At 68.8% G+C, this 57,671-nt stretch carries 48 protein-coding genes, 2 tRNA genes and 1 pseudogene (1 of these 51 running past the window's edge); 6 read left to right on the top strand and 45 right to left on the bottom strand.

Annotated elements, in window-relative coordinates; genetic code table 11:
• Window positions 1-1,044: the 3' end of a glycosyltransferase gene (locus FMQ63_RS05290; protein ID WP_225909356.1), read on the top strand. 1,188 nt of this gene lie to the left of the window's left edge; only the last 1,044 of its 2,232 coding nucleotides appear in the window; its start codon lies beyond the left edge, outside the window; it ends in the stop codon at window positions 1,042-1,044.
• A gap of 45 nt (window positions 1,045-1,089) precedes the next feature.
• Here the strand turns inward: FMQ63_RS05290 and FMQ63_RS05285 are convergent, their stop codons facing one another.
• The gene (locus FMQ63_RS05285; RefSeq protein WP_216608603.1) at window positions 1,090-2,283 is read right to left on the bottom strand and encodes a DUF2304 family protein; all 1,194 of its coding nucleotides are present in this window, start codon (window positions 2,281-2,283) and stop codon (window positions 1,090-1,092) included.
• A gap of 176 nt (window positions 2,284-2,459) precedes the next feature.
• Here FMQ63_RS05285 and FMQ63_RS05280 point away from each other — a divergent pair, with 176 nt between their 5' ends.
• On the top strand, window positions 2,460-4,622 hold the full coding sequence (locus FMQ63_RS05280; RefSeq protein WP_225909357.1) for a hypothetical protein: 2,163 nt from the start codon (window positions 2,460-2,462) through the stop codon (window positions 4,620-4,622).
• On the opposite strand, the gene FMQ63_RS05275 is transcribed toward FMQ63_RS05280, so the two are convergent.
• The 10 genes from FMQ63_RS05275 to FMQ63_RS05230 all read right to left on the bottom strand — a co-directional run bounded on the left by FMQ63_RS05275 (window position 4,606) and on the right by FMQ63_RS05230 (window position 18,361).
• Window positions 4,606-6,948 (bottom strand): glycosyltransferase, encoded by a 2,343-nt coding sequence (locus FMQ63_RS05275; protein WP_011554614.1) that lies wholly within the window; start codon window positions 6,946-6,948, stop codon window positions 4,606-4,608. The genes FMQ63_RS05280 and FMQ63_RS05275 overlap by 17 nt on opposite strands.
• Complete coding sequence (locus FMQ63_RS05270) at window positions 6,945-8,999, bottom strand: class I SAM-dependent methyltransferase (RefSeq protein ID WP_020477888.1); 2,055 nt, start codon at window positions 8,997-8,999, stop codon at window positions 6,945-6,947. Before FMQ63_RS05270 ends, FMQ63_RS05275 begins: the two co-directional genes overlap by 4 nt.
• A gap of 61 nt (window positions 9,000-9,060) precedes the next feature.
• Window positions 9,061-12,888 (bottom strand): O-antigen biosynthesis protein RfbC, encoded by a 3,828-nt coding sequence (gene rfbC / locus FMQ63_RS05265; RefSeq protein ID WP_011554616.1) that lies wholly within the window; start codon window positions 12,886-12,888, stop codon window positions 9,061-9,063.
• 41 nt (window positions 12,889-12,929) lie between these two features.
• On the bottom strand, window positions 12,930-14,243 hold the full coding sequence (locus tag FMQ63_RS05260; RefSeq protein WP_011554617.1) for an ABC transporter ATP-binding protein: 1,314 nt from the start codon (window positions 14,241-14,243) through the stop codon (window positions 12,930-12,932).
• Between the two features lie 8 nt (window positions 14,244-14,251).
• Window positions 14,252-15,034: an ABC transporter permease gene (locus FMQ63_RS05255; protein WP_011554618.1), complete on the bottom strand. Its 783-nt coding sequence runs from the start codon at window positions 15,032-15,034 to the stop codon at window positions 14,252-14,254.
• A 202-nt stretch (window positions 15,035-15,236) separates the two neighbouring features.
• Window positions 15,237-15,311, bottom strand: a tRNA-Gly gene (locus tag FMQ63_RS05250).
• A 51-nt stretch (window positions 15,312-15,362) separates the two neighbouring features.
• A tRNA-Gly gene (locus FMQ63_RS05245) sits at window positions 15,363-15,437 on the bottom strand.
• 81 nt (window positions 15,438-15,518) lie between these two features.
• On the bottom strand, window positions 15,519-16,208 hold the full coding sequence (gene pgsA / locus FMQ63_RS05240) for a CDP-diacylglycerol--glycerol-3-phosphate 3-phosphatidyltransferase (RefSeq protein WP_020477889.1): 690 nt from the start codon (window positions 16,206-16,208) through the stop codon (window positions 15,519-15,521).
• 13 nt (window positions 16,209-16,221) lie between these two features.
• The gene (locus FMQ63_RS05235; protein WP_011554620.1) at window positions 16,222-17,718 is read right to left on the bottom strand and encodes a tetratricopeptide repeat protein; all 1,497 of its coding nucleotides are present in this window, start codon (window positions 17,716-17,718) and stop codon (window positions 16,222-16,224) included.
• A complete protein-coding gene (locus FMQ63_RS05230) occupies window positions 17,675-18,361 on the bottom strand; it encodes a lytic transglycosylase domain-containing protein (RefSeq protein ID WP_011554621.1) in 687 nt (228 codons plus the stop codon). The genes FMQ63_RS05235 and FMQ63_RS05230 overlap by 44 nt, the downstream gene beginning before the upstream one ends.
• An 87-nt stretch (window positions 18,362-18,448) precedes the next feature.
• Here FMQ63_RS05230 and nadB point away from each other — a divergent pair, with 87 nt between their 5' ends.
• The 3 genes from nadB to FMQ63_RS05215 all read left to right on the top strand — a co-directional run bounded on the left by nadB (window position 18,449) and on the right by FMQ63_RS05215 (window position 21,380).
• A complete protein-coding gene (gene nadB / locus FMQ63_RS05225) occupies window positions 18,449-20,038 on the top strand; it encodes an L-aspartate oxidase (protein ID WP_011554622.1) in 1,590 nt (529 codons plus the stop codon).
• A 93-nt stretch (window positions 20,039-20,131) separates the two neighbouring features.
• On the top strand, window positions 20,132-20,785 hold the full coding sequence (locus tag FMQ63_RS05220; RefSeq protein ID WP_011554623.1) for a rhomboid family intramembrane serine protease: 654 nt from the start codon (window positions 20,132-20,134) through the stop codon (window positions 20,783-20,785).
• Window position 20,786: 1 nt separating this feature from the next.
• Window positions 20,787-21,380 carry a TIGR00730 family Rossman fold protein gene (locus FMQ63_RS05215; protein WP_011554624.1) on the top strand — a complete coding sequence of 198 codons (594 nt, stop codon included), beginning with the start codon at window positions 20,787-20,789 and terminating at the stop codon, window positions 21,378-21,380.
• A 6-nt stretch (window positions 21,381-21,386) separates the two neighbouring features.
• Here FMQ63_RS05215 and FMQ63_RS05210 read toward each other — a convergent pair whose 3' ends face one another.
• The 9 genes from FMQ63_RS05210 to FMQ63_RS05170 form a co-directional block, all read right to left on the bottom strand.
• Window positions 21,387-22,019 carry a hypothetical protein gene (locus FMQ63_RS05210; RefSeq protein WP_011554625.1) on the bottom strand — a complete coding sequence of 211 codons (633 nt, stop codon included), beginning with the start codon at window positions 22,017-22,019 and terminating at the stop codon, window positions 21,387-21,389.
• Entirely contained in the window at window positions 22,016-22,582 is a 567-nt protein-coding gene (pyrE, locus tag FMQ63_RS05205) for an orotate phosphoribosyltransferase (protein ID WP_011554626.1), read from the bottom strand. The genes FMQ63_RS05210 and pyrE overlap by 4 nt, the downstream gene beginning before the upstream one ends.
• 3 nt (window positions 22,583-22,585) lie before the next feature.
• Window positions 22,586-24,022, bottom strand: coding sequence for a ParB N-terminal domain-containing protein (locus FMQ63_RS05200; RefSeq protein WP_225909358.1), 1,437 nt, complete (start codon window positions 24,020-24,022; stop codon window positions 22,586-22,588).
• Window positions 24,023-24,086: 64 nt separating this feature from the next.
• Window positions 24,087-24,809 (bottom strand): bactofilin BacP, encoded by a 723-nt coding sequence (bacP, locus tag FMQ63_RS05195; protein ID WP_011554628.1) that lies wholly within the window; start codon window positions 24,807-24,809, stop codon window positions 24,087-24,089.
• Window positions 24,810-24,812: 3 nt separating this feature from the next.
• Window positions 24,813-25,193, bottom strand: coding sequence for a bactofilin BacO (bacO, locus tag FMQ63_RS05190; RefSeq protein WP_011554629.1), 381 nt, complete (start codon window positions 25,191-25,193; stop codon window positions 24,813-24,815).
• Window positions 25,190-25,531 carry a bactofilin BacN gene (gene bacN / locus FMQ63_RS05185; RefSeq protein WP_002636699.1) on the bottom strand — a complete coding sequence of 114 codons (342 nt, stop codon included), beginning with the start codon at window positions 25,529-25,531 and terminating at the stop codon, window positions 25,190-25,192. Before bacN ends, bacO begins: the two co-directional genes overlap by 4 nt.
• A 55-nt stretch (window positions 25,532-25,586) precedes the next feature.
• A complete protein-coding gene (locus FMQ63_RS05180) occupies window positions 25,587-26,426 on the bottom strand; it encodes an alpha/beta hydrolase (RefSeq protein WP_011554630.1) in 840 nt (279 codons plus the stop codon).
• 12 nt (window positions 26,427-26,438) lie between these two features.
• Window positions 26,439-28,313, bottom strand: coding sequence for a tetratricopeptide repeat protein (locus FMQ63_RS05175; protein WP_011554631.1), 1,875 nt, complete (start codon window positions 28,311-28,313; stop codon window positions 26,439-26,441).
• Between the two features lie 43 nt (window positions 28,314-28,356).
• Window positions 28,357-30,867 (bottom strand): ATP-binding protein, encoded by a 2,511-nt coding sequence (locus FMQ63_RS05170; protein WP_011554632.1) that lies wholly within the window; start codon window positions 30,865-30,867, stop codon window positions 28,357-28,359.
• 486 nt (window positions 30,868-31,353) lie between these two features.
• Between FMQ63_RS05170 and FMQ63_RS05165 the strand changes: the two genes are divergently transcribed.
• Window positions 31,354-32,955, top strand: coding sequence for a hypothetical protein (locus FMQ63_RS05165; protein ID WP_011554633.1), 1,602 nt, complete (start codon window positions 31,354-31,356; stop codon window positions 32,953-32,955).
• A gap of 10 nt (window positions 32,956-32,965) precedes the next feature.
• On the opposite strand, the gene FMQ63_RS05160 is transcribed toward FMQ63_RS05165, so the two are convergent.
• From FMQ63_RS05160 to FMQ63_RS05040, 25 genes and pseudogenes are all read right to left on the bottom strand, one after another.
• A complete protein-coding gene (locus FMQ63_RS05160; protein WP_011554634.1) occupies window positions 32,966-33,706 on the bottom strand; it encodes a TlyA family RNA methyltransferase in 741 nt (246 codons plus the stop codon).
• Window positions 33,703-35,454 carry a 1-deoxy-D-xylulose-5-phosphate synthase gene (locus FMQ63_RS05155; RefSeq protein WP_011554635.1) on the bottom strand — a complete coding sequence of 584 codons (1,752 nt, stop codon included), beginning with the start codon at window positions 35,452-35,454 and terminating at the stop codon, window positions 33,703-33,705. The genes FMQ63_RS05160 and FMQ63_RS05155 overlap by 4 nt, the downstream gene beginning before the upstream one ends.
• Window positions 35,454-36,347, bottom strand: a complete 894-nt coding sequence (locus FMQ63_RS05150) for a polyprenyl synthetase family protein (protein WP_011554636.1) — start codon at window positions 36,345-36,347, stop codon at window positions 35,454-35,456. The genes FMQ63_RS05155 and FMQ63_RS05150 overlap by 1 nt, the downstream gene beginning before the upstream one ends.
• A 17-nt stretch (window positions 36,348-36,364) precedes the next feature.
• The gene (locus FMQ63_RS05145; RefSeq protein ID WP_026113988.1) at window positions 36,365-36,745 is read right to left on the bottom strand and encodes a PleD family two-component system response regulator; all 381 of its coding nucleotides are present in this window, start codon (window positions 36,743-36,745) and stop codon (window positions 36,365-36,367) included.
• A gap of 24 nt (window positions 36,746-36,769) precedes the next feature.
• The gene (gene xseB / locus FMQ63_RS05140) at window positions 36,770-37,126 is read right to left on the bottom strand and encodes an exodeoxyribonuclease VII small subunit (protein ID WP_011554638.1); all 357 of its coding nucleotides are present in this window, start codon (window positions 37,124-37,126) and stop codon (window positions 36,770-36,772) included.
• Window positions 37,127-37,168: 42 nt separating this feature from the next.
• Window positions 37,169-38,884: an exodeoxyribonuclease VII large subunit gene (gene xseA / locus FMQ63_RS05135; protein ID WP_020477891.1), complete on the bottom strand. Its 1,716-nt coding sequence runs from the start codon at window positions 38,882-38,884 to the stop codon at window positions 37,169-37,171.
• Window positions 38,881-40,626 carry an FHA domain-containing protein gene (locus tag FMQ63_RS05130; protein ID WP_011554640.1) on the bottom strand — a complete coding sequence of 582 codons (1,746 nt, stop codon included), beginning with the start codon at window positions 40,624-40,626 and terminating at the stop codon, window positions 38,881-38,883. The genes xseA and FMQ63_RS05130 overlap by 4 nt, the downstream gene beginning before the upstream one ends.
• Window positions 40,627-40,653: 27 nt before the next feature.
• Window positions 40,654-42,108: an FHA domain-containing protein gene (locus FMQ63_RS05125; RefSeq protein ID WP_011554641.1), complete on the bottom strand. Its 1,455-nt coding sequence runs from the start codon at window positions 42,106-42,108 to the stop codon at window positions 40,654-40,656.
• Window positions 42,109-42,114: 6 nt separating this feature from the next.
• Complete coding sequence (locus FMQ63_RS05120; protein ID WP_011554642.1) at window positions 42,115-43,005, bottom strand: type II secretion system F family protein; 891 nt, start codon at window positions 43,003-43,005, stop codon at window positions 42,115-42,117.
• 10 nt (window positions 43,006-43,015) lie between these two features.
• Entirely contained in the window at window positions 43,016-43,861 is an 846-nt protein-coding gene (locus FMQ63_RS05115) for a type II secretion system F family protein (protein WP_011554643.1), read from the bottom strand.
• Between the two features lie 41 nt (window positions 43,862-43,902).
• Window positions 43,903-44,718 carry a Flp pilus assembly protein CpaB gene (gene cpaB / locus FMQ63_RS05110; RefSeq protein ID WP_011554644.1) on the bottom strand — a complete coding sequence of 272 codons (816 nt, stop codon included), beginning with the start codon at window positions 44,716-44,718 and terminating at the stop codon, window positions 43,903-43,905.
• 203 nt (window positions 44,719-44,921) lie between these two features.
• Window positions 44,922-45,653, bottom strand: coding sequence for a hypothetical protein (locus FMQ63_RS05105; protein ID WP_011554645.1), 732 nt, complete (start codon window positions 45,651-45,653; stop codon window positions 44,922-44,924).
• A 116-nt stretch (window positions 45,654-45,769) separates the two neighbouring features.
• A complete protein-coding gene (locus FMQ63_RS05100) occupies window positions 45,770-46,516 on the bottom strand; it encodes a hypothetical protein (RefSeq protein ID WP_011554646.1) in 747 nt (248 codons plus the stop codon).
• On the bottom strand, window positions 46,513-46,740 hold the full coding sequence (locus FMQ63_RS05095; RefSeq protein ID WP_011554647.1) for a hypothetical protein: 228 nt from the start codon (window positions 46,738-46,740) through the stop codon (window positions 46,513-46,515). Before FMQ63_RS05095 ends, FMQ63_RS05100 begins: the two co-directional genes overlap by 4 nt.
• Window positions 46,737-47,546, bottom strand: coding sequence for a hypothetical protein (locus FMQ63_RS05090; RefSeq protein WP_011554648.1), 810 nt, complete (start codon window positions 47,544-47,546; stop codon window positions 46,737-46,739). Before FMQ63_RS05090 ends, FMQ63_RS05095 begins: the two co-directional genes overlap by 4 nt.
• A complete protein-coding gene (locus FMQ63_RS05085) occupies window positions 47,543-48,271 on the bottom strand; it encodes a hypothetical protein (RefSeq protein ID WP_228556364.1) in 729 nt (242 codons plus the stop codon). The genes FMQ63_RS05090 and FMQ63_RS05085 overlap by 4 nt, the downstream gene beginning before the upstream one ends.
• A gap of 46 nt (window positions 48,272-48,317) precedes the next feature.
• Window positions 48,318-49,511 carry a TadE/TadG family type IV pilus assembly protein gene (locus FMQ63_RS05080; RefSeq protein WP_011554650.1) on the bottom strand — a complete coding sequence of 398 codons (1,194 nt, stop codon included), beginning with the start codon at window positions 49,509-49,511 and terminating at the stop codon, window positions 48,318-48,320.
• An 8-nt stretch (window positions 49,512-49,519) separates the two neighbouring features.
• Window positions 49,520-51,604: a Tad domain-containing protein gene (locus tag FMQ63_RS05075; protein ID WP_011554651.1), complete on the bottom strand. Its 2,085-nt coding sequence runs from the start codon at window positions 51,602-51,604 to the stop codon at window positions 49,520-49,522.
• A gap of 21 nt (window positions 51,605-51,625) precedes the next feature.
• Window positions 51,626-52,615, bottom strand: a complete 990-nt coding sequence (locus tag FMQ63_RS05070) for a TadE/TadG family type IV pilus assembly protein (protein ID WP_011554652.1) — start codon at window positions 52,613-52,615, stop codon at window positions 51,626-51,628.
• A 97-nt stretch (window positions 52,616-52,712) separates the two neighbouring features.
• Entirely contained in the window at window positions 52,713-54,104 is a 1,392-nt protein-coding gene (locus tag FMQ63_RS05065; RefSeq protein WP_011554653.1) for an anti-sigma factor, read from the bottom strand.
• Window positions 54,101-54,733 (bottom strand): RNA polymerase sigma factor, encoded by a 633-nt coding sequence (locus FMQ63_RS05060; RefSeq protein ID WP_026113989.1) that lies wholly within the window; start codon window positions 54,731-54,733, stop codon window positions 54,101-54,103. Before FMQ63_RS05060 ends, FMQ63_RS05065 begins: the two co-directional genes overlap by 4 nt.
• An 82-nt stretch (window positions 54,734-54,815) precedes the next feature.
• Window positions 54,816-55,223: a DUF2085 domain-containing protein gene (locus tag FMQ63_RS05055; RefSeq protein WP_011554655.1), complete on the bottom strand. Its 408-nt coding sequence runs from the start codon at window positions 55,221-55,223 to the stop codon at window positions 54,816-54,818.
• On the bottom strand, window positions 55,192-56,277 hold the full coding sequence (locus tag FMQ63_RS05050; RefSeq protein ID WP_020477893.1) for an ABC transporter ATP-binding protein: 1,086 nt from the start codon (window positions 56,275-56,277) through the stop codon (window positions 55,192-55,194). Before FMQ63_RS05050 ends, FMQ63_RS05055 begins: the two co-directional genes overlap by 32 nt.
• Window positions 56,241-57,260: an ABC transporter ATP-binding protein gene (locus FMQ63_RS05045; protein ID WP_020477894.1), complete on the bottom strand. Its 1,020-nt coding sequence runs from the start codon at window positions 57,258-57,260 to the stop codon at window positions 56,241-56,243. The genes FMQ63_RS05050 and FMQ63_RS05045 overlap by 37 nt, the downstream gene beginning before the upstream one ends.
• Window positions 57,257-57,671, bottom strand: a pseudogene (locus tag FMQ63_RS05040) (hypothetical protein); the annotation flags it as partial. The pseudogene FMQ63_RS05040 and the gene FMQ63_RS05045, both read right to left, overlap by 4 nt.

Raw genomic sequence — 57,671 nt, 5'->3', positions numbered from 1 at the left:
CCCGCCAGCATCGTCCGCCAGTTCGAAGCGGCAGTGGCGGATGCGCGGCGCCATCGTCACGTGGGCCCCATCAGCGCCGCGACCAGGAAGAAGGACTCGGCCACACCGTACGTGTCCATCCTCGTGCCCTACTACAACATGGGGCGCTACCTCCCCGAGACGCTGCGGTCCATTCGCGCCCAGACCTTCACGGACTACGAAATCATCCTCGTGGATGACGGCTCGACGGATTCGGAGAGCCGGGCCGTGCTGGAGACGCTCCACGAGCCAGACCTCCACATCCTCCGCAAGCCCAACGGAGGGCTCAGCTCGGCCAGGAACGCCGGTCTGCGCGCGGCACGGGGCCGGTATGTCCTCCCGCTGGACCCGGACGACCTCATCCAGCCCACCTTCCTGGAGAAAGCCGTCGCGGTGATGGACAGCACCCCAGGGCTGGCCTACGTCACGTCACTCGTCTCCTATTTCGTCGAGTCGCCGGACCAGCCCGTGGGCGGATGGATTCCCTGGGGCACCGAGCGTGACGCGCTCCTCGCGGAGAACGTGGCCTCGACCTGCACCGCGCTGATGGAGCGACAGCGCATCGAAGAAATCGGCGGCTACGACGAGTGGCTTACGGCCTATGAAGACTGGGACGTCTTCTGCTCCCTGGCCGAGCGAGGGCTCGCGGGCTCCGTCATCCCGGAACCACTCTTCCTGTACCGGCTGCGTCCGGACTCGATGACCCGCAGCATGCGAGTGAATGACCGTCATGCGCAGATGGCCTACCTGTGCCAGAAGCACCCTGCGTTGCCGCTCCACCCGGAGCGCGCACTCCGCATGCAGCTCGGCCGGGCCCACAGGCAGGAACTCCATCTTCGCGCGACAGGCTCGGCCTCCCCACCACTCCTGAATCGCTTCGCCGACAAGATGAACGCCACGCTCAAGCGGTTCGACTTCGCCCATGCCACCTTGAGGCGCGCCGCGCTTTGGGTCGCGGGAGCAGACGACGACTCCCGCCCACTGCGTCATCAGGTCATGGAGCGGTTCTTCAGGCGCCGCAATTGAAGCGTCGGCCGCTCCATGCGGCGGAGCCGGCCCCATATACGTGCGCTACCCGCCCAACCGCCCCTCCTCTGCCGGTGGAAGTGAAGCGGGCTCTCGAGGGGTGAGCGACACCACGGGGGGCGCGACACCTTCCGCCGCCGGCACGAGTGCGCTCGGCTCCTTGCGAATCAACGACCGCAGCCGCAACCCGAACAGGGCGGAAGCCACCTTCGTCATGAACTGGAACCCCTTGAGCCCCGTCAGGCTCGAGGTCCCCGTCGTGCGTGGGCGCATCGCGACCGAGACCTCTCCGATTCGAAGCCCGGCGAGCGCGACGAGCGCGACGGACTCTGGCTCCGGGTACTCATCCGGCATGAGGCGCAACAACGTGGCCACCGCCCGAGGCGAGTACACCCTGAAGCCCGATGTCGGGTCCGTCACCTGGGCCCGCTGGCCAAACATCCCCAGCAGCATGCTCACGACGCGACCTCCCATCCAGCGAAGCGGCGTCGTGCTGACCAACGTGTCCGTGCCTCCCATCGCGACATCGCAGAAACGGGAGCCAATGAGCAGGTCGGTCTGCCCGCTCCGCGCCGAGCGAACCAGGTCCGGGATGGACTCAACGGGATGTTGTCCGTCGGAGTCACACTGCACGACGTAGCTGACCTCCAACCGCTGGGCCAGGAGGAACCCCGTCCGCAGCGCCCCGGACACGCCGATGTTGGTGTGATGTGTGACGTGGTTCCGTGGAGCCAGCCGCCGTAGCACCCCGGCCGTTCCGTCCACCGACCCATCATTGACGATACAGAAATCCAGCTCCCAGTCTGGCGTGGCGCGAGTCAGCGCCGTGAGGCGCGGCAGGAGCGCAGGAAGGCTTTCCGACTCGTTGTAGCAAGGGAGAACCACCAGCACGCGGGGGCGACCACCTTCGGACGTCGCTGGCGCGTCGGGAAACGTTTGAGCGGCAAGGGCTGACACGACCTGCCCCAGTTGCCGCTGCGCGCGTGTGCTCTCCGCGTAGTGAGCCAGCATCTGAACGAACAGGAACATGGTGAGCCCAGCCAGGACCATGTTGCTGACCAAACTGATGCCCATCAGTCGAGCCACGGGCAGCAACCAATCCGGACGGATGGCCGCCACGAGCACGAAGCCACTGGCAAGGAACCACGTCACGGAATGCCGTGCCGCGAGCCGCGCGCCGAACTGGGAAATGACCACGAAGAAAAAGCCCACCACCACGGTAATGAATGGCAGCGACATTCCGGAGTCCCCACAGCAATGCCCTGACGCACGAACACGCAGAGAAGCACTCACACTTCTCAGGTTTGCATTGCCCCCCCCTCCGTACGGTACTCACGCCATCAATGCAATCCCCTGAAGCACCGGTGCCAGTCCTTGACGTACGCCCCGACCCGCGGCGCTGGCCTCGCGCCGCGATGAGCATGTTGCTCGCGCTCAGTACCGCGGGGGTATTGACGATGGGGGCATGGGTCCCCCTCTTCCAATCCCTGAGCTCCCGCGTCGTGCTGGTCCTGGGGTGCCTGGCTTTGGGAGTGGTGCTCTACCGCTTCCTACTTCCGTGGCTGCACAGTTGGCTGACGCGCTACTCGCCCGCTCAGCAGCGGACCTGGCTGGGGGTCGTCGCCCTGGTCACCATGCTCGTGATGGTAGCCACCCCGCTCCACGTCATGATGCCCGCGGAACGACTGCCCGTGACGGTCCGTGCCACGGGCGAGCGGAACCCCAGTTCCCAGGGCAGCGAGGTGTGGGTTCTCGGATTGCTCGACGCCTACGGTAGCCCACTGCCTTCCGATGGCTGGCGTTCCGAAGGAAAGTGGGAACGCCGTGATGGAGGCGCCTGGCTTTCGCACCTCGACCAGCCGGCGCGCCTGCATTGGGAAGCAGGCGGTCACAAGCCCAGGGTCCTCCAATTGTTGGCGCACGGGCACTCCGGCATCGTGGAGTACACCGTGAACGGTCGAACCGAGCGGCTCGACCTCTATTCGCCGCCCGGGACGGACGCACGCCGAGACCTGGTCCTCCACCCTCCTCCCATCGCATTGACCTCCATTGCCGGGATTCGAATCACCGTCATGTTGGCGGCCCACGCACTGGTCCTCGGCACCCTCCTGCTCCTGATGGGGCTCTGGCTCACGGGCCGTCCGCCACCACCCCTCAAGCCCATGCCACGGCGCTGGGTGGGACTGCTGACGGCCATCCCCACCGTGGTGGTGGCTGGCATCTGGCTGCTGACTGTCTACCCGGGAATGCTGAGTCCAGACTCGACATCCCAATGGCGTGACGCCCTTTCCGGGTCCATGGATGATGCGCATCCACTGTTCCACACCGCTTCCATCCGATTCCTCCAGAAGCTCTGGGAATCACCCGCGGCGGTGGCGCTCGCACAGATTGCCGGCCTGGGGGTGCTCGTCGGCTGGGGCTGCGCGGCGCTCGCGAGGGCAGGTGTCTCCCGAGGCATCATCGCGCTCACCGCGACGGTGTTCGCGCTGGCGCCCGTGAACGGGACGATGGCCGTCACCCTCTGGAAGGACGTCCCGTTCAGCCTCTGCATCCTGGCCCTGTGTATCTGGGTCTTCCGCTCCGCGACCGACACCACCACGCGCTGGGACGTGCCGTTCTGGGTGAGCATGGTAGTGCTGGGAGCCATGGCCATGTTGTTCCGTCACAACGGCCTGCCCGCGGTGGTCGGAACCTTCCTGGCACTGGGTCTCCTCCGGAGGGAGCGCTACAAAGCGGTGGCGCTCGCGCTCGTGGCCACGTTTGTCGTCGCCTCGGGGACCCGCTGGGTGCTGAGCCAGACGTACACCATCAAACCCTTTCCCAAGGGGATGACGCTGATCGGATTCCTGGGCGCCCATGTGGCGGCAGGAACGCACCTGGAGCCCGGCGAACGAGCCCTCCTCGAGGAGCTCCACCCGCTCGACGACAAGTGGAACTACCGCTGCTTCAGCAACGTGTTCACCATCTGGGACGGACGCTTCGACATGAACGCGCTGACCCGGCACAACAAGGCGTTGCTTCCGCTCCTCGTCCGCCTGACACAACGAGACGCAGCGCCAGTGCTCTCACACGTGCTGTGCAGCAGTTCGGTGCTGTGGAAGCTCTCGCAAGGCTCGGACCACATCAATGGTCCTCCCATCTGGAGGGGGCCCCACGGGGAACTGGACACCCTCGAGCCCGGAGCGCGACACCTTCGGTCCGACTCACTCCTTCCAGTCCTGCGTGAGCCCCTTCTCCGGTGGACCGTCCGGACGCTTGAGCCAGACCTGGCCTGGCTGCTCTGGCGCCCGGCGCTGCCGCTCTACCTGCTGCTGCTCGCCTGCGCGGTGGCATGCATCCGCCACCGGACCTGGCGGCTTGCCGCCGTGGCGCTCCCCGTCGTCTTGCACACGGCGGCGCTCGCCGCGCTCATCCCGTCACCCGACGTGCGCTATCAGTACCCCGTGTTCCTCGTGGCCCTGATGTTCGTTCCCGCGTGGCTCGCGGGGATGCGACTGAATGCGGCGCCGGCGACCGAAGCGCCGCGGCGCGCGCCTTCCGTCTCGCAGGACGCGCCGACGCTCAGGTCAGCCGGCTGACCGTGCTCCGAATCGCGCGGTGAATGACGGGCATCCGCTTGAAGAGCGTGTTCGCGCGGTCCACGAGCACGTAACGAAGCGGAGGCGCATCCCCGGGATTCACGCTCCCCACCGCTCCGCTGGCGGGAGCGGGTTTGCCCGCGACGGCCTGCTTGAGCAAGGGGTGCACGAGGGGCAGGCGCTTCAAGGCCGCGTTCATCAAATCCACCACGTCGTAGCGCAGCGGGCGCGCGGCCTCGGCCAGCGCCTGGGCGGACTCCAGGGACGCGGACGCCGCGGAGGACGGCCGACGCTCATGCGTGTCTAGCGCGCCATATGGGTCGACCATGGCCTCGCGGGAGTGCGCGAGCAGTGCGAAGAGCCGCGTCGACGGGTGCAGTGGCGCGGGCACGCCTTCGAAGAGCCGCACCAGCCAGCGGAAGTGCTGGCGCTGCTGGGACGCGGACGGGGTGATGGCATGCCCCCGCCGCGAGAAGAAGTGGACCTGGTTCGTCACCAGGAAGCGGTGTCCCCCCTGCGCGAGCCGCAGGAAGAAATCCCAGTCCGCATAGCCGGACAGGGTTTCGTTGTAGGCGTGCTGCTCCAGGACGGTTCGGCGCAGCAGCGCCGTGGGCGCGGAGACCTGGTTCGCGGCCAGCGCGTACGTCGGACAATCCCCCAGGTACGTCATGAACCCTTTGAACTGGCGGTTGGCCAGCTCTTCGCTGGAGTGGAAGCGGCCTCCGGTGGGGACCACCCCTGAGAACTCCTGTCGCGCTTCCAGCGCGGCGACGGCGTGCTGGATGAAGTCCGGGGACAGGCTGTCGTCCGACTCCAGGAACACGACGTATTCCCCGCGTGCGGCGCGGACACCCAGGTTACGAGCCCCCGCGAACCCGCGGCGGATCGGGGAGCGGACGACACGAAGCCCCTCCCCTTCAGCCGCGGACCGCTCCAGGCGCTGCAGGACCTGCATGTCGAAGGCGCTCGTGGACCCATCGTCCACGATGACGACTTCCACTTCCGGGTACGTGCTGGCGGCGACACCTTGCAGCGCGATGGGCAGGAAGATGCCCTGGTCCTGATTGATGATGACCACGCTGACCAGCGGCGACCGAGGGCTTCGCGTGGGCAGCGCCTCCCGCGCGTGGCGCTCCCAATAGGGACGGTCCACCGTCCAGCGGACGGGGGCCAGCTCCGGGCCTTCCAACGCCTTGCGCATGGCCACCACCAGCGCGTCCAGGCTGCCGTCATACTTGTGGCAGTGGACCCCGTCGACGAAGGGGCTGTCGTCACCGAAGGCCAGGCAGGCCGAGTTGAGCACCAGCCGGGTGCCCGCGACGGAAGCCTCGTAGGCCGTGAGATTCAGCGACTCATAGCTGGAGGTGATGACCACCACCCCCGCGCGCATGTGCGCTTCGCGGTCAGGACCTGGCTTGATGAAGACGAAGCGGTCCGTCAGGTCCGACGGGATGAGCGCCTTGACCTCTGCGAGGAATTCCGGGTCGAAGGCATGGCACGCCAGGATGGCCTTGCCCTGGTACTCCGGCCACGTACGCATCAACAGCACGGCACCCCGGACGAAGACATCCGGCTGCTTGAAGTGCTGGATCTTGGTGACGAACACCAGGTTGCGCTGGGTCGCGGGAACGTCGAACGGCCGGGACGACTCCGCCGGAGACTCCATGACCACCGGGGGAAACTCCACCCGCACCTTGCGCATCCACGCGTCATCGAAGCCGTAGAAACGCCGGTTGAACTCGGCGATGCATGGCAGGTGCCCCACCACGAGGTCCGCATCGAGCAAGGACTTCCGCTCGATTTCGTACCGCCCCAGGTTCTCGACCTCGAGCGTGTTGGGCTCGTGGTGCATGAGGGTGCCGTAGCTCGAGTGCAGCCGCACCGAGAGGGTGGTCTGCGCGAAGGCCAGCCCCAGGTGCTTCTCCTGCAGCGCGGCGAAGGCCCAGCCGCGGAAATCCGCGAACTCGATGACGTCGAAGCGCAAGCCCTCCGCTTCGCGCGCCTTCAGGTAACGCATCACCTCCAACGACTCACCGTGCCAACGAGAATCCCGAAAGGCTTCCGTGGGCGGATAGAAGCCATGCGCATCCGCGGTGGTCTGTTGTGGCTCGCGGAAGTCGCACAGATGCGCCTTCACCCGTCCCCCGAAGAAGAGCTCCACCTGGGCCGTCTGCACGGAAACGGTGGGCGGGAACAGGACATGGAACTCCACGTTCGCGCCGTGGCGCTGCGAGTCCATGATGAGGTTGTGCGCGACGCGGCCAATGCCCCCGGGGGTGAAGGGGTAGAGCTCATCGGTAACGAGGCAGACGCGGGTCATGCTCATGGCTGTGCGAACTCAAGGTAGTGGTTGATCGCTTGGGCACAGAGCGTCTGGGTGTAGTCCTCCAGCATCTGCGCGTACTCCTCCGGCGAACGCTCCCGGAGGCCGACGACCCGCTCCAACGCCGAGCGAATCTGTCCGAGCGAGCCGGTGCCCGCGACCTGAACCAACCGCTGAAAGGGGTGTTCATCCAGAGCCCCCAGGGTCAACGGCCCTGTCAGGCACGCCACACCGTGAGTCAGCCCCTCCAGGGCGGTCATCGGCTGGCACTCGGCGAGCGTCACGTTGAGGACGACGTCCGTCTCCCGGATGAGGTTGAACAGCTCCGAACGGTTCAACGGCCCGACGTTGATGACGGAAGCCTTGAGGGGCAGCTCCGGGCGGGCCGAGAAAGGACTGGTGACGAAGACGCGCTCCATCCCCGGCAGTGACGCGGCGACGAAGACGTTGGAATAGAAGTTCTTCCACCAGTTGTTGGGCGTGGGAACGAAAGCGGCCCGCGTCGGCGGAGCGCGGTGTCGCTGGTCCGCCGGTGCCACCCGAGGAGGAAGGTTGAGCAGGACCTTCTGGAAGAGCAGCGGCGACATCAAGTGCATCTCTGGCTTGACGCAAGCCACGGCATCAAGAAGCCCCTGCTCCCGGAGCACCAGCAAGCGGCTGAAGGTCTCCAATTCGAAGTCGAAGTGGAACTGGGCCGTGGAGCCGTGCCACACGCAGCATAGCTTGAGCGTGCTGCCGAACACGCGGCGAAGCATGTGCATGACTTCCAGGGCATTGGGCGAAAACCCCTGGAAGATGACGGACCGTGCGCCCAGCCGCTCACACGTTTCGGCGATGCGCTGGTGGTCCGCCGCGGTCAACGCGCGATTCGCGGTGATGCCAATCTTGTGTCCCGGCGCGTAGCCAGACGCAGCACGGATGCCGTACCACTCCTGGTGGAAGAGATGCACCACCCGGGAGAGCCGCGGGTCGACGTGAGCCCACGTCGTATCCAGCGGCGCATCGACAACGACGGCCTCCGCCGCGTTGTCATGCCCATACCGCGGCGCCAGCGCGTCGGCCGGCGCCCGAGCAGTCACCACCGGCTCGGCGCGAAGGCGGACCAGCTCATCCGAAAGCGACAACAAGCGCTGCCGCCGCTCCGACCGCTTCAGTTCGACCGTCAGGCGCTCCGTCAGCTCGGAGACCTGCATCCCCGTCAGGCCGTTCCCCTCCCGGAGCACCTCGCCCGCGTGCTCCGTCCACGCCCGCAGTCGGGGCAGGGACTCGACGTTCAGCGACTCCAGCGTCACCTCCCGGCGCTCGTCCCGGGGCTCCTCGACGGACTGGAGCTGGAAGAAGCGACGGCCTTGGGACGCGTTGCGCTTGAAGACGTAGACGTCATGCGTGGCCAGGAGGCCACCGCCATGATGCATGTCCCAGCCAGCGGGCGTCAGTTCCGCGTACGGGTGCAGCCAGCAGCCCTGGTGCCAGGCGTTCTCCCAAACACCGAAGGGAACAAGCTGGTTTTCGACCAGGCACAGCAATCCGCCAGGACGCACCAGCTTGCCCAGCGATTCCAGCAGGCCAGGCAGGCGCTCCGGCGGGTTGTGGATGAGGACGGACACGGTGAACACCACGTCGAACGTCCTGTCCCCCACCGCCGTCAGGGCATCCGGCCCACAGAAGAGCCGCTCTTCCACGGGCTCCAGCCCCACGGGCGGCGCGTGCCGCAGGGGCTCCATCATCGCCTCGGAGAAGTCGTAGCCGTGGTAGCGAACGCCTTCGAGGGACGCCAGATAGGAGGCATGCCGCCCGAAGCCGCAGCCAAACTCCAGGACGTCCAGCGGCCTCCCCAGCGCGCGTTGCTCGGTCTGCATCAGCTTCGTGAGCAGCGCCTCTTGTTGGCCATACCCGGGGTTGCCCGCGTCCTGGCGCGTGCGGATCATCTCTCGATAGGTGTAGCCGCTCGTGGCCTTCCAATACTGGCTGCTTGCCGCTTCTTCCGGCTGCGACTGCCGCGGGGCGCTCGGCTCCGGCGACGACGCGATGTGAAGATGGGTGTCATCCCGCATGGTGGAGATTCCTTCTGCCGCGGCCCCCTGGGCCAATGTTCGACCGCCAGCGCCCCTGTGTTCAGCTGGCGTGTTCCAAGGATGAAGCCCGGTCATCCAGCGTCGCCGCTGGGTGCGCACCTGTGTTCAGCAAGCCCTTCATGACCCGGTCTACCTCGGCCTCCCACGACGTCCGGCTGACCCGCTCCGCGGCATTCGTACCGAGCCGGGCCCGGAGCGCGCCGTTGGAGACGGCGTCGCGAAGCCGGGCCAGTACGCCACTCGGGGTCGGCTCGGCAAGCAGGCAGTTCTCACCGTGCGTCAGCAACCACCGATTGGTGGGATTGTCGTTCGTGACGACCGTGACACCGCAAGCCATCATCTCCAACGGCAGGTACGACGGATGCCGGGTGAACATGAAACACAACCCGACATCACACTCGCGGTAGAGCGCCCCCGTCCGTTCCGCCGGCAACATTCCCAGATTGGTGACAAGCCCCCTGACGCCGTAGGCCTCGGGGTCCCACTCCGCGCCCGCCGCGAGCACCTCGACGGCGGGGCCCAGCTCCCGCTTGAGCTGCGCCAACGCGGCCAACCCCAGCTCGAAGCCGTTGCGCTCATTGCCCGGGCGTCCGTAGAAGAACACACGCACAGGACCCTGGCGCGGTGGCCGGCGCGGATGAAACAAGGTCCCATCCACGGCGGGCTCGAACCAGGCGCCCTCCATCCCATGCAGGCCCACGACGTGTTCGTAGAGCCCGGGCGTGTTGAAGATGCCGTAGAAGCCCAGGCCATACGTCTGCTCGGCCAGCGCGGAGGGGGTGCCCGCCGCATGGAACAGCGGTTCGTAATCCTGGACGAAGTAGCCGCGAAGGCCCGCCCGCGGGTGGTGCAGCACGCGATAGGCGGAGGTCCACGCGGTGGCCAGCGCCAGATCGCATGCGGGCAGGAGCGCCACGTCCTCTGGCCGACGCAGCACGCGCACCGCCCCGACCGCGCCCGGGCAGATGGCCGCCACGCGGGCCTCGATGTCACCGGGCCTCACGTTCGGCTGGTCGTAGATGACGAAGTCGCTGCGCACGCCGTGGCGGCGCTGCATCAGGTCCGCGAAGCGGAAGATGGTGTGGATGCCCGCGTAGACATGGCCGAAGGCGGGAACGAACCAGGTTGCCGTCTCCACCCGCCCCTTCGCGCGCAGCGCCGCCAGCGCCGCCGGCGCCGACTCGCGCGAGGTCTGGGCCTGTTCGGGCGTGAAGTCCCACGCCTCCAGGTGCTCGATGAGGTGCCGCTGTGCCCGCGCACGCTGCTCGCCCCGGACATCCCGCGCGCTCGGAACGTCGCGCCCCAGCGTCCGGACCGCCAGTTGCTCGCCATCCTCCGGATGTCGGCGGAGGCCGCAGTCCGTGGCCGTCAGCGTGAGGTGCGGGTTGTAGTAGGGGTCGCCCTTCGGCCCCAGCCACGGCCGGTAGGCAGCATAGGACAGCCAGTAGTCCGCTTCGGGAATGGCGTCCGCACGCCGGCTGGCCGACTCATGATGAATGAGCCGCGTCTGCGCCGTGCACACCACGCGGAGGCCCTGGGCATTCAGCCGCAGGCCCAGCTCCACGTCACTGCCACACACCTGGAAACGCTCGTCGAAGCCCCCCAGCGACTCGAAGACCTCGCGGCGGAGGATGACGCACGCGCTGGTGACGGACAGCCAGTTCCGCGTCCATTCGGTGTGCCCGAACGGAGTGGAGATGGGCCCCTCCGGCAGCCGCCAGAAAGGATGTCCCGCGAAGCCCGTCATCCCCACCACGACGCCCGCATGCTGCACGGTGCCCTCGGGGAAGAGCAGCTTGCACCCCACCGCGCCCACCTCGGGCCGCTGGGCCTGGGAGACCAGCTCATCCAGCCAGGAGGGGTCCACCACCTCCATGTCGTTGTTGAGGAAGAGCAGCAGCTCCCCGGAGGCCTGCTTCGCGGCCCAGTTGTTGATGGCCGGGTAGTTGAAGGGGTGGTCCCACGTCAGCTTCACCAGCCGCGGGTCCACCCACTGCTCCAGCAGCGCGAATGTCTCTGGCCGGGTGCTGTTGTTGGAGACGAGCAACACCTCGAAATGGGGGTAGCGGGTCTGCGCCAGGAGGCTGTCCACCAGCGTGCGCAGCAGGTCCGGGCGGTCCTTGAACGGGACGATGATGGAGACCTTCGGCGTGCCCCGCACCGGATAGCGGACCCGGTACTGAATGGGCGCCGGGCTCGTCACCTCCGCGGACTCCCCCTGGCGCGCCAGGTGCTCCGACAGCGCCCGCACGCCCGCCTTCGTCGCCGTGTCCAGCCCAGCGCCCCGGCTGGCCGAAGCCGCCGACCCCTCACGTGCGTGGTACAGCGGCTCCGTGATGTGACCAATGGACGAGGTGGCCTCGCTCAGCCGTAGCATCAGGTCATGGCCCTGAGCGCCATCGAAGCCCTCTCGCAGACCGCCCACCTGCGCCAGCGTCTCGCGACGGACCACCAGGAAGTGACGGACGTAGTCCACGGAGCGCAACAGGTCGGGCGACCAGTCCGGCTTGAAGAACGGCGCGGAGCGGTGGCCCTGCGCGTCCAAGCCGTCCTCGTCCGTGTAGAGGAGCGCGAGCTCGGGCTGCGCCAGGAACGCCAGCGCCACCTCGGCCAGTGCATGCGGTGAGAGCGTGTCCTCGGCGCCCAGGAACCCCACGAAGTCCCCACGGCACGCCGCGAACCCTTCGTTGGTGGCCCGGGCCGTGTCCCCTTCGGATGACGCGGTGAGGACGCGGATGCGAGACTCCCGCTCCGCCGCTTCCCGGAGGATGCGCGCCAGGTGCGGCGCGGTGCTGGCGTCATCCACCAGGAGCCATTCCCAGTCGGCGTACACCTGAGAGCTCACCGAGGCGAGGCACTCACGAAGGAAGGCTTCCGAGGCATCGTGGACCGGCGTGACCAGCGAGATGAGCGGGCGCCGCGACAGCCGCGCGACGGCTTCCTGTGCCGCGGTGACACGCGCCGGCTCCCGCGCCGCGCACCAGGCGGGGTAGTCCGCCAGCGACGGCGGCTGTGGCGGTGCCGTCCGCGTGCCCAGGAGGTTGGCGAGCGCGAGCACCGACTCGGCATTGAAACGGGACTGCCGCCGCAGCACCTCGCCCCACAGTGGCTGGGTGACGCGGAGGGCGCCGGGCAGGGTCCGGCCCGCCAGCGGCTCGCGCAGCGCTTCGACGTCCGCGACATGGCGGCGGGCCTCGGCTTCTCCTGGCGCCTGGGCACCCGCCGCCGCGCGGATGGCCTCCACCATGGCCAGGTTCCACCGGGCCTGCCCCTGAAGCACGGCCTCCAGCACGGGCCCCAACGTGTAGAGGTAGCCCCGCTTGGCGAAGCCCACCAGCGCTCCCGCCACGCGGCCGCGATGCGACCCCACCACCCACCGGGTGGGCACCGCCAGCGGCTCCAGTTGAGCGACGGCCCAGGAGGACACGTCATCGCGCAGGCCCAGGGCCCGATGCACCGTCAGGTACTCCAGCACCCGCACGAGCGCGCGGTTGAAGTTCCCCTGAGGCCGAAGCATCTCGACGTGGAACGGCTCCAACCCGTTGACGAAGGCACGCTTGGCGGACGTCACCAGCGTGCCCCCACGCGCCCGATGAGACGCCGGGATGGAGAACGCAGCCGGGTCCGCCAGCCTCGCGGCTTCCTGGAGAGAGGACATGCCCTGGCCGCCGTCGGGGAGCGCGCGGTGGAGGTGCTCCGTCGCCAGGCGCAGCGCGCCTTCCAGGGCGCTGCGCTCATCACACTGTTCGGGCGCGCACGGCTGACGCTCCTCCAGCACCTTCCGGAGGACAGCCACCATCTGCGCGAAATCTCCCGGCCCCGGCGCCGCCACGTGCCCCTGCGTCACATCAGCCCACTTCTGCCACATGACTCACCCTTCGCCCTGGGTACCGGCGCGCTCCTGAACCTTCATCCCACCTCCACACGCGGAGACGTGCCCGGCTCGAATGGGACGCCCGCCTGGGAGTTGGCACCCGGCTCCACCAACCACCGGTGAGGAGGACGAAACACCCCCTCCTCCTCGGTCGCCGACACCACCCGGAACGCACAGCGCCCGGACGACTCACCCTTCGAGGCCCGAGCCGACACCACCAGGGAGTAGTCGCCCCCCAGCGCCCCCAGGCGCTCGACCACGAAACGAAGCACGCCCGGGTTCGGCATCCGAGAGAGCACCACCGCCTCACTGCGGGTGCTCGTCTCATACAGGGTGCGTCCGTCCGCGGCCTGCAGTCGCACGTGGAAGTCCACGTCCTCACACGGCCCTTCCACGGAGAAATCCGCACGGACCTCCAGGCCCTCCTCCGGCGACAGGACTTCCAGGGACTCTCCCCGAGCATCCAACAACTGCACCCGGTGGATGCGGACGGGCCCTTCGGCGGGCAGCGATTCGGAGGGGACTTGCGGCAGCGCACCGCCCCCTTCCGTGAGCGCCGGAGGCGTGAAGGCGGCGGACTGCGCCTCCGCCAGGGAAATGGCCTCACGGTACTCGGCGGTGACCTCCGAGGGCTTGCCCACGCGGCGGACGTAGCCACCATCAATCCACGCAGCCAGGTCGCACCAGCGCTCCACGGTGCCCAGCTCGTGCGTCACCAGGACGATGGTCTTCCCCTGACGCTTGAAGTCCATCATCTTGGCGAGGCTCTTCTTGCTGAAGTGCTCGTCCCCGACGGCGAGGATTTCGTCGATGATGAGGATGTCCGGGTCCACGTGCGTGGCCACCGCGAACGCCAGGCGCATGTACATGCCACTGGAGTAGGTGCGCACCGGCTCGTCGATGAACTCGCCCAGCTCACTGAAGGCGATGATTTCATCCATCCGGGCCCGGACCTCGGCGCGCGTCATGCCCAGGATGATGCCGTTGATGAGGATGTTCTCCCGTCCGGAGAAGTCCGGATGGAAGCCAGCGCCCAGGTCCAGCAAGGCGGAGATGCGACCGTTGATCTGCAAGTCGCCGGAGGTGGGCGTGTAGATGCCGGTGATGAGCTTGAGCAGCGTGCTCTTCCCCGAGCCGTTCCGCCCGATGATGCCCACCGTCTTACCCTTGGGGATGGTGAGATTGATGCCGCGCAGCGCGGTGATGAGGCTGGCATCACGCGACTGGCGCTTGCCGCGCAGCCAGCGAAGCAGCTCGGATTTGAAGGTCGTGTACTCGCCCCGGATGGTCCGCTTCCGGAAGCTCTTCACGACGTCCTTCAGGATGATGGCGTCCATGGATTCAGGCATGCCGACGCTCAGATGGACTCCGCGAACTCTTCGCGGCGGGATTCGAAGATGGACGAGGCGGCCCACAGCAGCACCACGGAGACGGCCGCCAGCGCCATCAAGGGCTCTGCGTCCGGAAGCCGGTGCTCGTAGAAGATGGCCTGGTACGACGTCATCAGGCTGACCATGGGATTGAGGGCCAGCATCAACGAGCGGGCGCTCTCATCCTGGATGGTGGAGAGCGGATACAGCACCGGCGTGGCGAAGAACCACAGCGTCAGCAGGTTGCTGACGATGTGCTGCAGGTCCCGGAATGTCACGTTGATGGCCGCCAGGATGTAGGTCAGCGCCAGCGTGAAGGTGAGCTGGATGAGCACCACCACCGGGAACAACACCACGTGCCAGGTTGGCCACTGTCCGTACGCCATGCCCAGCACCAGCATCAGCGGAAGCGACAAGACGAAGTTACAGAGGTTCGTCACCACCACCGACGTGGGCAGCACCTGGGCCGGGAAGCGGACCTTGGTCAGCAAGTCCCGTCGGTCGCTGATCGCGCTGGCCCCGCCGCCGACCGACGTGGAGAACCAGATCCACGGCAGCAGGCCCACGAACATGAAGAACGGGAAGTTGGGGATGTTCTGCCGCATCACCACGGTGAACAGCAGCACGTACACCAGCATGTGGAGCGTCGGATTCAGGAACGTCCACAGGAAGCCGAGGAACGAGCCGCGATAACGCGCCTTCAGTTCCCGCTGGACGAGGCTGATGAGCAAGCCCCGGTACTGATACAGTTCACGGACGAGCCGAATCATGAGGGGGCCTTCTATAGCAGGGCCGCTTGCTGTTGCGAGGACGCCCGGCGCCCCCGGCCCCACTCTGCTGACGCCCTCGGACGGCTGCTCATTTGAAGAGCAAGCCATCAACCGAGCGAATGTCCGGCCCTGGCTCCAGCGCCTGAGCAACCAGGACACCGGAAAAACAAAAGGCCCCCTGGCTTCCCAGAGGGCCTCAATTTGGAGCGGGAAAAGGGATTTGAACCCTCGACCCTCGCCTTGGCAAGGCGATGCTCTACCGCTGAGCTATTCCCGCGTCAGACCCTGCAAACTAAAAGGCCCTCTGGGTTTCCAGAGGGCCCGATTTTGGAGCGGGAAAAGGGATTTGAACCCTCGACCCTCGCCTTGGCAAGGCGATGCTCTACCGCTGAGCTATTCCCGCATCAGGTGCTACGCTTCCGTCACCGTCGTGTGACCGCCGGGCCGGAAGTGAGGTGGGGTATACAGAGCCCTTCCGGACCCGTCAAACACTTTTCGCGGGGTCGGGCTCCCCCCCACGCTTCGCCAACATGGCCAGGAACGCCCGGAAGTAGACCACCGCGCTCCACACCGAGAAGGCACCAGACAGGTAGACGAGCACCTGGCCCACCAGGTTGTAGTCCACCGGCACGGAGAAGGTGCCGAACTCCAGTGGATGCACGTAGTGGACGCAGAGCGAGATGATGCCCACCAGTTGGAGGGACGTCTTCCACTTCCCCTCCTGGCCCGCGGCGATGACCATGCCCTCGCTGGCGGCGATGGTGCGCAGCCCGCTGACGATGAGCTCCCGCGCCAGCAGGACGATGACGACCCACGCGGCGATGCGCCCCAGCCGCACCATCATCACCAGGGCCGCCATGGCGATGAGCTTGTCGGCCAGCGGGTCCATGAACTTGCCGACCACGGTGATGAGGTTCCACTTCCGCGCGAGGTAGCCATCAACCACGTCAGTGATGGCGGCCACCGCGAAGACGAGCCCCGCCAGCAGCGAGTTGAGGGGGTCCGCGTCGTAGGTCAGCCACACGAAGAGCGGAATGATGAGGATGCGCCCCAACGTGAGCATGTTGGGCAGGTTCCAGAACTCCTGCACCAACACGCTGGGCTTGCGCGCCGCGCGCTTCCGGGCGCGCTCCTCTCGCTTCCGCTGTTTCCGCGCCGCTCGGTCCGTGGCCATGGCAGGGGCCCTTCTAGCGGACACCGAGGGCGATGAGGGCAAAACCTTCACCGCCCAGCTCCACCGCCGCCCGAAGCGGCTCCCCAGAGGGGGACTTGAGCACGGGCACCATGCGCGGCGTGAGGTTCCCCTGCCAGCCCACCAGGTGCGTCAGCGGCACCGTCACCGGCTGCTCCTGGTGCACCGCCACCGCGCGCAGCGGCCCCGGGAGGCTCAAGAGCACCTGGCCCTGCCCTCGCAGGTGCACCAGGTCCAGGTCCGGCGCGATGTCCGACGGAACCCGCCCGTTCTCGAACATGACCGGCTCCTCGAAGGCGAACACGCACTCGTCGCGGAAGTACGCGGAGTCCTCGCCCAGGTCCACCGCCAGGAAAGTACGGGTCGCGGCCGGCTCCAGGTAGAGCACGCCCTGCCCCCGGGCACGCACCATCCGCGCCGCCCCTTCCCCGAACGACTTGTCCGTGGCCCGGCCCCGGAACCGCTTCATCTCCGGCTGGAAGGAGAGCTGCCCCGCCAGCGCCACCAGGCCATCCAGACGCGTCAGGAGCTCCCCCTCCACCGCCACGGTGTAGCAGCCCGGCCCCGCGCAGAAGGGCCGCGACGCCTCCGCGCCGGGAAGGACGACCGAGCCGGCGAGTTCGGCCAGCGACGACCGCCCGCCGTCCCGAACGGGTGAGGACTCCGGCGCCGGAGACGTGGGCGCCAGCGACGTCGCGGGCACCTTGCGCAGATGCAACCGCGTCAGGGGCACGGGCGCCAGCGGCACGCTCGTGGCCACCGTGTCGGCGGTCTCTTCGAAGGCCGACTCGGGAGGCGCCTCCCGCGCCACGCCAATGTCAGCCGCGGCGTCCGTCGCCTCGGACGCCGAGGCGCCGGACAGGGCACTGGGGCCCTCGTCTTCGGCGAAGCGAATCTCCTCTTCTTCCTCCGGTTCGGCGGCGGGCGGCGGCGGCTCGGCGACAAGGGGCTCCACCGGCGCGCTTCGGAGCGGCGGCACGGCGGCGGAGGCCGGCTTCGCGTAGCTCTCCCCCGCGATGGCGCGAGACATCTTCTCCGCCATGACGTCACTGCCGGCGAGCAGGAAGTGCTCGCGAGCGCGGCCGTACTCGCCCATCTGCGCCAGGGTGAGGCCCAGGTAGTTCTGGGCCTTCTGGTGCTCGGGGGCCAGGTCAGTGGCCGTCTCGAACTCGCGCGCCGCGCGCTGGAGCGCGGACGTCTTCAGGTACACCAGTCCCAGGTTGACCCGCAGTGTCGGGTCCACCGGGTTGTCGCGCACCAGCATCTCGTACAGCTCGGCCGCCCTGTCGTACAGGCCAAGCTTGAAGTAGCAGAGGCCCAGCAGGTTCTGCGCCTTCTCCATGCGGGGATGGAGCTGGTGGGCACGCTCCAGGAACGGCTGAGCCTCGTGGACCCTGCCTGCGGCCAACAGCTCGCCACCGCGGGAGAGCTGCTGGAGGAACTCATCATCAGCGGGGCTCGTCTCCCCCCGCCCCTTCGCGCGCGTCGTCATTCTGGGATGTGGGCTCGCTGGGGCCGCTCGAGACGGCCGCCTCGCGCTCCTTGTAGTGGTAGTAGAGCTTGAGCACCTTGCGCACGTACCCCTGCGTCTCTTCGTAGGGGGGCACCTTGCCACCGTAGCGCTTCACCGCTTCGGGGCCGGCGTTGTACGCGGCAACCATCTTCACCATGTCGCCGTCGAACATGTTGGCGAGCACGCGCAGGTAGCGCACGCCGCCCTCGATGTTGTCGCGCTCGTTGAAGATGTCCTTCACGTACATGTCCGTCGCCGTGGCCGGCATGAGCTGCATCAGCCCGCTGGCGCCCTTGTGGCTGAGCGCGTTGGGGTTGAAGTTGCTCTCGGTGTGCATGACGGCGCGCACGAGCGCCGGCGGGATGCGGTAGCGCAGCGCCGCGGCGGTGATGTGCGGATCCAACTCCGGCGGGGTCCGCTTGCGGCCCACCACCGGCGTGTTCTTCGCGGGGGCCTTGGTGAACGTGCCCTTCAGCGTCTTGGCCCGCTTGCTGCCCGAGGGCTGCACGTTCGTATAGATGATGGTGCCGTCCTTCTCGACGTACCGGTAGATGGCATCCGCCCCCGCCGACAAGGGCAGGGCCAGCACGGCGACGGAGAGGAACGCGGAATAGGCACGCATATCGGCCCACGAACCTTAGACATCCGCGGGAAAGTCCTCAAGAAAACGCCTTGTTTCCAGCACTTACAGTCGTTAAGGCTGCTCACCATGCCCCATCGGTTCGATTTCCTCGTCCTGGGAGGCGGCGTGGCGGGTCTTTCGTTCGCCCTCCAGGCGGCCCGCCATGGCACGGTGGCCATCCTCACCAAGCGCGACCGTTTCGAAAGCAACACGGCCTATGCCCAGGGCGGCATCGCCAGCGTGCTCGCGCCCCCTGACACCTTCGAGTCCCACATCGAGGACACGCTGGTGGCGGGTGCGGGGCTGTGCCACCGCGACGCGGTGGAAGTCACGGTGAAGGAAGGCCCCAGCCGCGTGCAGGAGCTGGCGGACCTGGGCGCGGAGTTCAACCGCCGCATCACCGGCGAATTCGACCTCACCCGCGAGGGTGGCCACTCCGCGCGCCGCATCATCCATTCGGGCGACATCACCGGCCGCGAGGTGCAGCGCGCGCTGCTCGCCGCGTGTGACGAAGCCCCCAACATCACCTTCTTCCCGCAGACGGCCGCCATCGACCTCATCCAGGACCGGCGCGTCCCCTCCCCTGGGGTCAGCCGCTGTCTGGGGGTCTACGCCCTGCTGGAAGACGGCGTCATCGAGCGCTTCCTGGCCAAGGTGACGGTGCTGGCCACCGGCGGCGCTGGCAAGGTGTACCTCTACACATCCAACCCGGACGTGGCGACGGGTGACGGCGTGGCCATGGCGTACCGGGCGGGCGCGAAGGTGGCGAACATGGAGTTCTACCAGTTCCACCCCACGTGCCTTTACCACCCGGAGGCCAAGAGCTTCCTCATCAGTGAGGCGCTGCGCGGCGAGGGCGGCAAGCTGAAGCTCAAGAGCGGCGCGTCCTTCATGGAGCGCTACCACCCCATGGGCGCGCTCGCGCCGCGTGACGTGGTGGCGCGTGCCATCGACGCGGAGATGAAGCGCACGGGCGACGACTGCGTCTACCTGGACATGACGCACCTGGGACGCGCCTTCCTCGCCGAGCGCTTCCCCAACATCTACGCCACCTGCAAGGCGTTCAACATCGACATGGCGGTGCAGCCCATCCCCGTCGTCCCGGCGGCCCACTACATGTGCGGCGGCGTGGTGACGGACCTGGAGGGACGCACCAACGTGCCCAGCCTGTACGCCATCGGAGAAGTCACCTGTACGGGCCTGCACGGCGCCAACCGGCTCGCGTCCAACTCGCTGCTGGAAGGGCTCGTCTTCGGCCACCGCGCCGTGCAGGTGGCCGCCGAAGAAGTGCGCGCCCAGCCCTCTCCCTCCGAGGACCCGCCGCCCTGGGATTCGGGCAGCGCGGTGGAGTCGGATGAGAGCGTCGTCGTCACCCACAACTGGGACGAGATTCGCAGGCTCATGTGGAACTACGTCGGCATTGTCCGCACGGACAAGCGGCTGATGCGCGCGCGGCGCCGGCTGGAACTGCTGCGCGAGGAGATTCGCGACTACTACTGGCGCTTCAAGGTGACTCGCGACGTCATCGAGCTGCGGAACATCGCCGACGTCGCCTACCTCATCGTCGACTGCGCCAGCCGCCGCAAGGAGAGCCGCGGCCTCCACTACACGCTGGACTACCCGCACCCGGACGACCACCGCTGGTTGCGGGACACCGTCGTGTCCAGGGAGCCGTGAGCCCGAATGTCTTCCCGTCCACGACGCATTCTCGATGCACCCTCCTCCGCCTCGGGCGGTGAAGGCACCGGCGCGCAGCCCCCTGGCTCACCCATGCCAGGCCCACCGCAGCCGCGCCCCTGGGTGTGCTACGCAATCATCGCCTGCGCGGTGTCGCTCTTCCTGGCGGAGCAGGTCCTGCCCATCTCCCAGGTGGTCCGGAGCGAGCACGGGCGGATGCAGATTCCGCCCCTGGGCCTGTACGGCCCCTTCGTGCAGGCGGGCCAGTACTGGCGGCTGCTAGGCGCGGTGCTGGAGCACGGCAGTCCCCTCCACCTCCTCTTCAACATGTCCGTGGTGGTGACGCTCGGCTTCACGCTGGAGCGAGGCATCGGCAGCCTGCGCTTCTTCGGACTGTCGCTGGTGACGGCACTGGGCGCGTCCACCTTCTCACTCATCTTCGACTTCGACGTGCCCACGGTGGGCGCGTCCGGAATGATTCTCGGCTGGGCGGGGGCCATGCTGCCCGTCGCCACACGCGAGGGCCGCCGGGACTTGTTCATCTGGCTGGCGCAGGTGGCGGTCCTCAGCCTGCTCCCCTTCGTGAGCTGGGCGGGGCATCTGGGCGGCTTCCTCTTCGGCCTGCCTTGCGGATTGGCCCTGCGCATGGGGCGGCAGGTCTATGCGCGCGCCCTGCCCATCCTTCTTTTTCTCTCGCTGGTGGTGGCGCTCTACGCAGCCCACCCCGAGCGGCGTGGAGGCTTTTGACATGGAAGTGCGAAGTGTCTGTGTGTTCTGCGGCTCCCGGCCCGGCGCGCGTCCGGAGTACATGGACGCCGCCACACGCATGGGCGCCGAGTTGGCGCGGCGAGGACTGACGCTCGTCTACGGCGGCGCAAGCGTGGGGCTCATGGGCGCGGTGGCGGACGGCGCGCTGGCCGCTGGTGGCAACGTCGTGGGCGTGCTGCCTGGCTTCCTTGGCGCCAAGGAACTGGCCCACCGGGGCCTCACGGAGCTGCACTCCGTCGGCTCCATGCACGAGCGCAAGGCGCTGATGGCGGAGCGCTCGGATGCGTTCATCGCCCTGCCCGGAGGCTTTGGAACGCTGGACGAGCTCTTCGAAATCGTGACCTGGGCCCAGCTCGGCCTGCACCGCAAGCCCATGGGACTGCTGGACACGCGCGGCTTCTTCCAGCCATTGCTGGCCATGGCGCGGCATCACGCGGAGGAAGGCTTCGTCCCCCTGGAGCAGGCCGTGCCCTTCGCCGTGAGCGCGTCGCCCACGGCCCTGGTGGACCGGCTGCTGGCGGGCCCGACGATGCCCCCCGCCGAGAAGTGGCTGAAGCGCTCTAGCCAGACGTGAGCTGCGCTACTGCGCGCTCACCTGCATGTCCGCCTTGCCCAACGACGAGGCCATGCGGAACGTCACCGTCTCCGTGCCGGGCGGAATGACGGGGCTCCCATCAGACATCTGCGTGGGGAACTGAATCTCCCACCCCACCCAGAAAATCGACGTGTACGGGTAGTACGCCCGCGTCTGCATGTTCACCCGGCCCAGCCGGCGGATGCGCGAGGGCGTCACCTCGCCAGCGGGCGTCACCAGCGCCAGGCGCCAGATGGAGTGCTTGTAGTCGAAGTCGGCGTAGACGAAGTCGTTGAAGTGCACGCCCAGGAAGAACTCGTGGGCCTGCGCGGCCTTCGCCTGCTCCTCGGCGAGCATCTGCTCCACCTTCACCGTGGGCAGTTGCTGGAAGGCGGCTTGGCGATGCACGCGCGCCTCGCGGAAGGACAGCGTCTGCAGCGTCACGCCCGCGAACACGCGCGTGTCGAAGCCGTCGTAGATTTCCTTCTGTCCCGTGTAGCGCGCGAGAATCTTCCGGTAGGAATGCTCCGCGTGCTCGTCCGGCAGCGACGGCGGCGGATCACTGATGGCGGTGGGCGGCGTGGTGACACAGCCCGCGAGCAGCCCCAGCAGCGCCGCGGTGAGAAACGGACGCCTCACGGAATGAAGTCCTTGCGGGTGAAGAGCGTGTGGAGCCGGTGACCCGAGGCCTCCACGGCTTCACGCCCACCCTCCAACCGGTCCACCAGCGCGAAGGCGCCCAGCACCTTCAGGCCCTCCAACTGGGCCCGCTCGATGGCCTTCAGCGTGGAGGCTCCCGTCGTGACGACGTCCTCCACGATGGCCACCGCCGCGCCCTGCCCCAGCCCGCTCAGGCCTTCAATCCACTGCCCCGTGCCGTGCCCCTTGGGCTCCTTGCGCACGATGAAGGCCGCCAGCGGCGTGCCGGACAGGTAGCCAGTGAGGCTCACCGCGGACGCCAGCGGGTCGGCACCCAGCGTCAGTCCGCCCACGCCCACGGCCTCCGGGGCCTCGCGCCGGATGGCATCCAGGAACAGCCGGCCAATGAGAAAGTGGCCCTCGGCCAGCAGCGCCGTGCGCTTGCAGTCGATGTAGAAGTCCGACTCCTTGCCGGACGAGAGCACCACGCGGCGCTGCTCGAAGGAGCGCTCGGTGAGCAGCTCCAACAGCCGGGCACGGTCGCGCACGAGAGGTTCCGCCATGGCTTACAGCCCCTCCAGATAGGTGACCAGCTCGGACGAGTAGCGGAGCTGCATCAGGAGCTCCGCCTTGCGCGACTCATCCAGCGCGGCGAACACGTCCGCCAGCAGCGAGAGGTCTTGATTGATGGCCCCAAGCCGCTGCGCCACTTCCTGCGCCAGCTCGTCGGCGTCAATCTCCTCTTCGACGCCCTCCGGCGCCAGTGTGTCCTCAGTGGCGAGCGCCTTCTCCAGCATGTCGCGCACGGCCGCGCTCAAGCGCCCCTGCGCCTCGAGCTCGTCGCGCTTCGCCTCCAGGACTTCCGGGCCCACCGGCGTGGCGTGAATCGCCTCCGCCAGCGACATCACCAGCGCGTCCTCGTCCGAGAGCCGCAAGTGGATCCGCGCCTGCACGGCGTCCCGCTTGAGGAAGCGCAGCGCAGCGACCCGCCGGAAGCCACAGACGAGTTGGTAGCGGTCTTCCCCCGCCGGGCGGACGTCCACCGGGAACAACTGCCCCAGCCGCGCGATGTCCGTGGCCAGCCCCGACACGTCGCCTTCCGGGCGAAGCTTGAACGCGCTTTCGTCCTGCAGCTTCTCCAGCGGCAGGAGCACCGTCGTCACCCGGCCCGAAAGCCGCTGCTCGGGTTCGGGGAGGACGTCCTCCCGCGACGCCTCGTCAGAGTCGCCGGATTTGTCCCCGTCGGCCTCCCCCGTCCAGAACGCGCCTTGCGGGCGCTCGTCCAGCCCGGGCGTGACACGGGCCTCGCCGTCGGAGGGGGACTGCTCGGCGCGCGCCTCCTCGTTGGCGACGGACCTGCCTCCCGATTCGCTTCCGTCCTGCCCGTGGGAATCACTCACGGCCTGGTGCTCGCCCTGCGCATGAGACGCATCCTTGGCAGGTGGCTCTGCCTGCCCCTGGGACGTGGTGCCCTCGGCCTGCAGTCCACCTTCCTGCGAACCTGCCTGGTCCTTCGAACCTTCGCTTCCGGAGGCGTCCGCGGAGCCCGGCGCTTCCCCGCCCGCGTTGTGCGGCCGTTCGCCCTCACCCTGAGTGTCGCCACTGGCGACAGGAGGCTCACCGCCCTGCCCCTGTGCAGAGCCGGCGTTCTGGGGCTCGCCTTGTTCCGAAGGCGTGTCCTCGGCGCGCTGCGCAACGCCCTGCTCGGAAGGCTTGCCCTCGGCTCGCTGCTCCGAACCTTCGGCGGCAGGCGTGCCCTCAGCTCGCTGTTCTGAACCTTCGGCGGGGGGCGTGCCCTCGGCTCGGTGCTCACCACCGGACTCCGGTGACGCGTCCTCGCGCCTGTGCTCGCCCTGCGGCCCCGAGGGGCCCCCCGAAGCGTGCAGCTCGGCGCTCACGGCACCGCCCTGGCCGCCGTCCTGCCCGGACGGCGCCTGCGAGCCACCTTCGGGCCCAGCACCCGCCGTCCCATCCTGTCCATCAACCCTGTGCTCGGCGTCCATGGTGGCACCCCTGAAAAGCCCACGCGCCCGCACCGCCAACGACTGGCGGCGCGGGCGGTGCGCGCTAGCGGGTCTTCTTCTTCACCACGACCTTCTTCTTCGCGCCAGCACCCACCAGGACTGGCGTTGGCGGCTCAGCAGAGCCCGCCTGCCCAGCCTGCGGCTCCGCCCGCTCCACGCGGGTCGGCGGAGGCGGCGGCAGCGGCTTGCTTCCCAGGCCACCCAACCCCGGACGGGTGATGGGCGCCGAGGGGCGCGTCACCGCGGGAGGCGCCGAGGGGCGCGCGGGCGGAGGAGGAGGCGTGGGCCGCGACGGCGGCGGAGGAGGCATGGGCCGTGCGGCCGGAATCGTCGGACGCGCGGGTGTCGCCGTGGGACGGGTCACCGCCGTGGGGCGGACCACCGCGGGGCGCTCGGCCGGCAGACGTCCCGGCTCCACGTCCCCCATGTCCACGCGGCCACGGAAGCTGGCCCCGTCGACGATGATGACGCGCGGGGCGCGGATGTCGCCCACCATGCGGCCTTCGCGGGTGAGCTCCACGCTCTCGGTGGCGTTGATGTTGCCCACCACCACGCCGCTGACGATGGCGTTCTTCACCGCCACGTTGGCCTTCACCACGCCCGAAGGCTCCACGATGAGGGTGCGGCTGAGCGTCAGCTCACCCTCGACGCGCCCTCGGACCGTGAGGTCCTCGTCGCCCGTCAACCGGCCGCTGATGAGGATGGAAGGCCCCACCACGGTGTTGTCGACGTTGCTGCTCGCTGAGAGCTCCTTCGCGGTGGCCACGAATCAGCGCTCCTTCATGTCCATGTCGACGTTGCCCTTGAAGGAGGCACCGTCGGCGATGAGGATTCGAGGCGCCTTGATGTCTCCCACCACGCGGCAGTCCGTCTTCAGCTCCACCTTGTCGCTGGCGACGATGTTGCCCGTGACGCGACCGGCGATCTCCACGTTCTGCGTCTCGATGTCGGCCTCGACGACGCCGCTGCCCTCCACGTAGAGGCTTTCCTTGAGGGAAATCTTCCCCTTCACGGTGCCCTGGATGACCAGGTCCTCGTCGCCGGAGATTTCCCCGTCGATGACGATGCTCGAGCCAATGACCGTATTCGCCATGAGTGTTGTCCGCCTCTCGAAAGGTGTGTGCCGTGCCGTGCGCGGCGTGAAGCTCAAATGTCGTCAGGAAGCCGTACGTCCATCTCGATGGAGCCGTTGAACACAGCCCCGTCCTCGATGACGACGCGAGGTGCCTTGATGTCGCCGGCCACCTTGGCCGAGGCGTTGATGGCCACGCGCGACGAGGCGTCGATGTTGCCGCTGGCCTCGCCGTTGATGGTCAACTCCTCGGCGCGGATGTCCGCCTGCACCTTGCCGGTGCTCTCGATGGTGAGGTGGTTCTTCAGGGCAATCTGCCCCTCCACACGTCCCTCGATCACCAGGTCCCCACCTCCCGTGAGGTTGCCCTTGATGACGATGCCCTTGCCGATGATGCCCGTTTCACCCGTTGCCATGCGGTGACCTCACCCAGCGCCAGCTCCTCCCTAGGAGCCGGGCGACCTGATTATGTCAGAGATGCGCGGAGATCCAGCCGGAGATATCCCGGAATACCTCCGCACGGCCCACCTCGTTGAGCGGCTCATGCCGCATTCCGGGGTACTCCTTGAACTTCTTGTCCGGCGACCCCGCCCGCTCGAAGTACTCCCGCGCCGCCGCCGGAGCGGCCACCCCATCCTCCGCGCCACACAGGACGAACAGCGGCACTTGAATCTTCGGCGCCAGCAGCACGGCCTCACCCTGCGCCCGGGTGGATTCGACGAACCACCGTGGCGTGGCGATGGCCTGATGGAGCGGGTCCTCCCGGGTGGCCCGCTGCACGTCGGTGTCATGGGTGAGGTCCTCCACCTTCAGTCCGGAGGAGATGCTCAGCCATGGCACCAGCTTGCCCACCGCGCGCGCGGCCATCAGCTTCGAGGCCGGAGGGGTGATGGCCAGCTTGAGGTACGGCGCCGACAGCACCAGCCCCGTCAACCCCTCCACCCGCCGGCTGGAAGCCCACGTCGCCGACATCAGGCCGCCGTGGCTGTGCGCCAGCACGAAGGCCTTCTTGCCCTCCGACACCGCGCGCACCCGCTCCCAGAAGACCTCCAGGTCCTCCAGGTAGTCCGGCCACTTCTCACAGTAGGCCCGGCGCCCGTCGGCCTTACCGTGGCCCCGGTAGTCGAAGCCGTGGACCGCGAAGCCGTCCGCCAGCAGTGCGTCCGTCACGAAGCCATAGCGCCCGAAGTGGTCACCATACCCGTGCACCACCGCGACATGCGCGCGAGGCTCGGCGTCTGGAAGGATGGACTTCCAGTACAGTCGTGTCCCGTCCCTGCCGGGAAAGAAGCCCTCGTCGCTACGCGCCATAGGCCCACCAACTTAGCGGTCTGGCGCACGCGTGGGTAGCGCATTGAGCTTGCGCTCCAACGCGGCGCGCTGGCCGGGTGGCTCGGCGGACTCAGGATCCAGCGTCAGCACTTCCAGGGCGCGCCGCCAGACCGCCGCGGCGTCGTCCGTCCTCGCCACCCGCTGATAGGCGTCTCCCAGGTGTTCGAGGATGACGGGCTCATCCGGAGCCAGCGTGGAGGCTCGCTCCAGCGCGTCCACGGCCCGGGCGTAGTCCCCTCGCCGGAAGTACACCCAGCCCAGTGAGTCCAGGTAGGCCCCGGTGTCCGGCCGCAGCTCCAGTGCCCGCCGCACGCGCCGCTCGGCCTCGTCCAGGTTCTGCCCCGCCTGCGCCAGCAGGTAGCCCAGGAAGTTCAGCGCGGCGGCGTGGTCCGGTGACACAGCCAGCACCGCCCGCATGCGGGCCAGCGCGCCCGTCACGTCGCCCTGTCGCTCATGGGCCGCGCCCAGCACGTACAGCAGGTCTTCGTCCCGGGGAAAGCGGGCCACCGCCCCGCGAAGCAGTGTCAGTGCTTCGCGACCCCGGCCCTGTCGGTGGAGCGTGGCGGCCAGGGCGTCATACAACGCCGCGGAGGGACCGGCGGACAGGCCCTCGCGAAGGAGCAGCTCCGCGCGGTTCGGCGTGCCGCCGCGCTCCAGGGCCCGGGCGAACTGCATCCGGACTTCCACGTCCGCTGGCGACTCCTGCATCGCGGCCCGGAAGAGCGTGAGGGCCCGGGAGTGCTCGCCCAGGAGCGACAGGCTGCGGGCTCGGCGCAGGCGCGCGTCGGCGTAGACATCCGCCTCAGCGGGCACACCAGCGAAGGCCTCCGCCGCGTCGGCGAAGCGGCGCATCCGCTCATGGACGAGCCCCGCGTAGTAGGCCAGCCGAGGGTCCGCATGGTCCCCCCGGCGCGCCGCCTCCAGCACCTCCGCGGCCGCCCTGGGCTCGCGCGCGGCGAGGTAGCTGAAGGCCACCCGTACCGGCATCTCCGGCTCGGAGGAGAGGGACAACAGCCGGTCGAAGTACGCCCGCGCCCGGACGGCGGAGCCCGCCTTCAGCGCCGCGCGTCCGGCGCCCAGCAGCACCTCGCGGCTGTCCGGGTCCCGCTCCAGCGCCCGAGCCAGGGACTCCTCCGCCTGCACGGGCCGGCCGGTGTCTTCGTACAGTTGCGCCAGCGCCGTCAGCACGTCCACGTCACCCGGGGCCCGGGTGGCGGCCTCTACCAGCAGGCGCTCGGCGCGCGCCGTGTCGCCCCGCTCCGCCAGCGCCAACCCCAAGCGCTGGTACCCCGAGGCCTCCCCCGGCAGCGCCAGCGCCAGCGCGTCCACCACCTTCACCGCTTCGTCCGGGGCACCCATCTCCAGGTGGAGCTGGGTCAGGACGAGATACGCCTCCGGCTCGCGAGGCTTGAGGGTCACCGCGCGCCGCAGGTGCAGGCGGGCCCGCGCGAACCGCTTCGACTCCGTGAGAACGCGGCCCAGGAGCACGTGCGCGGGGTAGTAGGCGGGGGCGCGCAGCACGGCCCGGCGCAGCTCGCGCTCCGCGCGCGTCAAATCACCCAGACGGGCGTACTCCTCCCCCAGCCGGGTGAGCAGCAGCGGGTTCCCATCATCCGTGGCCAGGGCCAGCCGCAGCGCGTCCACCGCGCCCCGGTGGTCCCCGGCATGGTGCTTCAGCCGGGACTGGAGATAGTTCGTGTAGCTGGCGGAGGAGGCGTAGCGGCCTTCGTCCGTGGAGCCCGCGTCGATGGCCTCCCGCATGGCCTCCGGGTCCACGCGCGGCCGCCGTGACGGGGCGGCCGCGGACACACCCGGCGCCACGAGGACGGCCAACAGGGCGGACACGAGGAGGCGAGAGGGGCGCACGCGAGCATGAGTCTAGCGTGAGCCCGTCCCGCGCGCAGTCACCTCAGGTCTCTTCGGGGGCCGGCGCGCCCAGCTTCTCCAGCAGCTTCTCGACCGAGTCGCTGTCCTGGCTCACGTCCGCCACCGCCGACCGATACTCCGTGTCCGTCGCCTTCTCCACATCCGGCAACATGCGACTGATGACGGCGCGCGCCGCCTCCGCCTGGCACTCCGGCAGGACGACGGCGAACACACCTCCGCCCAGGTGGGAGATGGCATCCGGGTGGCGCACCCGCTTGCGCATGACATCGGCGATGTTGGACGGCACCGGCTCCACCGGCCGGTCGGGCCGGAGCACGGCGAGGCTGAGCGCGCGGTGGTAACGCCGGCTGCGCGCCACCTCCTGCTCCAGCCGCAGCAGCAGCCCGCGCCGGTCGTGCAGGCCCGTGGCGGGGTCGCTGCCGGTGCGCCGCTGCAAGGCGCTGCTCTTCTCCTTCTCCTGCTGCTCGCGCTCACCCTGGCGCAGCTTGAGGGCGCGCTCGGTGCGGTTGAGCAGCTCCACCGCGTTGAACGGCTTGCTCATGTAGTCCACCGCGCCCAGGTTGAGCGAGCGGACCTTCTCCGCCACACCCTGGTGGGCGGACAGCAGGATGACGGGGATGCGCGCGGTGTCCGTCGAGGACTTGAGCGCCATGGCCGCGTCCAGACCGTCCAGCTTGGGCAGGAACACGTCCATGACCACCAGGTCCGGCCGCTGGGCCTTCGCCCGGGCCAGGCCCTCCGCGCCGTCGCGCGCCACCTCCACGCGGTACTTGGAGCGCAGCACCTCCGACAGCACCGCGGCGATCTCCGGCTCGTCCTCCACCACCAGCACGCGCGGCTGCTCCTGCGGCGTGGACGCGGCGGCGGGCGGCGGGCGCGGGTTGCGCGGCGCTTCCTGCGCCAGCGGCAGCGTGAAGACGAAGATGCAACCGGTGTCCGGCGGGCTCTCCGCCCAGATTTCACCGCCGTGCAGCTCCACGAACTCCTTGCAGATGGCCAGCCCCAGGCCGGTCCCACCCTTGCCACCGTGGCGGTAGCGGTCGAAGACGAGGTGCAGCTCGTCCGGCGGGATACCCACGCCGTCGTCCTGCACGCACACCTTGGCCGCGTCCCCATCCGGGCGGCCCAAGCGCTGGGTGCTCACCACCACCTCACCGTCCTGGCGCGCGTGGTGGATGGCGTTGGTGATGAGGTTCTGCAGCACCTCGTGCAGCTTCACCTCGTCACCGATGAGCATCAGGCTGTCCGGGCAGTCGGCGCGCAGGGACACGCCCCGGTCCGCGGCGAGAATCTCCAGTTCGTTGACGGCGTCGCGGCATAGCTGCGCCACGTCCAGGACGCGAGGCTCGATGGACAGCCGCGCCGCCTCGCCCTTGCCCTTCTCCAGCAGCGACTCCACCAGGCCGAGAATCTTCTTTCCCTGGCGAATCATCGCCTCGGAGGACTGCCGCTGCTGCGGCTCCAGCGGCCCCTCCTGCAACAGCCGGCCGTGCCCCAGGAGCACCTGAAGCGGCGCGCGCAGGTCGTGGCTGCACACCGCGATGATTTCGTCCTTGAGCCGGTTGAGCTCCTTCAGCCGGCGGTTGGCCTCGTTCAGTTCCTGGTAGCGCTGGACGTAGGCCTCCTCCAGGTCCTCGCGCTTCTTCTTCACCGCGGTGTGCAGGCGCGCGTTGCGGATGGAGTTGGCCAGCACGCCGGCCACTGCCTGGGCGAACTCCTGCTCGTCCCGGCCGAACGACGCGTCAGCGCGCGAGACCCGTAGGAACAGCGCCCCCAGCAGGTCGCCCTGACAGATGAGGGGCTGCACCAGGATGGACTTCACGCCCAGCGGCAGGATGTTGGTGCGGACCTCCGCCATCAGCGGGTCGCGCTGCGCCTCCTCGATGACCACCGATTCCCGCGTCTCCAGCGCGCGGCGCAGCTCCGGGTAGCGCATCACCTCGATGTCCAACTGGACGAGGCTCGGGTCCTCCTGCGTGGCCACCACCTTCGCGGTGCGGGCATGGCTGCCCTCCACCAGCACCACGGAGCAACGGTCCGTCCCGGTGACACGGCCGACCTTGTCCACGGCGATGCGGAGTATCTCCTCCAGCTCGAGCGAACTGGTGGCCGCCTGGGTGATTTCCAGCAGCATCCCCATCCGCAGGCGGATCCGCTCTTCCCGGTCACGCAGCCGGCCTGCGCGCAAGGCGGCCTCCAGACGGGGCACCACCTCGTCGGCGCTGCGGATCCAATCGTCCACCGCCAGCCGCTTGAAAGCTTCCGCCGAGCGCGCGCGGCCCAGGTCCACCAGCACCGGCAGGCGCTGGAGCCGGTCCACCTTGCGCAGCGACTCCAGCATCTCCGCGGCCCGCTTCGCCGTCACCGCCAGCAGGACGACCTCTGGCTGCAACGTGTCCGCGACCTGGGCCAGACCGCTCTCCTTCTCCGCCGACGCACACTGGTAGCCGCTCGACGTGAGCCGCTCCATGAGCGCATCGCCCGCCTCCTTGGCGGCCACCACCAGCACGCGCCCCCGCTGATCAGCCTGCATCTCGACTCTCACGGTGAACCCCAGACCCGGCGGCATGGCGCCGGGTAGAGAGGCTGCAAAAACCCGCTGCGTGCGAAAGAGTTCATGGTTCGGATCCCGATCATGCCGCTGAACACGCCCTGGAGCCAGAACGGCGGGCATGGGTGGGAGGATGTGGCCACGTCGGTCCCCGCCGCCCCCAAGCCCTCCGGGAGCCGAGCGTACACGATGGACGTCACTTCCCAATCACCCGCGGACCGCGCACGGCCGCCCGCCCTGCCTACCGCCCATCAGGCGCCAGTGGGGCTGCACATGCAACTTCCTGGCGCATCCCTGGCGCTGTGACGCCGCCCACCGCACAAGGTCCCAACGGCGCGGGCGGAACTACCACAGCCCGCGGACATTGGGGGACGTTCCGCACCCAGGGGGGAGAGAGAATCGGTTCGGGCCTCTCCGGCAAACGGGCCTGGATGCCTGGGACGCCGCGTACCGGCTAGAGTCGGCGCCATGGCCCACCCCTCCCTGACGCGGCGCGCGCGGCGCTCCGCACTCATCGTCGCCGGCAGCCTGGCCGCCGCCTGTGGCGGCAGTGAACCGCCCCCTCCCACGCCGGATCCCCCCCAGGTCGCCCTGACGGTGCCCGCGAGCATCATCTCCGACGACAAGCTCCAGGTCATCGTCACGGTGTCCGGCTGCGAGGGCGGCTCGACGCTCAACGTCAATGACCGGGAGACCCTGCTCCGGACCTTCCCGCACAGCGGCGGCACCATGACGCTGACGCTGGAGCGCAACGACATTCCCTACGCCACAGCGGGCCTGGCCGCGAACCTGTCGTTGAACGCGGTGGCCACGTGCTCTGACGGGCGTACGAATCGCTCGCAGCCCGCCCCTGTCTCCTACTTCCCGGTGCAGCGCCGCATCGTGGAGCCGCAGAACGCCGGACAGGTCGTCACCGACCACTTCGTCATCGACGGCACCAGCGCCAACCCGACCTTCTTGGGCTGCGGCGTCCCGCCGACGGAGATTTCCACGCTGTACCGCGTGAACCTCAGCGGCAAGGTGACGGGCACTGTCGGAATGCCCATCGCCTGCACCCCCGAGACGGTCATCACCGAGCGCAACCCCATCAGCGGCAAGCGCTGGGTGTGGACCCCGAACGTGGGCGCCTTCGCCGTGGACGCCGACCTGCGCATCACCGCGCGCACGACGACGGACATCGGCCCCACGCAACTCACTGTGCTGCCGGGCGGTGACGCCATCATCGTCAACCGCATCGACGAGGTGCGCCGGCTCTCCCACAACCCCGACGGCACGTCGGAGAGCGTGGCCGAGGTCAAGTGGCTCTACGCGCCCACGACGCTGGAGAGCGTCATCGCTCCGCCCCTGGTTCGCGCGGACGGGTTGATTCTCATCGCCTCACTGGGCACGGGCCCGGATGCTTCGCGCACGGACGTCACCGTCACCGAACTGTACGCGGGCGAGACGGGTGAGCAGGGCGCCGGCGGAACGGCCCGGGCCGCATACAAGCTACGGACCTTCGCGCGCAACGAGCGCCTCCCCCTGGGCGCCTTCAACGACACGGGCAACACGCTCTTCCTGGGCCTCCAGCTCGGCTCGGAGCAGTCGCAGGTCATCGCGTGCGCCGCGAACCAGGACGAGTGCGAGGGCGCTCGGCTCCAGTGGACCAGCCCCGCGCTCCCGGTGCCGCTGGCGCACATCCTCTATCACCCGGGCGCCTCGCGCCTCGTCGCGGTGGGCCAGCAGCGCGTGTGGTTCCTCGACGCGTCGGGGCAGATTCGCAACCGGGACAACCGCTCCATCGACGCGAATGGCGCGCTGAACGTGCTCCAGGTGCTGCGCCGGCCGAACTCGCCGGAGCTCTTCCTGCTCAACGCGCCGGCCCGCGGACTGGATGGCGCGCCGACGCTGCCCAACGAAATCGTCGCCGTGGACCAGACGTCCGGCGGCGAGGCCCGCGAGCTGTTCCGCCACCAGGTGGTCGGCAGCCTGGGCGGTGCAATCGACCCGGAAGGCCGGCTGTGGGTCCGCACTGGCTTCGACGTGGTGCAGACGCTGCCTCTGTCCGACTACCGCCGCTACCGGCCGTAGCGCGCGCGACTCAGGGCCTGCTGGCGACGAGGAGTGCCTCCACGTTGCCAGCGGGCCCGGGCACCGTGGAGTCCATCAACCCGAGTACCTCCAGGCCCTGCTCGCGGACGAACGCCGTCACCGTGTCGATGGCGTCCTGCCTGGCAGCGACATCCCGCACCACGCCGCCCTTCCCTACCCGGTCCGGCCCCACCTCGAACTGGGGCTTCACCAGCGCGACCAAGAGCCCGCCCGGCGCCAGGTACGTCAGCACCGACGGCAGCACCTGCGTGAGGGAGATGAAGCTCACGTCGATGACGACCACGCCGACTGTCTCCGGCAGGTCTTCTTCCGTGAGGTAGCGCGCATTGACGCGCTCGCGCGAGCGCACCCGCGGGTCCGTGCGCAGCTTCTCGTGGAGCTGCCCGTAGCCCACGTCAATCGCGTGGACGCGCGTGGCGCCGTGCTGGAGCAGGCAATCCGTGAAGCCGCCGGTGCTCGCGCCGATGTCCGCGGCCACCTTGCCTCGAACGTCGAGCCCGAAGCGGTCGATGGCGCCCTTCAGTTTCAGGCCGCCGCGCGACACGTAGGGAAGCACCTCGCCCTTCAGGCGCAGCTCCGCCTCCTGCGGAATCAGCGTTCCGGGCTTGTCCACGCGCTGGTCGCCCACCACCACCTGGCCGGCCAGGATGAGCGCCTGGGCCTTGGTGCGCGACTCGGCCAGTCCGCGCTCCACCACCAGCACGTCCAACCGCTCCTTGCGAGGCTTCACCGTCCGCCCCCTGCCAGCAGCGCGAGGCCCGCGCGCCGCAGACCCTCCGCGTCCAGCCCCTGCTCCGCGCGCTGGACCCGCGCGTCCCCATGGGGAACGAACGCATCGGGCATGCCCATCAACCGGACGCGGGCCATCAGCCCGTGCGCCGCGAAGAGCTCCAGCACCGCGCTGCCCAACCCGCCGCGCGTAGTGCCCTCCTCGGCCACCACGACATGACCGGACCGGCCGGCCTCCAGCAAGGCGGCCTCATCCAGAGGCGAAGCGCAGCGCGCATCCAGCACGCTCCAGCCGGGCTCGCCCCGCGCGGCCTCCAGCGCGGCGATGCCCAAAGGCCCCAACGTCACCAGCGTCAGCCGGGGCTGCTCCGCGCGAAGCAGCCAGCGAGCCCCCCGCAGCGGTGCCTCGCCCGCGCCCAGTCCTTCGGGCAGGGGCGGCAGCGTGCCGCGTGGGAAGCGGATGACGGAGGCGTGCGGCGCCGCCAGGGCAGTGTCCAGCATAGGCGCCAGGTCCTCCCCCACCATGGGCGACCACAGGTGCAGGTCCGGCAGCGGGCGCAGGGACGCCACGTCGTAGGTGCCCTGGTGCGTCGCACCATCCGCGCCCACCAGCCCCGCGCGGTCCACGGCGAAGACGACGGGCAGGCCCGGCAGGCACACGTCGTGGATGATCTGGTCGTACGCGCGCTGGAGGAAGGTCGAATAGATGCAGCACACCGGCCGCGCGCCGGCCGAGGCCAGCCCCGCGCTGAAGGTGACGGCGTGCTGTTCCGCGATGCCCACGTCGTGCACCCGGTCCGGGAAGCGCGCCTTGAGCGCGTTGAGCGCCGAGCCCTCCAACATCGCGGGCGTCACCGCCACCACTCGTGGGTCCCGGGCCATCGCGTCCTCGAGCACCGCCGCGAAGGCTTCGCTGAAGGTCCGCTGGCCACCGCGCGAGCGCACCAGCTTGCCGTCCCGCCACTCATACGGGCCCATGGCATGTCCACGCGTCTGCGTGTCGGCCTCCGCTGGCGGGAAGCCCTTCCCCTTCAGCGTCAGCGCGTGCACCACCACCGGCCGCGACGAGGCACGGGCCTCCCGCAGCGCGCGAATCAGCGCAGGCAGGTCGTGCCCATCCACCGGGCCCAGGTAGGTGAAGCCCAGGCCTTCGAAGAAGTCGCGCGCCTCGCGGGTGCGCAGCAGCGCGGGGATGGCCCCCACGTTGGCGCTGATGGACATCTGGTTGTCGTTGAGGACGACGACCAACGGCAGGGAGCTCCCCCCCGCGTTGTTGAGCCCTTCAAATGTAAGGCCCCCCGTGAGGCCGCCGTCGCCCAACACCGCCACCACGTGGCCCCGGTGCCCCTGCTGCCGCCGGCCCTCCAGCACGCCCAGCGCCGCGGACACCGCCGTGCATGAATGCCCAGCCAGCAGCGCGTCGTGAGGACTCTCCCGCGGGTCCAGGAACGGCGCGATGCCGCCCGCGTGCCGCAGCGTGTGCATGCGGTCACGCCGGCCCGTGAGGAGCTTGTGCGCGTACGTCTGGTGCCCCACGTCGAACAGCAGCGCGTCTTGCGGCGAATGGAACACGCGGTGCAGCGCGACGATGAGCTCCACCGCGCCCAGGGAGGCCCCCAGGTGGCCCCCCACGCGGCCGCAGATGGAGATGATGTCCTCGCGCAGTTCCTGGCACAGGAGCGGCAGTGCCTCCTCGGGAAGTGCGCGGACGTCCGAGGGCGAGCCGATGCGTGACAGCAACTCCGACATTAGGACTTCCGCTCCACCGTGTAGCGCGCCAACGCCGCCAGCGGCCCGTCCTCGCCTTCCAGAGGGCGTACGGCCGCGATGGCCTCGGCCACCTTCTGGTCCGCCAGCGTCCGCGACGCCTCCAGGCCCACCACCGCCGGGAAGGTGAAGCGCCCGGCCGCGGCGTCCGCGCCCGCGGGCTTGCCCAGCTCCGCCGCCGTGGCCGTCACGTCCAGCACGTCATCGGCAATCTGGAAGGCCAGCCCCACCGCGTCACCGTAGGTGTCCGCGCGCGCCAATGCGTCCGCGTCTCCACCGCTGGCCAGCACGCCCATGCGGCACGCGGCCCGGATGAGGGCGCCCGTCTTCATGCGGTGCATCCGGATGAGGTAGTCCAGCGCGGACGGCCGGTCCTCGGCGGTGTCCAGCACCTGCCCGCCCACCATGCCCGCCGCGCCCGAGGCCACCGCCAGCTCCCGGCACAGCGCGGCGCGCATGCTCTCCGGCCCACTGGCCACCAGCGTGAAGGCCTCCGTCAACAGCGCGTCACCCGCCAGGATGGCCATGGCCTCGCCGTACACCTTGTGGTTGGTGAGCCGGCCCCGGCGGTAGTCGTCGTTGTCCATCGCCGGCAGGTCGTCATGCACCAGCGAGTACGTGTGCACGTACTCCAGCGCGCACGCCGCGTCGCCCGCCACCGCCGATACGGCGCTTCCGCGCGCCACGAGGTCCGCGAAGGCCAGGCAGAGCACCGGGCGCAGGCGCTTGCCGCCGGCCAGCAGGGAGTAGCGCATGGCCTCCGCGAGCTGCGGCGGCGTCCCGGAAGGCCCGAGCCGCGCCACGCGCTCGTTCAGCAGGGCCTCGACGCGCGCCTGCTGAGCGGCCAGGAAGGAGTTCAGTTGAAACGTTGCCACGAGCGTCCGTGCTCCTCTTATGGAATCTGCGCGGGCACAAGCTCGCGAATGCGGCTGACGAGCTTGTCCATGTCCAGCGGCTTGACGAAGTAGTCCGCGGCGCCCACCGCCATGCCGTGCCGCTTGTCCTCGGGCTCCCCGCGGCCACTGATGAAGATGACGGGAATGTCCCGGAACTGCTCGTTCTTCTTCACCGCCCGGCACAGCTCGAAGCCATCAATCCAGGACATGTTCACGTCCAGGAGGATGGCATGCGGCCGGTGCAGTTGGAGCGACGCGATGAGCCGCAGGCCGTTGGCCGCCATGGTGACGGCGAAGCCTTCGTACTCCAGGGCCGCCGCCAGCAGCTCCCGCGTGTCGCGGTCATCATCGACAATGGTGATTTTCAGCTTCGACATGCCGGAATGGACGCGCCCGAGCACCTAGAACGGGACGTCATCCTCCGGGGGCGGGCGAGGAGTAGGGGCCCGAGGGGCCGCGGGCGCGGGCGCCGCCGGACGCGCGGCGACCGACAGGGGCGCCACCACGTCGTTTCCGTCCTCGTCCAGCAGGAGCTGTTCGATGCGCTGCTCCGCCTCGGTGAGCAGCTTCTCGCCCCGGCGCACCAGCCGGATGCCTTCCTCGAAGGCCTTGAGCGAGTCCTCCAGAGAGAGATTGCCGCTCTCCAGCCGGCCCACCGTCTCCTCGAGCCGGGAGACCACGTCCCCGTACTGCTCGGGGACCTCGGCCTCCGCTACCTTGTCCGCCTTGGGCGCCTTGTCCGACTTCGCCACTTCCATCCACCTCCCCGCATGGGGCGCGGGACTCTAGAGGGTGGCCCGTCAGCAGTCCACCGGCCCTTTCACCGCCGTGACGGTGGCTTCGATTTCTTCACATCCCCCGAGCGACTTCGCCCCGTTCGACGCGAGCTTCAGCCCCAGGCGCTCTCCCACCTGGACATCCGCGCCAGTGCGGACCACCGCGCCATCGCGCTGTCGGAACACCACCGAATAACCGCGGGACATCACCTTCAACGGACTCATGGCATCCAGACGTCCCTCCAGACGCTGGAAACGCTTCTGTGCATCCGCCAGGGCCCCTTGCTGGAGCGCCAGCAGCCGCGCCCGGTGCGCGGCCAGCCGGGCGCGCTCACGGGACACCTGGGCCGCCGGTGACGCCCTCTCGAGCCCCAGCCGTGCCGTCGCCAGCGCCCCGTGCCGCGTCGCCACACCTGCGCGCACCGCCTCCGACAGCCGCATGGCCAGCTTCAACAGGTGCGCCCGCTGCTCCCCCAGCCGTGCCTGGGGACGCGCCCGCTGCAGCCTTTCGGTCAGCGACCGCAGCTCCTCGCGGTGCCCCCGCACGGCTGGCCGCAGCACGCGCATCATCGACTCCACCTGCTCGGACAGGTGCAGCCGCTGGTGGTTGATGGCCCGCCGAGGGTCCTCCAGCCGCGACGCGAGCTGCCCTTGCTCCTCGCGCAGCTCCAACACCCGGCGCTCCATGGCACGCCGCAGACGGCCCGCCTGCGTGGCCAGCGTCAGCTCCAGGTCGGCCAGCACCGGCGCCAGGCGCTCCGCCGCGGCGCTGGGCGTGGGCGCGCGCAGGTCCGCCACGAAGTCGGAGATGGTGAAGTCGATTTCGTGGCCAATGGCGGACACCACCGGCACCGGCGAGGCGAAGATGGCGCGCGCCACCCGCTCCTCGTTGAAGGTCCAGAGGTCCTCCACCGAGCCACCACCGCGCGTCACCACGATGACGTCCACGTCCGTGCGAGCCAGCCGCTCGATGGCGCGAGCCACCTCCACGGCGGAGCCTTCGCCCTGCACGCGCGCATCCGCCACCAGGACGCTCTGCCGCGGGTTGCGCGAATGCAGCACGCGCAGGAAGTCCTGGAGCGCCGCGCCGGTCCGGCTCGTCACCACGCCAATCCGCCGAGGCAGGTAGGGCAACGGCCTGGGGGGCCGCACACGCCCGGGACCAATGAGTCCCTCCTGGGCCAGCCGCTCCTTGAGCTGCTCGAAGGCCAGCGCCAGCGCGCCCTCGCCCACCGGCTCCAGCCGCTGAACGATGAGGCTGTAGCGGCCCTGCGGCTCGTACAGGTCCACGCTGCCTTCGGCAATCACCTCCATGCCGTCGCGCAGCGCGAAGCGCAAGCGGGCCGCCATGGAGGCCCACACCTTCGTGTCGATGGCCGCGCCCGCGTCCTTCAGCGAGAAGTACCAGTGGCCGCGCGCGTTGGGCCCGCGGAAGCCCGTCACCTCGCCGCGCACGATGACGCGAGCGAAGCGCGACTCCAGCGTCTGCTTGAGCTGGCGGGTCAGCTCCCCCACCGACAGCACCACGCGCTCGGGCTTGGGCGGCGGAGGCGGCGCGCCCTCCATCGGACCCAGCAGCGAGGTGCCGTCCTCGTCCACCGGAGGCGGAGGAGGCTTCGGCGGCGCCGCGGCCTTCCGCGCCGCGCCAGTTGCACGAGGCGTGGAGGCGCCACTGCCAAACAGGTCACCCTGCAGGCCCACTGGCGGCAGCGTGCCGCCTCCCACCTTGCGCCGGGTCATCGGGACAGCTTCTCGACCCAGGTCTTCGCCTTCTCGTGGTACTCGTCATCCGGCGGCGTCATGGCCACCACGTCCTTGAACTTGGGCAGGGCCTCCTCGGGGCTCCCGTCCTTCAAGGAGTAGGCCTGGAGGTAGACGTCCTTCGCCTTCGCCTTCAGCTCACTGATGATGTTGGTGGCGCCCGCGTGCCCGGGGTCCGCCTGCAGCGCCTTGCGCGAGTAGTCCATGGCGCGGCTCCACTGCCCCGCCGCCTTCGCCGCGGTGGCGCCCTTGTAGAAGATGGTGGCCGCCCGCGTCCCCGCGTTGCGCGCCATCTTGCTAGGGCGGCCGCCGGTGATGTCCTTGTCCAGCGACATCAGCTTCGACAGGCCCCGGGCGTCCAGGTCCTCCAGCCGCTTGTAGAGGTTGCCGAACTCCGTCACCTGCCCGAGCACCTTCTTGCACTGCGGCGTGCGCGCCATGCACGCGTTGAGGATGGCCACCGCTCCGGACATGTCTCCGTCGCGGAAGCGGTCAACCGCGGGCTCCCACGGCTTGGGGGCCGGCCCCTGGACCACGGGCCTGGGCGTGTCCCGGACGATGATGGCCTGCGCCGCCTGCTCGTTGATGAGCTTGGCGTCGCGATGCTCCGGGAAGGCCACCAGGATGTCTTCGGTGATGGCCTTGGCCATGTCGAGCTGATTCTCATCCAGCAGCTTGCGCGCCTCGCGCGTGCGCGTGTCCGCGGCCTCCGACAGCGCGCGCTTCGTCGAGTTCACCTGCTCGTAGAGAAACTGGCTCTCTCCCGCGCTGGCCAGCAGCGTACCGGCCTTGCCCAGCTCCTTCTTCGCCAGGGCCTCCTTGGCCGCCGTCAGCTTCTCCTGGACGGGAATCTCGCGCGCGGCGTGCCCGAGGTAGTCCGCCACACCCGGGTAGCCCGGGGCCTCGGTCTGGAGCTCCTCCAGCTTCGCCTTCGCTTCGACCCACTTGCCCTCGCGAACCAGGTTCTTGGCGTCCTGGAACAGGCTGCCCAGCCGCTCCCGGTGGCTCTTGCCCTGACGGGCTTCTTCCGCGGCGACCGCCTGCTGCTTCTGGACGTTCATCCGCACCACGCCTAAGCCCGCGAACAGCACCACCACCGCGCCCGCCACCCCCAGCGTGATGAGCTTCTTCTTCTTCAGCTCCTCGGGGGTAGGCGCCGTGGCCGCCGTCGCGCGCGCACTGCGCACGCGACCCCCTTCGACGCGAGGCCCCGGACGGGGCGGCACCGCGCCGCGGCTACCAGAGGCCCCCGGCCGAGGACGCGGCCCGGGGGCCGGCGCGCCGACCATCATCGTGGAGTTGGCCACGTCCTCGAAGCGCAGCTCCGTGTCGCCCAACGTGATGACGTCACCGTTGGCCAGCGGCGTCTCCTCGTTGACGACGTCGCCGTTGATGAGCGTTCCGTTGCCGGAGCCCAGGTCGCTCACCGCCCAGCCCGCTCCCGACTTCCGCACCATGACGTGCTTGCGGGACACGGAGGTGTCCGGGATGCAGATGGCGTTATCGGTCGCTCGACCGATGACGTACTCCTCCTCGGACAGGGCAAACTCCTCACCGTCCTTGGGGCCAGCGATGCAAATGAGCCGGGCGGCGGCGACGGGGGCAGGCGCGGGCCGGGCGGACGTCCTGCGCACGGCGGGACGGGACCCGGTCCCACCCGAGGGCGCCCCAGAAGGGGGCCGGCGGCGTGCCGGAGGGGAACCGTTGGACATGCGAATCACCGACTTCCTGTCGAAGTGAGCACGCGCCTACAGCTCGTGCTCGTAAGCCAACTGCAAACCTAGATTGTGGCAGCGATGCTCGGCCGTAGGGAAGCGTCGACCCATTTCCTGCAACGCGGCCCGAGCCGTCCGCGCATTCCGGTACTGTACGCTGCGTTGGAAATCGAGCATCAGCTGGCTGCACTTGTGGTCCAGCTCGGTTGCTACCTCGCCGAGTTGGAAACGCACGTCCTGATAGATGTCAGGCTTGGTGTCCAGCGCCTCCAGCGTCACCCAAGCGAAGCGGTACTGCTGCCACGCCTTGAAGAGGTTCTCCGCGCCGACGTCGCGCGACTCATAGAACCGGGCGCCCGCGACCACGTACTGACGCGCCTTCGCGAGGAGCTCGTCTTGCGGCAACTCCGGCACCGGGATGATTTCCAGGCGCAGGTTCCACACACGCCAGGTGTCCTGCCCCGGCGGGTTGCGGACGTTGTCGAAGACGATGGAGTTGAGCTCACCCCGCTTCAGCGCGGAGGGCGGGAGAATCTGCTCCAGCCCGCGCTCCGTCACCGCGTTCACGTCCGGCGGCACCCAGCCCACGTCCACGCCGTTGACGACCAGCGCCACCTCCTCCTTGGAGATGCCACTGGCCATGTAGTGGACCACGGCCACCGCCCGCGTCGGCGTGACGAACTGGAAGGCGAACGACTTGTGCTCCGGGTTCTCCCACGTCACGCCCTCGCCCACTCCGAACGAGTCTGAAATCACCTCGAAGCCCAGGTCCTCCGGCTCCACGCCGGACGCCCGGCCTTCGCCCTTGGGCATGAAGAAGACGGCCAGCACGCCCACCAGCGCCAGCACCAGGCCGCCTCCGACCGCGCCCACGCCCAGACGCGCCGGCGTCGATAGCTGCCCCCACCACAGGAGCAACCTGCCCGCCTGACTGCCCGCGAGCTCCCGGCGACGGCGCGCGCGCTCCGCCGCCGTCTGCCCCGCGCCAGGTTCGGCCTTCGCCACGGCGGCGGTGCCCGGACGCACCGGCACCACCGCGGGCTGCTGCGCGGTGGGATGGCCCTCCGGCAGCACGATGCCGCTCTCGGCGGGAATGGGGTCGTTGAGGCGGATGGGACGGGTGGCGTCCGGGTCCAGCGCTGGGACCGGGTCGCCCCGGCGGATGGGCCGCGTGGCGTCCTCGTCCCCCTCCGGCGGCACCCAGACGAAGGTGAACTCGACGGGGCCCACGCCAATCTTGTCCCCATCCCGAAGCTGCTGCTCACCCGACAACAGCCCCCCGTTGAGCACGGTGCCATTCGAGCTGCCCATGTCCGCGACGAAGTACTTGTCGCCGCGGAGCACGATGCGCGCGTGCCTGCGCGACACGCCGTGGTCGTGCAGCACCAGGTCGTTCTCCGAGGTGCGGCCGATGTTGACCTCGGCCGCCTCGAAGGTGAGCTCCCGTCCCTGCTGGAGCCCCTGCGTGATGGTCAGGAGGATGGGCACGGGGCGCTACCCCGCGACGTTTCCGAACATGAATTGGAACACGATGGGCCCGAACAGCACCATGAACACCGTGGGGAAGATGCACGCGATGAGCGGAAAGAGCATCTTCACCGGCGCCTCGCCGGCCAGCTTCTCCGCGCGCTGGGTGCGGTCGATGCGCATCTGCGTGGACTGGATGCGCAGCACCTTGCCCAAGCTGGTCCCCATCTTGTCCGCCTGGATGAGCGCGGTGACGAAGGTGGTCAGGGGCGGCAGGTCCACGCGGACAATCATGCTCTTGAGGCCTTCCTCACGCGTCTTGCCCATCTTCAGCTGCTTGAGCACCAACTGCAGCTCCTCGCGCAGCGGCCCCGGCTTGCCCTTCTCCACCACCTTGGCCAGTGCCGCGGTGAAGTCCAGGCCGGCTTCCACCGACAGCGTCAGCAGGTCCAGGCTGTAAGGCAGCGCGCGGCTGATGAGCAGGTGGCGCTTCTTCACCTGGTCGTTCAGCCACATCAGCGGGTAGTACATGCCGAAGAGCAGGAACAGCGGCGCCCACACCAGGCTCACGCCGAAGCCGTTGAGCAGGATGAGGCCCATGATGAGGCCCACCACCGCGCTGACTTCCTGCAGCGCCATGATGTCCTCGGGCTTGTACGCCTGCGGCTCGCCCGCCTTGATGAGGTTGCGGCGCGCCTTGGCCTCGTAGCCGGGCCACATGAAGCGGCGGTTCATCGCGCCCAGGCGGCGGATGGCCACCGAGCCGAAGCCCTTCATGCCGCCCGTGGACTCGTCACGGACCTCCGACAGGAAGCGCTCCAGCATCGTCTGGTACAGCCCCAGGCCCAGGAAGCCCACGGCGCCCGCGAAGAGGAGCGCCGAGCTGCCGATCAAGATTGGCGTCAGGACATCGTCCACGGTGCACCTCTCAGATATCGATGTTGACGATGCGCCGGATGATGAGGATGCCCATCACTTCCATGATGGCGATGATGATCACGAGGATCCAACCGAAGATGTGGTCCATCATCGGCTCCATCAGGTCGGGCCGCATGTAGTTGAGCACCATGCCGAGCACACCGGGCATCGCCGCGACGATCCACCCCTGCAGCTTGCCCTGCGAGGTGAGCGCGTCGATCTTGCCTTCCAGACGGAAGCGCTCGCGGATCACCGTGGAGATCGTCTCGAACATCTCGGCCATGTTGCCGCCGAGCTGACGGGCGATGTTCGTGGACACGACGACCAGCTCCAGGTCGTCACTGCCCACGCGGCGGCCCATGTTGATGAGCGCCTCCTCCAGCGGAACACCCAGCTTCACTTCCTTCACGAAGAGCCCGAACTCCTGCGACAGCGGCGGCATCGCCTCGCGCGCCACGTGCTCGATGGCCTGGGGGAACGTGAGACCGGCCTTGAAGGCGTTGGCCATGGCCTGCAGCGCGTCCACCAACTGCACGTTGAACTTCTTGATGCGCCGCTTCCGGTAGTGCTTGACCATCAGCATCGGCAGGAAGAAGCCGAACACCGTGGCCACCACCGCCATGATGGGGTTGAAGATGATGTACGTCAGGATCCCCAACAAGCACATGCACGCGATGTTGAGGATCAACATCTGGCGTGGATCGATGAAGAGGAACATGTCGCTCAAGTCGTTCATCGACTTGGCGACGTAGCGCTCCTGGTACTGCTCATACGCCTTCGACAGGACGCTGAAGATCACCAGGCTGAAGAAGAAGACCGAGCCGGTGACGAGGAGGAGGACGATTCCAGCAAGCATGTGCGCGCTTCCCTAAGAGCGAGGGTGGACGACGCACGCCATCACGGCGCGCCAGCGCCCGCGGCCCGCTCGGCACCGCCCTTGATGATCTGGATGATTTCGCGGCGCTTCTGCTCCAGCACGCGGGTGCGCTCACCCGACAGCAGCGTGCTGATGGTCGCGCGGCCACGCTCCTCGATGAGGTCCACGTCGTCCTCGTTGCGGAGGCTGAGCGTCAGCTGGCCGAGCTCGACCGCGAGCACCAGGATTTCGGCCTCTTCCGGCAGCACCATCAGCGAGATGTTGTTGTACTCGCGCTGGTTCTCCGGGATGAGGTTCACGTTGGTGGTACCGGTGATCTTGCCCGTGGCCACCACGATGACGTTCTGAAGCAGCGTCACGGCGACGTTCTCGTCCGTCTGCGGGTCGCGGAAGGTGCCAATCACGTCCACGTGGTCATTGGGGCGAATCCAGCCGCCCACCGACGTGGTGTGCTTCGCCTCGATGGTGAGGGCGCGCGCCTTCTTCTGCACCTTCGACGACAGCCGCTCGGCGGCCTTGGTCGTCTCGAACTGGCTCCACAGCAGCGGATCACCCGCCTGCAGCGCGACCAGCACCTTCTGGTTCACGATGTAGGACGCGGAGTCCGGACGCACCACGGAGGACGTCACGAACTGCTCCGGCACGGAGCGCTGGGAGATCATCTCGAAGGTGATGACCGTGCCTTCAGGGACGTCCTGCGCCGCCACGACGACGGGCACCAGGTTCCATCCGCGGCGGACATCCGCCTCCTTCTTCTTGATGGCGGAATACGCGATGACGCCGGCCAGCAGGCCCAGCACAAGCGCGACGACGAGCGGAGTCTTGCCCTTCAGCATGGTTCAGAAACCTCCAGAACGGGGGGGAGCCGTTCGGCGGCGATGATGGAGTCCGAAGTGGAGTCCAGAGCAGGTGTTTGAATACAGTGCAGTGCAATCTGCGGATGGCGCGCGATGTTAGCCGTGCGATACACCGGGTGTCAAAACCACCTCTCGCGACAGCTCTGTATCGCGCGCAATCCGAGACCTGACGTCGTACCGCGTCAGAGGTCGTTGATGGCGTCGCGGTCCGGCGTCGTCAGGCCGCGGCCCTCGGTGATGCTATAGAGGGCGTTCTGCACCACGCCCACGTCCTCGGAGCTGTCGATGACCTTCCCCTCGAGGAGCCGCAGCAGTTCCTGCAGCGCGTCATCCGACGTGATGGGGCCGACCGCGTAGGTCATGAATTCGTTGGAGGGGTCCCGCTCCTCGTTCAGGCAGTACATGTAGAGAGGAACGATGTAGACGTTCTCCTCCACCCCGCCGTCCGGGGTACCGGCATCGTCCCGCCCGCCGGGCCCCGGGCGAGTGGGTGGAACGACGAGGATGGTGCGCTCGATGAGCAGCCCGTTCTGGCCGCGTCCCTCGGAGGTGGACACGACGACGAGCCCCGGGGGGAACTCCACTTCGACAGGCGCCCCGGTGTCGTTGCGGAGGGGCACGCAGACGCGGACCAAGGCGCCCGAGCCCTGTGACTCCACACTGGCGTTTTCGCACTCGCCGGAGACCTCGGCGGCGCCGCGAAGGGTGCCGGCGAAGCTGACGCCCTCGGGGAGGGAAAGGGGCGTGCCCTGCGGCGCGCCGTCGTCCTCGCCCAGGCCGGGGCGGAAGACATTCACGCCCGCGTCGACCCCATGGGAGGGCGGCGGCTTGTTTCCGCCACCGCCGTCGCATGCCAGTACCCCTGCCCCGACCGCCGCCGCGACAACCATCCACTTCCATGCCGCCTGCGCCATTGCGCGCTCCTTCCGTCAATCCAGGACGACCCACCGGCCGGGACCGCCGCGTCATGAGGTCTGGCGAGACTGGCTGAGTCTCAAGGCACCCGCAACCTTGGTGAGCGCACCAGGTGTCAGGGAGTGGGCGGAATCAAGGACTGCGCGGGCGGCGGAAGGTCCGGGTTGTACAGGCCTCGCAGCACCAGCGTTGCCCCCAGGTCATCCTTGAGGAGCGCCGGCTGGCCCTGGTGGAGCCCCACCAGCCGCACCGAGAAGCCCACGCCATCCGGCGTCACGTGCACCGCGAGCTGCCCCGGCACGAGCGGGTCTGGCACCGCGCTCTCGGAGAGCAGCCAGGCGACCTGGGGATGTACGGGGAGGAAGGCGCGCGTGTACACCCGCACCTCGCTGGCGCCGGACTTCTGGAGCGCGGCGCGCCACGCGTCCTGCGACCGAGGCGTCTCTCCATGTGACTGGAGCTCGTGCACCATCAGCAGGTGGACGCGCCGGGCCACGCGAAGCAGCTCCAGGTTGGCCGCCACGTCGGAGCGGGACTGCTCCAGCCCTTGCGGACGACCGCCGGCGAGCGTGGCCATGACTCCGAGGAGGATGACGCCGGAGGCCCACAACGGCGCGGACCGGCCTCGCACCAGCTCCCAGCCCAGGCGTGCCGTGCCCACCGCCGCCAGCAACGAACCGGCCAGCACCAGCCAGCGCGGCACCTCGCCCGCGTGGAAGGGCTGACTCAAGGCCTGCGTCAGGTGCGTCCACTCGGGCACGGACGCCACGCCCACGCCCACGGCGAAGGCGACGAACAAGACGGCGTGCACCAGCCGCAGCCCCAGCGGGGACGGCTGCCCCACCTCACTGCTTGCCGTCACGGGAACGGCAGGTTCAGCACGAAGTAGAAGGAGTCGTAATAAATCTGGTACGCCTCCATGAACAGGTCGATGACGTTGGACTGCCGGTCCTCCGACCAACGGACCTTCACCGACGCGCCGATGATGAGCGCGACGACGAGAATCCAGTTCAACAGCGAGTACTCCAGCATGGCCTGCCCGCGACGGTTACGGGCGCGGGAACGCAGCGTCTTCGGGTGGTTCACGGCGTGTCCTCAGAGGTGTCGTGTCCATGCCCGTCGTCCGCGTCGCCGGGCAGGTCATCGAGTATAGCATCCGCGTACTCCAGCTTGATCTTCGGTGCGTCTGGAGCGGGGATGCGCATGCGGGGTTTGGCGTCGATTCCGTACTCCGCCACTTCCATGGCGTGACCGATGCCGGGAATCTCAATCTTGGCCAGGTTCAGCAGCGGAATCTCACGGCTGAGCCACATCCGCTTGATGACGGTGTTCTTCATGACGACTTCGACGGGGACGGCCGCCACGGTGCCTGCCAGCGTCATCAACCGGGACTCCTTGCCCGAGCGCGTCGTGGGCTTCACGCCCTTGGGCAGCGGCGCTTGCTTCTCCGGCGGCGCGGACTGAGCCTTCTTCGCGTCCGCCTCCTGCTGCTTGAGCACGTGCTGGAGCGCCTCGTCCGAATACTCCTGGGGTTGGCCGAAGCCCGTGCCGATGTAGAGACGGGAGATGGCGTCATAGCGAATCTCATCGCCCTCCCGGGCCACCAGCATGCGCATCTGCGCGAGCGGCGACTTCATGGCCGGATGGGTCCCCGCCTCCATCTCCACCCACACCGCGTCCCGGCCCTCCTTGTCCTTCTCCTCCCCCACCACCGCCAGGCGCCAGTAGTAGACGCGCAGGCCGCCGCCGTTGAAGCGGTACGTCACCCAGTCGCCCAGCCGGGCCGGACGGGCGCCGCGGGACATGTGCTGCACCAGCTCCCGCGCGGGATTCGCCTCCACTCGGACCGGAAACGCCAGCACGACTGCGGCCACCACGAGCAGGGCCCTCACTTCGCGCCCTCCTTCTTCTGGGCCTGGTCCCGCTCGTAGGCCTCGCGGCTCTGGCGCACGGCATCATCGTTGGGCACCGCGTCCGGGCGGTCCGAGCCAATCCACATCTGGACCACCGCGGTGACCCCCTCATCCGTGGGCGACAGCGTCGTCACCACCTGCTCACCCTTGCGGGCGTGCTCCATGGTCAGCTGCGTGCCGCCGCCCATCTTGAGCGCGGACTGCCGCACGGGCGCGTAGCCGCGGCGCTCCAGCTCCGCGTTCACCTGCTGCTGCACCTTCGTCAGTTCTCCCGTGACGAGCGTGGTGCGGCTCTGCGAGCCACCCGGGTCATCCCGCGTGGCCAGGTCCTGGCTGTAGAGCGCACCTTCCAGCGCCACCAGCCCAGGCGCCGGCTTCTTGGGCGGACGCACCCACAAGTCCCGCAGCGCGGTGAAGCCCACCGTCTTGCCCAGGTGCTTGCGCAGCACAACGCCGCGCTGGAGCCCCTCGCGGGTGTAGAGCGCCGACACCACGCCCTCGTCCTGCATGTCCCCTTCCACCACGGTGGGGTAGCCCTCTTCCTGCCACTTCCGGGCGAAGTAGGCGGCCACCTTCTCCATGGGGTCCGGCGTCGTGAAGTACGCGAGGCGGTAGTACTCCCCGCCAATGACCAGGTCGTTGCCGATGCGCGTGTGGATGGTGCCCGGATAGATGGGCAGCTCCTGCTCCGCGGCTGCTGGCACGGAGGCCAGCAGCACGCACAGAAGTGCCGTCCGGGCGGCCACCACCCTACTCACAGGGAACCTTGAGGTCTTGCTCGTCATTCTCCGTGGCCTCCGGGCGGGCATCCGGGTCGGTCGGGTCATCCGCCATGGCCCGCTTGCACCCCATGTAGAACTCGCCACGCGCGTTGAAGACCTTGATGTAGTTGCTGTTCGCGTACGTCATCTCGTCGCGGAACGGCGCGGTGTCGAAGCAGTTGGGCCGTTCGTGGTCGGTCAGCTCGAAGCTGCGCTTGTGCATGACGTGGAGGCCGCTGCTGGCCTTCGCATCATACTGGGCAAGGCCGGTGCAGTCGCCCTTCTGCGAGGCGCCCACGCCGTAGTTCCGGGACACCACGAAGGTCCCCAGGAAGTTGGGGAGCACCGAGGCGACCACATCCAGGATGGCGCCGATGCCCAGGCTGTCCAACGTGGAGGCGAAGCCCAGGAACACCATCCGGTCCACCTGGCGGTAGAGGCCGTGGGGCTGGCTGAGGGAACCACCGGTGTGCTGACCGGCGCGGCGGCCACGGACGATGGCGTCACCGCCGTCCGGCATGTGCCAGCCGTTGGCGTACATGGAGTACTTCGACTTGAGCCGCAGGCTGCCCAGGTCGCGCCCGCCCATCATGTTCTCTTTGAAGAAGCCGCCGTTGCCACCGCTCTTGTCGAGGTACCGCGTCGGCAGGATGACGTTCTCGTAGTTCATCTCGACTTCGGATTCGACCCAGCCCTTGTTGTTGAAGCCCCACTGGTTCAAAACCCATCCCATGCCGTTGTTCAACGGGCTGAGGATGGCGCCCGCCAGGCCGCCTCCTTCGCTGGTACTCGGGCGGCTGAGCATCCCGCTCTCGAGGAGCGCGATCTCCTTGTTGGAGATGGTCGCCGTCACGTCCGTGTAGCGGGCAATGAAATTGCCGCCAGTGCCGTTGGGCTCCACCGAGTCCATGTCCTTGTAGCGCTCGACGAACTCCTTGTGCGCCTCCCGGCGGGCGTCCTCGAAGGCGTCATCGTGCTTCCCGTTCGCGAAGTCGGAGAGCGCGTAGCTCGTCATCTCCCAGACGGCGTAGCGCGCCGCCTCCTGGAGCTTGAGCTTCGCCCTCACCAACTCCGTGAGGTACATGCTGAACATCAGAATCATCACGAGGAGCGGCACGGAGAGCGCGAACTCGACCGTGGCGGCACCTCTTGAGCGCGAGCGCATTTGGAGACGGGCACGCATGGCAGTCCTCAGTGCGTCATGATCTTCGGGGCAATGCCCTGAAGCGGTCCGGGCAGCGCGTCCATCATCTCACCAATCTTCGGCAGCGAGTTCCGGCCCTGGAACACGGACGCCAGACGCGGGCGCCAGTAGGGGTTGAAGAAGTTGGGCTGCTCCGCCCAGTTGCCGGGACGGTGGTAGTAGGTCTGCCCACGGGAGATGACGTTGAGGCCTTCGACCAGGCCCAGGAACTTCTTCCGGTTGTTCAGCATCTCCAGGCCGTCCGTATCCGGAGTGAAGGCGAACTTCACCTTGCCCTCCTGGTTCAACAGGGCGGGCGCGTTGGTGCCGGTGCCGTCCTTGTTGTCCCGGTTCACGACCTGCTCCGGCTCCTTGTTCAGCGCCACCCAGGCGGTGGGCTGGTTGAAGTCCGCCTGGCGCTTGGCCGCGTCGTCCATGGACGCGTTGGCGGTGGGGTTGCACACCGAGCCGAGCTGGCCAGGCTCGAAGTGCATGAACGGCGTCAGGCCACCCCAGCGGTGGTGGCCGTCCTGCACCGGCCGCACGTTGGCCGCGAAGACGTCCGTACGGGCCCAGCACACGAACGCCAGCTCCAGCACGCAGATTTTCGAGCGGTGCAGCCCCACGTCGCGCTCGGGGCCACCCGGCCGCATGTGGCCGGACCAGCGCTCCGGGTTGCTCGGGTAGTTGACGCGCCAGTGCATGCCGCCCCGGTGACGACCGCTGTCGGTGTCGTTGAGCGCCCAGATGCTCGTCTTCGTCATGTGCTTGTACGGCAGCTTGGTGGTGTTGTTGTTCCCCTTGCCCTTGCGGTTGTCGCCGAAGCACTTCCAGTAGTCGTCGTTCTTGGTGCACGACACCGGGTTGTCCGCCTTGCCCACGCCCACGTCGATCTCCGGCGGGCCGAACTTGAGCCAGTACGGGTCATCCGAACCGATGTTGTCACCCTGGGCCGTCATGCCCCAGGGATTGATGTTGTCGTTCCAATCACGGATGTAGTTGCGGCCCTCCTGGCCGGGACCGCGGCCGGCGCGGATCGCGTTGGCGTTGGGGAAGCCCGTGGAGAGCATGCGCGTCTGGCCGATCTTGCCGAACTCGAAGATGCCCGGGATGTCCACGCCGCCGTTGAAGAAGTCGCGCATGAAGCTGAGCATGTCCGGCAGCGGCAGCAGGTCACCCATGCGGCGGCTGGTGATGAAGCCCTGGGGGCACGCGCCACCGTTGGCGTCACACGCGTAGCGCGTGGCGTTCGTGATTCCACCCATGGAGCGCTTGGCACGGGCGATGGGGTCTTTGGCCGCCTTCTTCGTCACGTCCAGCGCGCCGAACGGGTTCTTCCACGTGTTCGGCGCCAGCGGCTTGCCACCCGCGTGCGGGCTGTGCGCCTGGCTGAAGAGACACTGGCTGTAGAGACCCGTCGCCAACTGGCTGGCCAGCGAGGAGATGTTGCTGTCGTTGTCGTCGATGACCGTCTGCGTGGTCTGCGTCACGTGCGTGGACGCGGACATCATCACCGCCTGCGACGCGAAGTACATCACGCCGTTCATCACCCGGTGCGCGGGGATGATCCACTCACCGACGATCCGGTCCGGATTCAGCCGCGTGATGACCTGTTGGATGGGTCTGAGGAAGTAGTTCCGGTACGCGGTCATGATCCGGCCAATGGCCTTGATGACCGCGCTCACATACGGAATGACGTTTTCCAGGATGGGACAAGCGATCTTCCAGAAGAGGTTGTTCGTCTTGCCCGCGCATGGATTCAACGTGCGCATGAAGCCGTAGATGTCCGTGAGGAACGCCTCGGCGGAATAGATGAGTGACAGCAGCGACTGCCACATCATCGCCGACACGTAGTGCGACACCTGCGTGCGGTTCGCGTACGCGTAGAAGTTGAACGCGCGCGCCTCCATGGCGGCCATGGAGTACGACGCGGAGTCCGCCGTGTTCTGCAGGCGGATGCGTTCATGCACCGTGTGGCCGATGTTGACCGTGGTCAACACGGCGATGGACATGATCAACACCATCAGGGCGGCCAGCACCAAGGCCTGGCCTTCCTGGCGGCGGAAACTCTGTCGGAGGGTCCGGGTGAACATGGGTCGGGAGTCCTCTTCCTCTTACAGACCCCAGTCGGGGTTCAGGTGCATGATCCACTTGCGGTGGAAGTTGGACTGCATGCGCATGCTGTACGTGGCCGTCAGCGGCATGAAGTACCGCTTGCCAGCCAGGTTGGAAACGATCGGGATGCTGCCGTTGGCCAGCATCCAAAGCACGGTCATCTCGAGCGGATAGACGGAGTCGTACCCCATCTCGTGCTCGATACCGCGGGCGCCAGCGAGCAACGGGTTGAGGTTGCCACGCCGGTTCATCATGTTCGCGCGCGGGTCCACGGTGCCGCGGTCAATGGCGCCTCGCAGCGCCATGCCCGCGTTCGAGGCGAACCACGAGTAGAAGATGATGGAGTTCGCGAACGGTACGCGCAGTTGGTACCAGTAGCGCAGGCGGATGGTCAGTCGCGTGGACTTGCGGAACACCAGCTCCGCGTCGTCAGGCTCCGGCAGGTTGAAGAACTTTCGGATGTGGTTCTCCAGCGAGGGCACCTCCGGGAAGGAGTCCGCGCCGTCGAAGTCCAGCTCCTGCCAGTTGTAGCCGCTGCGCAGCTTCCACATCGAATCGATGGGCGTGAAGTACGCGGGACTGACGGTGTCCACGCGGATGACGCCGAACAGGTTGGAGCCGTTCACCGTCCGGGGCACGCGGCCGCCACCGAAGTTCAGCATGCGCATGCCGGAGTCGTAGAGCTGGTGGAGGACGAACGTCTTCCCCAGCTCGACGATGTCGTCGGTACGCCCCATGGTGGGAAGCAACGCCACGATGGCCGCGTCATGCATGCGCTCGTTGTTGCCGTTCCACACGATGCCGGCACGCGCGGCCTGGTAGGCGGCGTACTCCGTCATCAGCTTCGCGTGCTGCATCATCGTGAGCTGGATGATCCCCAGCGTCATGAAGACGGCGAGCGGCATGATCATCGCCGCTTCCACCGCGGCCTGACCCGACTGCCGGCGAGACGCCCCCTGCGCCCGCGGTTCCTGTGCTTCCTGTCCCATGAAACCATTATCCGGGGACTGGTGTCAGAAGCGCATCGGTCAAATGGACAGACCTGCGCCTACGTTTCCCTCCCATTTGATGAGAAAACTCGTCCCGCTAATTCGTGGGTTTAGCGGGCATCTCGTTCGCCGATGACTCGCGAGCCACCCGCCGGCGCGCCGATCTGGCGGCCTCCGAGGCCGGCGCCTCTTGTATCACGAGGTTACAAGCCTCGAGTCCTTCGGCACGCCTACCCAGCGCGAACTCAAACTCACACAACTGGTTCAAAAGCGTCCAGCGCTCCTGTCCAGTCGCCCCCGAGGCCAGGGCCGAACGGATCAGCCCAGCCGCCCGGGCCCCCTCCCCCGCGGCGAATGCCGCCCGCGCCTGGCGCGACAGCTCCGCGACGTTGGCGCGCTCCACGGGGGGCGGTGGCGGCGCGGCGGTGGGTGCGGATTTTTTCGAGGCCGGTGCCGGTGCCGGTGCGGGGCGCTGAGGCTCGGCCTTGGCAGGGGCGGCGACGCCTCCCAGGGTGCCCTTGGATTCCGACGCGTCCAGCTCGTCGTCGTAGGCAGCGCCCCGTGCCGCTGGCGACTTGGCTCCCAGGCGCAGCGAGTCGCGCGGGGGGACGGACCGAGGTGCCTGCGAGTCCGCGACGCGCCGCTCCGACCGGCCAGCGAAGGCGTCGTCCGAGTCCGCCGGCGGCGTCTGCAGGTCCATGGATTCGCTCTCGACTTTGGACTCCTCGTCCAGCGACGACGGCGCCACTTCCTGCGCCATGGGCGCGGGCTCCAGCGCGGCCCGCATGTCGGCCTTGGGTGCGCGAGCAGCGGCGGGCGGCCCACGCTTCGCCTTGCTCTCGCTTTCACGCCGAATCCGCATGTCGAGCCCGCCGCCACTACCAGCGTTGGCCCAGTCCTCCGCGAGCGGCCGCTGCTCCCGTGAGCGCTCGGCCCCCTTCGACTTCGTCGGCGCGGCCATTTCCCGGGCGGCGTAACCCGCCGCTTCCGCCTCGGCGGGCATCGTCAGCGCCGCCGCGGGGGCCGGAGCGGCCGCGGCCGGCGCGGCCGGCGCGAAACCATCGGCGGCCGGAGGGGCCACCAGTTCTTCCTTCGCGACCGCGACCTTCGCCGCGCTCAAGTCAGGCCGCGTGAGGTCGGGCGACCGGGCCTCGAGCGTCAGAAGGCCAAAGGTGCTCACAGAGGCCAGGCCCAGCACGGGCAACAACCACCGGCGCCAGCGGGACGGCTTCGGCGCGGGGCCCGCGGCGGCGCGGCGAGCGGCCTGCTGGGCATAGGCCATCAGCGACTCCAGCCCCGCGTCCGGAGCGGGCTCCACCGACAGCTGGGACATGGTGGCGCGCACCCCGCGAATGTCGTCCAGGGCCTGGGTGCAGCGGGCGCAGCTCTCCAGGTGGGCTTCCACGAGGCGGGCCTCGGGCACCGGCAGTTCGCCATAGGCGAAGTCGAGCAGCCGGTCCTCCTGCGCATGCGGATTCTGCGGCTTCATCCCACCACCGTCCTTCCGTCCTCGGCGAGGTCGCCGTCGACGCCCATCTCCGCCAGCCGGCGGCGAAGCCCGTCGAGCGCGTAGCGCATGCGGCTCTTCACCGTGTTCTCGGACACTCCCGTCACCTCCGCGATGTCCTTGAAGGGGATGCCGCTGTACTCGCGCAGGGTGAAGACCTCACGCTGCTCGTCTGGGAGCGTCGCCAGGGCTCGCTCCAACAGGGGACGCAACCGGGCGTTGTAGGCGCCGCGCTCCGGGCTGGCCCCCGCGTCCGGCAGGCCTTCCCCCAGGGGGCGCGACTCGTCCCGCTCCGCTCCCGGGGCGGGTGCCTCCAGGGAAGACGCCTGGCGGTAGCTCTCTTTGCGCGCGCTGTCCACGCAGAGGTTCCTCGCAATCGTGTAGAGCCAGGTCGTGAACTTCGCCTTGGGCGTGTAGTCGCCGGCGCTCCGAACCACCTTCAGCCACGTCTCCTGCAGCACGTCCTCCGCCCGTGCCCGGTGCCCCGTGAAGCGAAGGATGAAGTTGAACACCGGCGTCCGGTGCTTGCGCACCAGCGCCTCGAACGCGCGCGCGTCCCCCGCCTGGAAGGCGAGCATCAGCCGCTCGTCTGAGGTTTCCGGTCCCAACACTCCCCCAACTCTCCTTGGAGCCACCCTCACCCGGCCCACTCCGCCACCCGTGCACAGTGAACGTGCGACGGGCCGCCAGGGTCTATCCCCGGCGAGGTCTCTGGTAAGTGGCGAGAATGACAGGGACGGCCACCGCTGTCACGAGCGCGCCTTGCGCCAGGAGCACCGCCGGCAGTGGCTGCTGCAGGTGCACGTACAGGGAGCGGCCGAGCGCCGCCCCCAGCAGCACGCCCGTCAGGGTGCGCACCGCGTTGCTTCCCGACGCCGGCCGGAAGCGGCCCACCGCCCAGTCCGCCAGCGCGGGAACGGTGAGCGCCAGGACGGCGGGCACGTCCAGCGCCCACCTCAGCGGGGCACGCACGGCGAACAGGCCCACCATCACGGCCAGCAGCACCGGATAGGTCCCCAGGCAGCGCGCGCACACGCGCACGCCGCCGAACAGGTAGGTGCGGTTGTACTCATCCGGATGATGATGGCTGAGCCAGAACACCGGGACTTCCTCCAGAAGGGGCTGCGGCCGGGGCCTCGCGCGCATCGGCCTCCGCCAGGAAACACGCGGCGAAGTGGCCACCGCCCAGCGCATAGGACGGGGGCGACTCGCGCCGGCACCGCTCCATGGCATGCGGACAGCGCGGATGGAAGGTGCAACCGGGGGGCGGAGCCAGGGGTGATGGCGGCTCGCCCGGCACCAACAGGCGCGTCCGGGCGTGGTCCGGGTCCGGGACGGGCACCGCGGACAACAACGCCTGGGTGTACGGGTGGCGCGGCTGACGGTACAGCGACGCGGCCGGGGCCAGCTCCACGATGCGGCCCAGGTACATGACGGCCACCCGGGTGGACACGTACTCGACGATGTTCAGGTCGTGGGCGATGAAGACGTAGGTGAGGCCCCGCGCCTGTTGCAGGTCCACCAGGAGGTTGACGATTTGCGCCTGCACGGACACGTCCAGCGCGCTGATGGGCTCGTCGGCCACCACCAGGTCGGGCCGCAGCGCCAGCGCTCGCGCGATGCCAATGCGCTGCCGCTGCCCGCCGGAGAACTCATGGGGGTAACGCGCCAGGGCCTCGCGCGGCAGCCCCATGGCGTCCACCAACTCCGCCACCTCGCGCTCCCGCTCCCCCGGCCCTCGGGCCAGCCCGTGGATGGCGAAGGGCTCCTCCAGAATCTCCCGGACCGTCATCCGGGGATTGAGCGAGGCATACGGGTCCTGGAAGACGAACTGCATCCGCTGGCGCAGCGGCCGCAACTGGCGCTGGGACAGTCCGGTGAGTTCCTGTCCGTCGAAACGAACGGAGCCCGCCGTGGGCTCCACCAGCCGCAGCACCGCGCGCCCCAGGGTGCTCTTCCCGCAGCCACTCTCCCCCACCAGCCCCAGCGTCTCACCGCGCATGACGTCGAAACCCACGCCGTCCACGGCCTTCACCGCGCCGCGCACCCGGCCGAGCACGCCGCCTCGCACCGGGAAGTGCACCTGGAGGTCGCGGACCTGGAGCAGCGGCGTGGAGTTCACGGCGCGGGCACCGGGTTGTGACAGGCCGCCCACTGCCCTTCTCGCGGCGAGGTCAGCGCGGGCTTCACGTGCGCACAGACGTCCAGCGCGCGCTCACAGCGCTCCCGGAAGGCACAGCCGACAGGCAACTGCCGCAGCGGTGGCACCCTGCCGGGAATGGCCCGCAGCCGCGCCCGGGAGGCTCGAGCGCCACCCACGTCGCGCCTGGACGGAATCGAGCGCAGCAGGCCCGCGGTGTACGGGTGCGCGGGCTGGGAAAACAGCGCTCGCACCGGGGCGCGCTCCACCACCCGGCCCGCGTACATCACCACCACCGCGTCGCAGCTCTCCGCCACCACGCCCAGGTCATGCGTAATCAGCAGCACCGCCATGCCCCGCTCGGCCTGAAGCCGCGCGAGCAGGTCCAGAATCTGCGCCTGGATGGTGACGTCCAGCGCGGTGGTGGGCTCGTCCGCGATGAGCAAGGCCGGATCACACGCCAGCGCCATCGCCATCATCACCCGCTGCCGCATGCCTCCGGAGAGCTGGTGTGGATACGCGTCCACGCGCTCGGCCGGCGCGGGGATGCCCACCTGCCGCAGCATCTCCACGGCCTTGTCCCGGGCCTGCGCGCGCGAAGCGCCCAGGTGCAGCCGGACGCCCTCGGCAATCTGCTCCCCCACGGTGAACACCGGGTTTAGCGACGTCATCGGCTCCTGGAAGATCATCGCCGCGTGACGGCCGCGCACCCGGCGCAGCTCGGCCTCCGGCAGCGTCAGCAAGTCCCGGCCCTGGAAGCGCACCTCTCCGCCCACCACGCGCACCGGCGGCTCGGGCGCCAGCCGCAGCAGGGACAGCGCCGTGAGGCTCTTGCCACACCCGCTCTCCCCCACCACGCCCAGCGTTCCACCTGGGGGCAGCGCGAAGGACACGTCGTCCACCGCGCGCACCGGCCCTTCCTCCAGCGCCAGCTCCGTGGTCAGCCCTCGGACGTCGAGCAACAGCTCCTGGCCCGCGGGCGTCACGGCGGCGGTCACTTCTGGGCCAGCTCCTCCAGGAACTCCCCTTCCTGGATGACGCCCTTGCGGATGAGCAGGCGGATGAGGCTGGCCACCATGCGGGCCGGCTTCACCTTCTCCGTGTCCAGCGAGGCATCCTCGCCGCGGGAGATGCGCTCGATGTCGTCCAGGATGGCCAGGTCCTCGTCGGAGAACTGAGGCGTGGGCGTGAGCGGCACCGACGGACGCGAGCCCTGCGCCGCCCCTCCGAACATCACCACCGGCACGCGCGGCCGGCCCTCCGCGCCGTCTCCCTCCGCGTCGGGAGGCGGAGGCGGCGGGGGCCGCACCGGGGGCGAGGCCTTCCGGCCCAACAGGTCATCCAGCGCGTCCGCGCCGGCGTCGCCGTCGGTGGCTTCCGGGGGCGGAGGCGGGGGCGAAGCCGAGCCT

The sequence above is a fragment of the Myxococcus sp. CA005 genome (genome assembly GCF_006518205.1).
In the GTDB taxonomy this organism is placed as follows: Bacteria; Myxococcota; Myxococcia; order Myxococcales; family Myxococcaceae; genus Myxococcus; species Myxococcus xanthus.
The sequence above is the reverse complement of the archived record's forward strand: the minus strand, read 5'-3'. Positions and strand labels throughout refer to the sequence as shown.

Bases quoted from the DNA above. Each gene is read 5' to 3' on its own strand.
- FMQ63_RS05070 (WP_011554652.1), bottom strand. From the start codon at position 52,615: ATGGGACAGGAAGCACAGGAACCGCGGGCGCAGGGGGCGTCTCGCCGG.
- FMQ63_RS05200 (WP_225909358.1), bottom strand. From the start codon at position 24,022: ATGGACGCCGAGCACAGGGTTGATGGACAGGATGGGACGGCGGGTGCT.
- cpaB (WP_011554644.1), bottom strand. From the start codon at position 44,718: ATGCTGAAGGGCAAGACTCCGCTCGTCGTCGCGCTTGTGCTGGGCCTG.
- FMQ63_RS05170 (WP_011554632.1), bottom strand. From the start codon at position 30,867: ATGCAGGCTGATCAGCGGGGGCGCGTGCTGGTGGTGGCCGCCAAGGAG.
- FMQ63_RS05065 (WP_011554653.1), bottom strand. From the start codon at position 54,104: ATGAAGCCGCAGAATCCGCATGCGCAGGAGGACCGGCTGCTCGACTTC.
- rfbC (WP_011554616.1), bottom strand. From the start codon at position 12,888: ATGTGGCAGAAGTGGGCTGATGTGACGCAGGGGCACGTGGCGGCGCCG.
- pgsA (WP_020477889.1), bottom strand. From the start codon at position 16,208: ATGGCCACGGACCGAGCGGCGCGGAAACAGCGGAAGCGAGAGGAGCGC.
- FMQ63_RS05105 (WP_011554645.1), bottom strand. From the start codon at position 45,653: ATGGCGCAGGCGGCATGGAAGTGGATGGTTGTCGCGGCGGCGGTCGGG.
- FMQ63_RS05270 (WP_020477888.1), bottom strand. From the start codon at position 8,999: ATGCGGGATGACACCCATCTTCACATCGCGTCGTCGCCGGAGCCGAGC.
- xseA (WP_020477891.1), bottom strand. From the start codon at position 38,884: ATGACCCGGCGCAAGGTGGGAGGCGGCACGCTGCCGCCAGTGGGCCTG.
- pyrE (WP_011554626.1), bottom strand. From the start codon at position 22,582: ATGGCGGAACCTCTCGTGCGCGACCGTGCCCGGCTGTTGGAGCTGCTC.
- FMQ63_RS05080 (WP_011554650.1), bottom strand. From the start codon at position 49,511: ATGCGTGCCCGTCTCCAAATGCGCTCGCGCTCAAGAGGTGCCGCCACG.
- FMQ63_RS05180 (WP_011554630.1), bottom strand. From the start codon at position 26,426: ATGGCGCGTAGCGACGAGGGCTTCTTTCCCGGCAGGGACGGGACACGA.
- FMQ63_RS05215 (WP_011554624.1), top strand. From the start codon at position 20,787: ATGGAAGTGCGAAGTGTCTGTGTGTTCTGCGGCTCCCGGCCCGGCGCG.
- nadB (WP_011554622.1), top strand. From the start codon at position 18,449: ATGCCCCATCGGTTCGATTTCCTCGTCCTGGGAGGCGGCGTGGCGGGT.
- FMQ63_RS05260 (WP_011554617.1), bottom strand. From the start codon at position 14,243: ATGCCTGAATCCATGGACGCCATCATCCTGAAGGACGTCGTGAAGAGC.
- FMQ63_RS05165 (WP_011554633.1), top strand. From the start codon at position 31,354: ATGGCCCACCCCTCCCTGACGCGGCGCGCGCGGCGCTCCGCACTCATC.
- FMQ63_RS05075 (WP_011554651.1), bottom strand. From the start codon at position 51,604: ATGTTCACCCGGACCCTCCGACAGAGTTTCCGCCGCCAGGAAGGCCAG.
- FMQ63_RS05275 (WP_011554614.1), bottom strand. From the start codon at position 6,948: ATGAGCATGACCCGCGTCTGCCTCGTTACCGATGAGCTCTACCCCTTC.
- bacN (WP_002636699.1), bottom strand. From the start codon at position 25,531: ATGGCAACGGGTGAAACGGGCATCATCGGCAAGGGCATCGTCATCAAG.
- FMQ63_RS05220 (WP_011554623.1), top strand. From the start codon at position 20,132: ATGCCAGGCCCACCGCAGCCGCGCCCCTGGGTGTGCTACGCAATCATC.
- FMQ63_RS05230 (WP_011554621.1), bottom strand. From the start codon at position 18,361: ATGCGTGCCTATTCCGCGTTCCTCTCCGTCGCCGTGCTGGCCCTGCCC.
- xseB (WP_011554638.1), bottom strand. From the start codon at position 37,126: ATGGAAGTGGCGAAGTCGGACAAGGCGCCCAAGGCGGACAAGGTAGCG.
- FMQ63_RS05235 (WP_011554620.1), bottom strand. From the start codon at position 17,718: ATGACGACGCGCGCGAAGGGGCGGGGGGAGACGAGCCCCGCTGATGAT.
- FMQ63_RS05280 (WP_225909357.1), top strand. From the start codon at position 2,460: ATGAGCATGTTGCTCGCGCTCAGTACCGCGGGGGTATTGACGATGGGG.
- FMQ63_RS05255 (WP_011554618.1), bottom strand. From the start codon at position 15,034: ATGATTCGGCTCGTCCGTGAACTGTATCAGTACCGGGGCTTGCTCATC.
- FMQ63_RS05145 (WP_026113988.1), bottom strand. From the start codon at position 36,745: ATGTCGAAGCTGAAAATCACCATTGTCGATGATGACCGCGACACGCGG.
- FMQ63_RS05115 (WP_011554643.1), bottom strand. From the start codon at position 43,861: ATGCTTGCTGGAATCGTCCTCCTCCTCGTCACCGGCTCGGTCTTCTTC.
- FMQ63_RS05155 (WP_011554635.1), bottom strand. From the start codon at position 35,454: ATGTCGGAGTTGCTGTCACGCATCGGCTCGCCCTCGGACGTCCGCGCA.
- FMQ63_RS05285 (WP_216608603.1), bottom strand. From the start codon at position 2,283: ATGTCGCTGCCATTCATTACCGTGGTGGTGGGCTTTTTCTTCGTGGTC.